This window comes from Streptomyces sp. NPDC100445 (genome assembly GCF_044759735.1).
Classification (GTDB): Bacteria; Actinomycetota; Actinomycetes; order Streptomycetales; family Streptomycetaceae; genus Streptomyces.
The window spans coordinates 311049-367716 of sequence record NZ_JBIVZV010000004.1 but is presented as its reverse complement, the minus strand read 5'-3'; the positions used below and the strand labels follow the sequence as shown (position 1 = coordinate 367716).

Below are 56668 nucleotides of genomic sequence, written 5' to 3'. Positions count from 1 at the left end.
CTACGGCGACAACGTCACCAACGCCCGGGGTCTCGCCGCCTTCGTCGACAACGTCAAGGCGCGCACCGGCGCGAGCAAGGTCGCGATCGTCAACCACTCGATGGGCGGCCTCGTCAGCCAGTACTACCTGAAGGTGCTGGGCGGGAACACCAGCGTCAGTCACCTCGCCTCGATCGCCGGCGCCAACCACGGGACCACGGCCGCCGGCGCCTGCCTCGTCTACACGACCTGTCAGCAGATGTACCCGGGTTCCTCGTTCATCTCCCAGATCTCCTCCGGCGACGAGACACCGGGGACGACCAGGTACGCCACCTGGTACTCGGCGTGCGACGGCGTCATCCTGCCGTACACCAGCACGCGGCTGGACGGCGCCACGAACAACAACGTGCCCTGCCAGACCCACCTCGGGTACCTCACGGACACGGTCGTGCTGGGGCAGATAGCGCGCTTCGTCGCCTCCTGACCCGGCCGGCCGCCGGCCCGCGCGGGGCCGCACGGGGCGACCGTCCCCGTGCGGCCCCGCCGCCGGGTCAGGGGGTGAGGGCCCAGCCGTGGCGCAGCCGGTCGGCGCCGCTCGCGTTGTTCGTGGTCAGCGACAGGGCGGTACCGGAGCCGTGCAGCGCCTCCATGCTGTACGTGTCACCGGTGCGCAGGCCGGGCCAGTAGACCGAGCCCATGCCGAGCGAGCGGACGGTGTCGGTGTCGGCGCGCAGGTAGCGCACGAAGTTGTCGGTGCCGGCGGCGTCGCCGTAGTCCAGCCCGGTCGTCATGGGGGCGCCGAACTCGTCGAGGACGGTGCGCGCGGCGCAGCCGCCGACGCGGTTCCTGAAGTCCTTCACCCACTCCCCGTAGGTGTGGGTGCCCCAGAAGCCGTAGTGGTGCAGGGACAGGTAGGTGCCGCTCAGGCGGGGGTCGGCGCAGACGGAGGTGACATCGTCGTTGTACCCGCTGCCGCTGACGAACACGCGGCTGCGCGGGACGCCGGGATGGTCGCTCAGCCAGCTCGCGGCGGTGTCGGCCCAGGCGGAGGCGGTGTAGCCGAAGGGTTCGTTCATCGGCTCGAAGTACACCGAGGCGTTGCCGCCGTACTTGGCGGTGACGGTGTTCCACATGGACCTCCACGCGGCGGTGTCGTCGATCCGGCCGTCCTTGTGGGCGGGGCCCTCCCAGTAGCCGAGGACGACCTTGAACCCCAGGCCGGTGGCGGCGTCGACGGCCCCGGTGTACGAGTTCCACCAACCGGTGCCCACGGAGTACGGGTTGACGGGCAGCCGGACGGTGTCGGCGCCGAGCTCGTGCCGGAAACCGGTGAGGATCGCGGTGGCCTTGGCCTTGACGGTGGCGTAACCGTCGGACGTGCTCAGCCCGGAGGGCACCACGGGGTCCTCGGCGTAGTTGTCGCGCGGATCGGCCCAGTTGACGCCCCGGAACCGGCTGGAGTCCAGTGCGCGGTGCTGCCCGGCGGCGGACGCCGGTGCGGAGAGCGCCACCGTTCCCCCCGCCACGAGGAGGGCGGTCGCCGCGAGCAGGGCTCGCAGCCGGCGGGCGGCGGGGGAGGTGCGGACACGTATGCGCATGGAGGTCTCTCTTTCCGGTGCGGTGGGGGGCGGTGGTCCGCGGGGGCCCGACGGTGTGCCGGGTCCCTCGGTGGGCGACGGGCGACGGGCGACGTGGCGGGCCGCGTCGTGCGGCCGTGCCGTGCTCCGCCGGGCCGCGGTGGGCCGGGCCCGGCGGCGGCGCGTGGTCGCGCCGCCTCGACCGGACCCGCAGATGGTTGCGCAAACACGATCGGCGCGAAGGACCCGTCCCGGCACGCCCGCCGGCTCTCGGCGCCTGATGTTCACGCAAACTCTGAGCCGGAAGAGTGGCACCGGCCCAGGGGGCTGTCAAGGTGCCGGCACGTGACGCGGTTGCCGCCGCCGGGAGTCGGGCGGCGGGGACCGCCGCCCCTACAGCCGGGTCACCGTGCCCGCCGAGTGGCCGCGGCCCGGCGTCCGCCGGGGCGGGCCGGCGGCGGGGCGGTGCTGGAGCGCACGACCAGGCGGGTGGGGACCAGGGTCGTCCCGTGCTCCGGCCGGTCGTCCCGGATCTGCCGCAGCACGCTCTCCACGCACAGCCGGCCGACCGCGCCGAAGTCCTGGTGGACGGTGGTCAGCGGCGGGATGAAGGAGGCCGACTCCGGGATGTCGTCGTACCCGACGACGCTGACGTCCTGCGGCACCCTGCGCCCCTTCTCGTGCAGGGCGCGCAGCAGGCCCAGGGCCATCTGGTCGTTGGCGGCGAACACGGCCGTGCAGTCGGGGTCCGCCGCCAGGGCCAGGCCGGCCCGGTAGCCGGACTCCGCCGACCAGTCGCCCCGCACCGGCGTCGGCACCGGCAGGCCGGACTCCTCCAGGACCTGCCGCCACGCGTCGGCGCGGCGCTGGGCGGCGAACGAGCCGTCCGGGCCCGCCAGATGGGCCACGGTCGGGTGCCCGAGGTCGAGCAGGTGGCGCACGGCGGCGCGGGTGCCGCCCGCCTGGTCGGTGTCGATCACGCTGTAGTGGTCGCCCGCGTCGGAGTCGACGACCACCAGCTGGACGCTGGGCGGCAGGCTGAGCACGGCGGCGTCCAGGAGGTGCACCTCCATGATGACGATGATCCCGTCGACGGCCAGTTCGCCGAGTCGGGTGAAGGCGCCGCGCACGTCCGTCTGCCTCGGCGCCGCCACCGGTATCAGCGTGATGGCGTACCCCTCCTCGGCGGCGGAGGTGGCGATCGCCTCCAGGGTGCGCACGTTCCCGGTGGTGGAGAGGGTGAAGAGGATGACGCCGAGGGTGCGGAACTCCCCGCTCTTCAGGGCCCGCGCGGCGCTGTTGGGACGGTAGCCGAGCTCCCTCATGGCGCGCAGGACGCGCTGTCTGGTCTCCTCGACCACGTTGGCGTGGCCGTTGGAGACGCGTGAGACGGTCTGCGAGGAGACCCCGGCCGCCCGGGCGACGTCGGCCATGGAGACGCTTCGCCGCCGGTCGCCCGCCGCGCGCCGACGAGGCTGCCCCGCCCGGTCCGCGTCGCTCACGTCCTGGTGCACGGTTGCCCTTCCTGTGGTGCCGGCCGCGTCGCGGGGCCTGCGCGCGGCGGATCTGGTCGAGAGTAGCGCGCGCCACCCTGCGGCCCTGCTCACGCGGTGTCCGCGGTGGCGCCTGGGGCGTCCCGGGCGGCGCCGCGCGTTCTGTCTCCCGAAGTATTGACGCTGCGGGTCGGGAATGTAAGCATCGGGTCACCGGCGATGTTTACGCAAACATTCGACGTGCCGGAGGGACCCCGCTGCCGTGCGACGGCGCCGGCCCGCGCACCCACGACGACGCGAGGATGCAGCATGACCGTCATATCGCCGCCGGCCGCGGGAGGCCGTCCGCCCGCAGCCGGAAGGCGCGATCGCCGCGGCCTGGTCGGCTGGGGCTTCATCGCCCCCTTCATGACCGTCTTCGCCCTGGTCTTCCTCGCCCCGCTCGCGTACTCCGTCCATCTCAGCCTCTACCGCACCAAGTTGATCGGCGGCACCACCTTCGTCGGCCTGGACAACTACCGGCAGGCGCTGCACGACGACCAGTTCTGGGCCTCGCTCGGCCGGGTCTCGCTCTTCCTGTGCGTCCAGGTGCCGGTCATGCTCGGCATCGCCCTGCTGGTGGCGCTGGCCCTGGACAGCGGGCGGCTGTACGGCAAGGACTTCTTCCGCATCGCGATCTTCCTGCCGTACGCCGTGCCCGCCGTCGTCGCCACCCTGATGTGGGGCTTCCTGTACGGCACGCGGTTCGGTCTCGTCGGCGACATCGACGACGCGCTCGGTGTCACGCTGCCCGACCCGCTCTCCCCGCACCTGGTGCTGGCCTCCATCGGCAACATCGTCACCTGGGAGTTCGTCGGCTACAACATGCTGATCTTCTACTCGGCGCTGCGGGTGATCCCGCACTCCCTGTACGAGGCCGCCGAGATCGACGGCGCCGGGCAACTCCGCGTCGTCACCGCCATCAAGCTCCCCGCGCTCCGCGGCGCCCTCGTCATCGCCACGATCTTCTCCGTCATCGGCAGCTTCCAGCTCTTCAACGAGCCGAGCATCCTCCAGCCGCTGGCGCGCAACGCGATCACCACCGACTACACCCCGAACTACTACACGTACTCGCTGTCCTTCTCCGGACAGCAGCACGACTACTCCGCGACGGTCGCCATCGTCATGGGAGTGATCACCATGATCATCGCCTATGCCGTCCAGGCCCGCGGCATGCGCAAGGGAGCGTGAAGCGGCGATGGCCACTTCTGTCACCACCGTCCCCGGCCGCTCCGCGGCGACGCCGCCCGGGGCCCCGGGCGCCGTGCCCCGGCTGCGCGCCGGACGCCGCCGGCACACCCCCGGCAGGCCCCGGCGCAGCGTCACGCTGACGCTCCTGACCGGCCTGGTGCTGCTCTACAGCCTGCTGCCGCTGGTCTGGCTGCTGATCAGCGCCACCAAGACCCAGTCCGGGCTGGCCCGTTCGTCCGGCCTGTGGTTCGACAGCCGCTTCGCGCTCCTGGACAACGTCCGCCAGGTCTTCACCTACCACGACGGCGTCTTCGTCCGCTGGCTGCTGAACACGCTGCTGTACGTCGTCGCGGGCGCCGGTGGTGCCACCCTCCTCGCCGTCCTGGGCGGATACGCGCTGGCCAAGTTCTCCTTCCCCGGCAAGCGCGCGGTCTTCGCCGTCGTCATCGGCGCGGTCGCCGTCCCGGGCACGGCCCTCGCGGTGCCCACCTTCCTGATGTTCAGCACCATGGGGCTGACCGACACCCCCTGGGCCGTGATCATCCCCTCGCTGATCTCACCGTTCGGCCTGTACCTGATGTGGGTGTTCGCCTCCGAGGCCGTCCCCACCGAACTGCTGGAGGCCGCCCGCATCGACGGTGCCGGTGAGGCCCGTACCTTCTTCACGGTCGCCCTTCCGCTGCTGGCGCCCGGCATCGTCACCGTCCTGCTGTTCAGCATGGTCGCCACCTGGAACAACTACTTCCTGCCGCTGATCATGATCAAGGACCCGGACTGGTATCCGCTCACTCTCGGCCTGAACAGCTGGAACGCCCAGGCGGAGACCGCCGGCGGACAGCCCGTCTTCCACCTCGTCGTCACCGGCTCACTGATCACCATCCTGCCCCTGGTCGCCGCGTTCCTGCTGCTACAGCGGCACTGGCAGTCCGGCCTCGCCGCCGGAAGCGTCAAGGAATGACGCCCCCGCACCCGTACGGCCCCCGCCCGCCCCTGCGTCCGTCCCCGTCGTTCACGGTCCCGGCCACGCTCCGGCCACGAAGAAGTGGAAGCACGACCATGCTCAAGCACTCCCGCCGCCTGCTGCGCGGCATCGGCCTCGTCAGTGCCCTCGCCCTGGGAGCGACCGCCTGCGGCGGCTCCGACGCCGGGGGAGCGGGCCGGAAGGCGCTCTCCGCGGCGGACGTCCGGGCCGCCCTGGAGAAGGGCGGCACCCTCACCGTCTGGGCCTGGGAACCCACGCTCAAGCAGGTGGCCGCCGACTTCGAGAAGGCCCACCCCAGGGTGAAGGTGAACCTCGTCAACGCCGGCACCGGAAACGACCAGTACAAGGCGCTCCAGAACGCCATCTCGGCGAAGAAGGGCGTCCCGGACGTCGCCCAGGTCGAGTACTACGCGATGGGCCAGTACGCCCTGACCGACGAACTCACCGACCTCCGGGCGTACGGCGCCGACAAGCTCGCCGGCACCTTCACCCCCGGCCCGTGGCACGGCGTCCGGGCGGGCGGCGACGGTGTCTACGGCCTGCCGATGGACTCCGGCCCGATGGCGCTCTTCTACAACAAGAAGGTCTTCGACAAGTACCGGATCAAGGTGCCCACCACCTGGGACCAGTACGTCGACGCGGCCCGCAAGCTGCACAGGGCCGATCCGAAGGCGTACATCACCAACGACGCCGGAGACGCCGGCTTCACCACCAGCATGCTGTGGCAGGCCGGTTCGCGCCCCTACAAGGTCGACGGCACCAAGGTGCGGATCGACTTCTCGGACGCGGGCGCCCGCAGGTTCACCGGCACCTGGCAGAAACTCCTCGACGACAAGCTGGTCTCCCCGGTCACCAGCTGGTCCGACGAGTGGTACAAGGGCCTGGACGACGGCACCATAGCCACCCTCGCGATCGGCGCCTGGATGCCCGCCAACCTCGCCTCCGGCGCGAAGGGCGCCTCCGGTGACTGGCGCGTCGCCCCGCTCCCGCAGTGGACCGCGGGCGGCAAGGCCTCCGCCGAGAACGGCGGCAGCGCCCTGACCATGCCGGAACTCGGCCACAACGAGGCGCTGGCGTACGCCTTCCTGAAGTACGCCGACGCCGGCGAGGGCGTGCGGACCCGCGTCGCGAACGGCGCCTTCCCGGCCACCACCGCGGAGCTGCACTCCCGGGCGTTCCAGGACACCGCCTTCCCGTACTTCGGTGGGCAGCGGGCGAACAAGGTATTCGCCGAGTCGGCCGCGAACGTCGCCGACGACTGGTCCTACCTGCCCTACCAGGTCTACGCCAACTCCGTCTTCAACGACACCGCCGGCAAGGCCTACGTCTCCGGCACCCGGCTCTCGGCCGGCCTGAAGACCTGGCAGGAGGCCTCCGTCAAGTACGGCGACGAGCAGGGCTTCACCGTCAGCACCGGCTGACCGCGCCCCGCAAGGCGGCGGCGCCCGGACCGGCCGGCGCCGCCGCCCCCACCCATGCACCCGGAAGGAACCGCATGCGCTCCGCCCCCCTGTCCCAGCTGCTGCGCGTCCGGGGAGACCACGGCTCTCCCCGCTTCGCCTACGGCGCCGACTACAACCCGGACCAGTGGCCCCGGCGGGTCTGGGAGGAGGACATCGCGCTGATGCGGCGGGCCGGTGTCACCATCGTCAATCTCGCCGTGTTCTCCTGGGCCCGCATCCAGCCCACCGCCGGGACCTGGGACTTCGGGTGGCTCGACGACATCATGGACCTCCTGCACGACGGGGGCGTCGCCGTCGACCTGGCCACGGCGACCGCCTCACCGCCGCCCTGGCTCACCGCCGCCCACCCCGAGATCCTCCCCGTCACCGACCGCGGCGAGACCGTGTGGCCCGGGGCCCGCCAGCACTGGCGGCCCACCTCCGCGGTCTTCCGCGAACACGCCCTGCGCCTGACCCGGGCCATGGCCGAACGCTACGCAGGCCACCCCGCCCTGGTCGCCTGGCACATCTCCAACGAGCTGGGCTGCCACAACGTCTACGACTACTCCGACGACGCCGCCCGTGCCTTCCGCACCTGGCTGCGCCGGCGCTACACCACGCTCGACCAGCTCAACCACGCCTGGGGCACCGCCTTCTGGTCCCAGGGCTACAGCGACTGGGAGCAGATCCTGCCGCCCCGCCTGGCCGCCTCCCACCCCAACCCCACCCAGCAGCTGGACTTCAGGCGCTTCTCCTCCGACGCCCTGCGCGAGCACCTGCGCGCCGAACGCGACGTCCTGCGCGCCGTCACCCCGGACGTGCCCGTCACCACCAACTTCATGGTCATGGGCGAGACCAAGGGCATGAACTACGCCGACTGGGCCGCCGAGGTCGACTTCGTCTCCAACGACCACTACCGCACACCGGGCCCGCAGTCCCTGGACGAGCTGTCCTTCTCCGCCAACCTGACCGGCAACCTCGCCGGTGGCCGGCCCTGGTACCTGATGGAGCACTCCACCAGCGCCGTCAACTGGCAGCCCGTCAACCTCGCCAAGCGGGCCGGTGAACTCGCCCGCGACTCCCTGCTCCACGTCGCCCACGGAGCCGACGCCGTCTGCTTCTTCCAGTGGCGCCAGTCCGCCGCCGGTGCCGAGAAGTACCACTCCGCGATGGTCCCGCACGCCGGAGCCGACAGCGACCTCTTCCGCTCCGTCACCGCCCTCGGCGACACCCTGCGCGACCTCGCGCCCGCCGCCGGCGCCCCGCGCGAGGCCGCCCCCGTCGCCGTCCTGTTCGACTGGGACTCCTGGTGGGCCGGCGAACTCGACTCCCACCCCACCTCCCGGCTCCGCTACCGCCAGGAGGCCCTCGACTGGTACACCGCCCTGCTCGACGTGGGCGTCCGCGCCGACGTCGTCCCCACCGGCACCCCCCTGGACGGCTACGGCATGGTCGTCGCCCCCGTCCTGCACGTCGTCCCCGCCACCCTCGCCAAGGAACTCACCCGCTACACCGAGAACGGCGGTCACCTGGTCACCACCTACTTCTCCGGCATCGTCGACGAGAACGACCACGTCTGGCTCGGCGGCTACCCCGGCGCCCTGCGCGACCTGCTCGGCATCCGCGTCGAGGAGTTCGGGCCGCTGCCCGACGGCGAACGGGTCCCCCTCGACGGCGGCCTCACCGGCGCCCTGTGGACCGACCGCGTCACCGTCACCGACCCCGCCACCGAGGTCCTCCTGCGCTACACCGGCGGAGAGCACGCAGGACGCCCCGCCGTCACCCGCCGCGCCGCCGGCCGGGGTTCGGCCGCCTACGTCTCCACCCGCCTGGGACCCGCCGGGCTCGCCGCGCTCCTGCCCGCCCTCCTCGGCCACGCCGGCGTCCGCAGCGAACTGCCCGAACCGGTCCGGGGCCGCGTCGAGCTGGCCGTCCGCGCCCGGGACGGCGAGCGCTACCTGTTCCTCGTCAACCGCACCGACGCCCCCGTACCCCTGCCCGGCATGACCGGTGACGTCCTGTCACCCGTCGCCCGCGAGGACGCTCCGCGGGTGGTGCCCCCGCGCGGCGTCACCGTCCTGCGCCGGCGGGCCTGACACCGGCCGGGCGCCGGGGGAGCGCCCCGGCGGTCAGTCCGGGGCGGCCCCGGCCGTCCGGTAGCGGGCGGCGGCACGGGCGCCGGACCCCTCGCGCAGGCCGAGCTCCGCGGCCGACAGGCGGGCCACCGCCCCGGCGTCCGACAGACCCGGTACGCACACCACCTCCCCGTCCTCCAGCGCCGCCAGGGACGCGGTGACGACGTCCGCCGCGGGCATCCCCCCGTCGTCGTGGACCCGGGCCGCGCCCGCGACCGGCTCCTCGCCGGTGCCGAGGTGGAACTCGGTCGCCGTGAGCCCCGGGCAGACGACCTGGACGCGCACGCCCGTGCCGGCCAGTTCGGCGGCCAGCGTCCGGGTGAACGTCACCACGTACCCCTTGGTGCCGCCGTACACCGCCCGTCGAGGGAGGGGGCCGGGCGGCAGGTCACCGGCGAACGCCAGCAGCGACGCCACGTTGACCACCGCGCCCCGGCCGCGCCGCACCATGCCGGGGACCACGGCCCGGGCGAGGACCGTGGGCGCCACCACGTTGACCTCCAGCACCTTGCCCAGCAGCCCCGGATCGACCTCGGCGAACAGCCCGTAGCCGTTGATGCCGGCGTTGTTCACCAGCAGGTCCACGTCCTCGCCGGCGGCCCGTTCCGCGACCCGGGCGAGGTCCGCCGGCCGGGACATGTCGGCCACCAGCGGCTCCACCTCCACCCGGCGGTCCTCGCGCAGCCGCCGCGCCAGGGCGTCCAGCCGCTCGGCGCGCCGCGCCACCAGCACCAGGTTCCGGCCGCGCTCCGCCAGCCGGCCGGCGTACTCGGCGCCGATGCCCGACGAGGCCCCGGTCACCAGGGCCGTTCCAGGTGTGCTGTCCGTTGCCATGGGTTCGATCCTCCTGTCGGGGAACTGACTGCCGTGTGCCCACCCCGGCCGTGCCGGGGCCCCGCCGTGACCAGCGGCCGGGTGTCCAGGCGCCGTACGGGCGAAACACCCGCCGGCACCCGGGGGTGAGGGCCGCCCCGCGCACGTGTCCCCGCCCGGCCTGGGCACTCGTCCGCCATGACCGACAGCTCACTTCCCCTGGCCGACCGCACGCTGTTCGCCCTCGCCGAGGGGTACGCCTGGCTACCCAACCGCATGCGGGGGACCTCCGGCGACGTCCTGCGCACCCGGCTGCTCGGCCGGCAGGCGATCGCCGTACGCGGGCCGGACGCCGTGCGCTTCTTCTACGACGAGGGGCACGTGCGCCGCGACGGCGCGATCCCCGAACCCGTACGCGGCACGCTCCTCGGACACGGCGCGGTGCACACCCTCGACGGTGAGGCGCACCGCGCGCGCAAGTCGCTGTTCCTGCCCCTGCTCCACCTCGACGCGGTGACCGGCCTGGTCGAGGAGGTCTCCGCCGCCTGGGAGGAGGCCGAACGCTCCTGGGCCGCCGCCGGCGAGCCCGTCGTCCTGTTCGACGAGGCCGGCGTCGTCCTCACCCGCGGTGTGTGCCGCTGGGCCGGCGTCCCGCTGGAGGACGACGGGGCACGGGCACCGGCCCGGGACCTCCAGGCCATGGTCGACGGCTTCGCCACGCCCGGCCCCCGCCACTGGCGGGCCCGGCGCGCCCGCGGCCGGCAGGAGAGGTGGCTGGCCCGGCTGGTGGAGGACGTCCGCGCCGGGCGGCTGCCGACGCCCCGGCGCCCGACCGGGTCCTCGCCCGCGTGGCCGGGCACCGGGACGCCTCCGGCGAACTCCTGGACCCCGGGACCGCGGCGCTGGAACTGCTCGACGTCATCCGCCCGACGGTCGCCGTCAGCTGGTTCGTCGCCTTCGCCGCGCACGCGCTGCACCGGTGGCCCGAGACCCGAGAGAACCTGCGCGCCGGCGACACTGCGTACGCGACGGCGTTCGCCCACGAGGTCCGCCGCTGCTACCCGTTCGCGCCGTTCCTCGGCGGCCGTGCCGTGCGCGACCTGACCTGGCGGGGCGTGCCGATCCCCGAGGGCGCCCTCGTCCTGTTGGACGTGTACGGGCAGAACCACGACGACAGGCTCTGGGAGGACCCGTACGCCTTTCGCCCGGAGAGGTTCGTCGGACACCCCCTCGGACCGGACGAACCCAATTCCCAGGGCGGCGGCGATCCGGCCGACGGCCACCGCTGCCCGGGTGAGCACATGACCATCGGGCTGCTGGCGGCCCTGGCCTTCCGCCTGGCGCGGCTCACCTGCACGGTTCCCGAACAGGATCTGACGATCCCGCTGCACCGCATCCCCACCCGGCCCCGCAGCGGCTTCGCCGTCACGGACGTGCGGGTGCCGGCCGACCGCACCGTGGACGCCTGACCGGCCCGCGCGAACCCGCCGTCCGGGCCCCGGGGCGCTGCCATCGGAGGGTAAAGCGCCCCCGGGGCGGGAGCCCGCGGCGTCGTACGGGTACGGGCAACCGGGGCCGGTGAGCGCTTGTCGCGCGGTCGTGCCGGCGTGGACGTGTGGAGGAGAGCCATGGCAGTGAACAAGGTCCGCGAGGTCATGACGGCCGCGCCGGTGGCGGTGGGGCCCGGGACCCCGGTGGTCGAGGTCGCCCGGCTGATGCGGGACCAGGGCATCGGCGTCGTCCTGGTCGCGGAGGACGAGACGCTGCGCGGACTGGTCACCGACCGGGACCTGGTGGTCCGCGTGGTGTGCGAGGGCGGGAACATCGAGGACCGCACCGTCGCCGACGCGTGCAGCGAGGACCTGGTCGGCGTGGCGCCGGACGACGACATCGACCGGGCCGTCGCGCTGATGCGCGAGCACGCCGTGCGGCGGCTGCCGGTGGTGGAGGACGGCCGTCCGGTCGGCATCGTCTCCCTCGGGGACCTCGCCGTCGAACGCGACACCGACTCGGCCCTCGCGGACATCAGCGCCACCGAGCCCAACGAATAGCCCACGCGCCGCCGGGCCCGTGCCGCGGGCCGGGGGCGCCGCCGAACACCGGCCCGCCCACGCCGCGTTCACCGTCGGCCCGCCGCCCACGCCGCGTTCACCGCCGCACCCGCCGCACCCGCCGCACCCGCCGGGCCGACGGCACAGCGGGTGCCGTCGTCCACCGGCGGCGCCGGTGCTGGCACACTGATGCCTGTCATCGGCGGTGGCGCGCGTGCCCCCGTCACGGACTGCCGCCGTACCGGGCGGCGTAACGGGTGAGGGTGGGCATGGAACACACGTCGGACGTGGACATCGCGCTGGACCGGGACGTGTTCCTGCGGACGCTGGTGCGGGAGCTGGCGACGACGCTGGAGTCGGTGATCGGCCTGGAGGAGGCGTCCGGCTACATCAGCGTGGTCGGCCAGGCGGTCGGCACGGAGATCGACCGGATGTACCTCGCGGCCCTCGGCGTGGACCGGCTCACCGGCGAGCAGGTCGCCGAGGCGCTGGTGGACCTCAAGCGCCGTATCCAGGGCGACTTCCACGTCATCGAGCAGGACGCCACGAAGATCGTCCTGGGCAACCGGGCGTGCCCGTTCGCCGAGAAGGTGGTGGGCCGCGAGTCGATGTGCATGATGACGTCCAACGTCTTCGGCACCGTCGCCGCCCGCAACCTTGGCTACGCGCGCGTGGACCTCGAACAGACCATCGCGCGCGGCGACGCCGGCTGCCGCGTCGTGGTGCACCTGGTCCCGGACACCGGCGCGCAGACCCCCGCCGGCCGCGAGTACTTCGGCGATCCGTCCGTCACGCCATGAGCCTTGGCCTGTTCGGGGCCATCACCAGACTCCTGCCCCATCCGGTACTGCTGTGCGCGGCCGACGGCCGCATCCTGGCCGCCAACCCCGCGGCACTCAAGAGCGACGGCCGGCTCACCCCCGGCGCCTGCCTGTTCGACCTGGACAGCACGGACACCCAGCTGCTCCGCACCCACCTGGCCACCTGGCTGCGCAGCGGCAGCCCGGTCCCCGGCGCCCTCACCGTCAAGGACGCCGACGGCCGCCCGCGCCGGTTCCGCTGCCACGGCGCGCGCGCCCAGTGGTGGGACGGCCCGCTGCCCGCCGCCCAGCTGCATCTGCTCCCCCTGGACGGGGCCGACCGGTTCGTCGTGCTCAGCCAGCAGGTCGCCGCCCTCAACCGGGAACTGGCCTTCCGTCGCTCCCTGGAGGCCGAACGCGCCCGCCTGCTGGCCGCCGAACAGGCCGCCCGCGGCCGGCTCCAGCACCTCTACACCCTGACCGCCGCGCTGGCCGCCGCGGTCACCGTCACGGAGGTGTCCCGCGCCGTCCAGGACGCCGCGCTGCCCGCCCTGGGCGCCACCGCCGTGGAGCTGCGCCTGCACTCCACGCGGCTGGTCCCGCCCCTCCAGCCCGGTGAACACCCCCACCCGGCCGCCGCCGACTGGACCGACCTGGACCACCCCCGCGCCGGCGCGGCCCCGCCCCGCGCCCCGTCGGCCGGGCAGCCGCCGCCGCTGACCCTCCCGCTGGAGGCGGACGGCACCCACCTCGGCCTGCTGGTCGTCCACGGCGCCGACCCGGAGGCCACCCCGGAACACGCCGTCGCCGTCGCCCAGCAGATCGCCCAGGCCCTGCGCCGCGCGGGGCTGCACGAACACGAGCACCAGGTCGCCGAACGCCTCCAGCGCAGCCTCCTGCCACGCCTGCCGGCCGTCCCGGGCCTGGAGGCCGCCACCTGCTACGCCCCCGGCGGCGACCTGCTCTCCGTCGGCGGTGACTGGTACGACGTGTACGACGTGGACGCCGACCACATCGGGCTGAGCATCGGGGACGTCGCCGGACACGGGCTGCGCGAGGCCACCGTCATGGCGCAGATCACCGCCGCCCTGCGCAACATCGTCCCGCGCTACGGCGCCCGGCCCACCTCGGTCCTCGACGAACTCAACGCCTTCCTGGGCCGCTACCACCCCGGCCGGATGGCCACCGCCTGCTACCTCGTCCTCCACCGCCCCTCCCGCACCCTGTCCTACGCCGCCGCCGGGCACCCGCCGCCGCTGCTGGTCCACGCCGACGGCACCAGCACCTACCTCGACCGGGCCATCAACCCGCCGCTGGGCCCCGTCCACGGATTCCGCTACCGGCAGGCGACCCGCGCACTCGCCGGGGACGACACCCTGCTCCTGTACACCGACGGCCTGGTCGAACGCCGCCGCGAGATCATCACCGTCGGGCTGGAGAGGTTGACCGCGTGCGCGCGCGACGCGGCCGGGCTCGGCCTGAGCGAGTTCTGCGAACGGTTCCTGTACCACCAGCCCGACGCGGCCTTCCCCGACGACCGGGCCCTGCTCGCGGCCCGCTTCCCCGCGGCCCCGCCCGCCGCCGGGCCCGAGGCGCTCCCGTGACGGGCGGGGTCAGTGCAGCGCGGGAATCCGGTGCTCCCCGCCGACGAGGCCCGCGACCGTCAGGGCGGCCCAGCCCAGGGCGGTGACGGCCGCCCCCGCCCGGCGGACCCGGCCCGGCAGGACACGGCCGAAGAGCAGGGCGTCACCGACGTCGGAGGCGACGCGCACCGTGGTGGCGGTGGCCAGGGCCGGCCCCCGGGGGGCGACGAGCATCGCCAGACCGGTGGCGGCGTCCCGCCAGGCCAGCGGGCGCAGCACCGTGGCGGTGTGCGAGCCCACCCGGCCGTCCGGGTCCACCAGCCCGCAGGGGCGGGCCAGCAGGCCCGGCCGGTAGGCGGTCGCGATCCCGTAGGCGCAGGTCGCCGCCCCGATGGCCCTCAGCAGTCCGGTCCGCATCGTCAGCACCTCCACAGCCGTCGGCGCGCTCGACCGCGCACACCGGCGAGTACCCACACCCGCCTTCCCGGCACCCGCGGTTCACAGCTCCGTACCGGTGTGCTCGTCGATGCCCGCACGGGCCCGGTAGGCCCGCACCAGCTCCACGGCGGCCGGCCCCCGCGGCCGGCGTCCCGCCCGGATGTCGACGGCGAACGCCTTGGTCTCCTGGATGTGCGTGTTCGGGTCGAGGGACATGTGCAGCAGCTCGTTGGCCGCGTCCCCGGTGGTGTAGCCGTTCGGCCCCCAGTGGTAGGGCAGCCCGACCTGGTACAGGCGCCGTCCGTGCACCGTGAGCGGCGCCATGCGGTCGGTGACCAGCACCCGCGCCTCCACGACACCGCGCGCGGTCACGATCGTCGCCCAGCCGGTGTGCTCCAGACCGCGTTCGGCGGCCAGTTCGGGCGAGACCTCGCAGAAGAACGCGGGCTGGAGTTCCGCCAGGTAGGGCTGCCAGCGGGACATGCCGCCCGCGGTGTGGTGCTCGGTGAGCCGGTAGGTGGTGGCCACGTACGGGAACACCTCCGAGCCCGGTTCGGTGCCGCTGGGCTGGTAACGGTTGTCGGGGTGCGGTCGCAGCAACTGCCGTACCGGGTTGCGCTGCCGGCCGTACAGCAGGTTCGGGTAGGGCGAGTCCTGCGGCTCGTAGTGGGTGGGCAGGGGACCGTCGGTCAGCCCCGACGGCACGTACAGCCACGCCTTGCCGTCCGCCTGCATGACGAACGCGTCGGTGCCCGACAGGGCCTCCGGGCCGGTGGCGTCCGGCGGCGGCCGGTGGTGGGGGGACTTGTCGGCCTTGAAGTCCGGGATGTCGTGCCCGGTCCAGGAGCCCTTCTCCTCGTCCCACCACACCAGTGCCTTGCGTTCGCTCCACGGCCTGCCGTCCGGGTCGGCCGAGGCGCGGTTGTACAGGATACGGCGGTTGGCGGGCCAGGCCCAGCCCCACTCGTTGGCCACCCAGTCCTGCTCCTTGCCGGGTTTGCGGCGGGCCGCCTGGTTGACGCCGTCGGCGTAGACCCCGCAGTAGATCCAGCAGCCGCAGGCGGTCGAGCCGTCGTCGTTCAGCTGCTCGTACGAGGCGAGCGGCTCGCCCTGTGCGTCATAGCCGTTGATCTCGGCGAGGACGGCTTCCGCCTCCGGCTCGTCGTGTTCGCCCTTGGTGGGGTAGTCCCAGGTCAGGTCGAGCAGCGGCCGGTCCATCTCGTCGGTGGACGCGGCGAGCTTCTCCCGGATGATCCGGCCCAGGTGGTAGGTGAACCACAGGTCGCTGCGCGCCTCGCCCGGCGGCTCGACCGCCTGGTGGTGCCACTGGAGCAGCCGCTGGGTGTTGGTGAAGCTGCCGTCCTTCTCGGTGTGCGCGGCGGCCGGCAGGAAGAACACCTCGGTGCCGATGTCCTCGGTGCGCATCTCCCCGGTCTCGATCTCGGGGCCGTCCTTCCACCAGGTGGCCGACTCGATCAGCGAGAAGTCCCGGACGACCAGCCAGTCCAGCTCCGCCATGCCGAGGCGCTGCATCTTGGCGTCGGCGGAACCGACCGCGGGGTTCTCCCCGACGAGGAAGTAGCCCTTGCACACGCCGTCCAGCTGGGCCATCACCGTCTCGTAGGTGGAGTGCGAACCCGTCAGCCGCGGCAGGTAGTCGAAGCAGAACTCGTTCTCCTCGGTGGCCACCCCACCCCAGTACGCCTTGAGCAGGCTGACCAGGTAGGCCCGCATGTTGCCCCAGTAGCCCTTGTGCGCCGCCTCGGCCGCCACGAAGGAGTCCAGGGTCTCCTGCCGGTGCGCGTGCCGCATGGGGATGTAGCCCGGCAGCAGGTTGAACAGCGTGGGGATGTCCGTGGACCCCTGGATCGAGGCGTGTCCGCGCAGGGCGAGGATGCCGCCGCCGGGCCGCCCGATGTTCCCCAGCAGGCTCTGGAGCACCGAGGCGGCGCGGATGTACTGCACGCCGGTCGTGTGCTGCGTCCAGCCCACCGCGTACGCGAACGCCGTGGTCCGCTCCCGGCCGGAGTTCTCCGTGACCAGTTCGCACACCTGGCGGAAGACGTCCCGCGGGACACCGCAGATCTGCTCGACCATCTCCGGGGTGTACCGGGAGTAGTGCCGCTTGAGGACCTGGAACACGCAGCGCGGATGGGTCAGCGACTCGTCCCGCTCGGGCTCGCCCCCCGGGATCGCCGCGCCGCCGGAGCCGTGGGACTCACCGCGCGCGGCGTCGGTCACCGTGCTGCCGCCGTCGGTGCGCTCCTCGTACTCCTGGTCACGCTCCCCGGAGGCGGCCTGCATCTCCGCGCCCGCGTACTGCCAGCTCTCGTTGTCGTAGCTCCGGGTGTCCGGGTCCAGTCCGGAGAAGACGCCGTCGAGGTCCTCGGTGTCGCGGAAGTCCTCACCCAGCACCGTCGGGCCGTTGGTGTAGGCCACCACGTAGTCGCGGAAGTGCTTGCCGTTGGCCAACACGTAGTTGATGATCCCGCCGAGGAAGGCGATGTCCGTGCCCGCGCGCAGCGGCACGTGCACGTCGGCCAGCGCGCTGGTACGGGTGAACCGCGGGTCGACGTGGATCACCTTCGCGCCCCGCGCCTTCGCCTCCATCACCCACTGGAACCCGACCGGATGGCACTCGGCCATGTTCGAGCCCTGGATGACGATGCAGTCGGCGTGCTGGAGATCCTGCTGGAAGGTGGTCGCGCCGCCGCGTCCGAACGAGGTTCCCAGACCGGGAACGGTGGAGGAGTGTCAAACGCGCGCCTGGTTCTCGATCTGGATCGCTCCGAGCGCGGTGAACAACTTCTTGAGCAGGTAGTTCTCTTCGTTGTCGAGGGTGGCTCCGCCCAGGCTCGCGATGCCCAGGGTGCGCCGGGTGCGGGTCTCGTCGACCTCCCACTGCCAGCCGGTCCGGCGCGCCTCGATCACCCGGTCGGCGATCATGTCCATCGCCGTGTCCAGGTCGAGCCGTTCCCAGTCGGTGGCGTGCGGACGCCGGTACAGGACGTGCTGCTCGCGGGCGTCGCCGGTGGTGAGCTGGAGGCTGGCCGCGCCCTTGGGACAGAGCCGGCCGCGGGAGATGGGGGAGTCGGGGTCGCCCTCGATCTGGGTGACGCGCTCGTCCTCGACGTACACGTTCTGGCCGCAGCCGACCGCGCAGTACGGGCAGATCGACTTGACCACCCGGTCCGCCGACGCGACCCGGGGACGCAGCCGCTCGCTGGTGCCGCTCTTGGCGGCGGCCCCCCGGCCCAGGGGGTCCTTGCCCTTCAGCTGGCGGTAGACCGGCCAGGAGCCGATCCAGGTGTGTACACCCATCACGTCCGCCTTTCCCGTCGTCCTCGTCGCGGCCGCGGGTACCCAGGTGCCCGCCGTTCACTCACCCTCCGTCCTGGGGCCGATCGTCCCGCAGGTGGCCCGGCACGGCATCCGGGGAGCACCGCCGTCCGGCGGGTCCGGCGGTCAGGAGTCGTGGGAGCGCGCGGCCGCACGCATCTGGGCGTCGCCGTGGGCCCGCGCCCGCAGCCACTCGCGCACGGCCGGTTTCCCGGTGGGGTTCTCCGGCGACGGGTGCACCAGGTGCTGGGTGGACTCCTGGGGCATGCCGGGCCGGTGCCGTTCCGCGGTGGTGAGGGTGTCACCGCCGTCCGCGGGGAGCCCGGTGGCGATCAGGAACGCCTGTCCCGCCGGTATGCCGAGCCGGCGCCCGGCCTCCTCGTAGCCGAGACCGGCGGCCAGCAGCCGTCGTACCTGCTCCTGCGTGGGCATGGCGCCGGCCCCCTTCCTCGTCACGGCCGGGGTACCCGGCGTGCGGCGGGCGAACCGCGCGCCGCCTCAAGGACGGGCCGGCCCGTCCCCGCCCTGCCGACGCCGGTTGTGCCACGCCAGGGCCCGCCGGATCTCCGACTCGTGCAGACCGGTGCGGCAGGCCAGCTCCAGGATGCCCAGGGCCGGCGGACCGCTGCCCAGCACCCGGGCGATCTTCGCGGCCCACAGTTCCTCCTCGACGAACGGGCGACGCCGGTACTCCTCCCGCAGGCGCTCCAGGTGGTCCTCGTCGCAGGCGGTCAGCGGACGCAGGCCGTCGAACCAGTCCAGGGCGGCGTGCGCGGAGGAGGAGTCCGCCGCGTACCCGCGCACCGCCGTGTCGGCCGGGACGACCGCCGCGCACAGGTCGCACAGCTCCAACGGCTGCGTGGCGGTGGGGCCGGCACGCCGCTTGCGGCGCTTGCTTCCGCGCTTCCACATCGGGGGCTCCAGCGAACGGTTCGGCGGACGGGACGGGGGACCGGTGGGGCGGGAACGGGAGCGGGGAACGGGCGGGGCGGGGGACCGGTGGGGTGGGCCAGGTCCGCTCCCGGTCCGGTGCAAGCCATGACTGCCCGCCCCGCCGGTCCCCGACACGCCCGGCAGGCGCCGCTCACTCCCCGGCCGACCCCCCGTCACCCGGAGCCTCCTGTCCGGGTCGTGACGCTTCGCCCGGTCGGGCCCGGCCCGAGCGGGGAGACCCCGGCCGCCGACGCCGCACGGGACGGGTGTCAGCCGGCGGTCCCCGGGCACTCCGCCTGCGGTGTGTCCGCTCGCAGAAGCCACACCCCGCCCGTAATGTCCGCCAATGGCCCGGCCCCGACGAGAGACGGGAGTGATCGGATGGTTCCGAGGAGACCGCACGCGGCGCCGGGGCGTTCGCGCCCGGCCCGTCGCCCCGGCCCACCGGCCGCCGGCCCGGCGGCGAGGGCGACGCGGTGAGGCAGCGGCACATCTTCGGCGTCGTCTTCGCCCTGGAGTCGATCATCGCGGGCGTCGTCTTCGTCGTCGTGCTGGTCGTGTTCGGCTACGCGCTGACCAGGCGGCGCGCCACCCGGCCGGTCACGGCGTCCCAGCGGTCCGAGCGCCCCCGGCCGGAGGCCTACTACGTCGGCGTGCTGGCCGCCTTCGCCGTGTTCCTGGTGTCATGGACGGCGTGGCAGAACCACCGCGAGCACCGCGCCGCCGACCGGCCGCCGGTCCGCGTCGACGTCACCGGCTTCCAGTGGTGCTGGAAGTTCGCCTACCCCCAGGCCGCCCAGCGGCACAGCGTCTCCGGCACCTGCCGGGGCGGTGACCTGCCCACCCTGGTCGTGCCGACCGGGCGCCCCGTCCAACTGCGCCTGACCTCCCGCGACGTGATCCACTCGCTGTGGATCCCGGACCTGCGGTACAAGATGGACGCCTTCCCCCACCACGTGAACACCTTCACGCTCACCATGGACCGGCAGGGCCGGTGGCTCGGCAAGTGCGCCGAGTTCTGCGGTGAGCGGCACTACGAGATGCACTTCTGGGTCAGGGCGGTGTCGCCCGAGAAGTACGACCGCTGGCTGCACGGCGGTGGACAGGGGGCGGCGGCATGACATCGGCACCACCCGGCACCGTCACGGAGACCACGGGCAAGCCGGTCCCGCCCGGCAGCTGGGCGGGCTGGGTGACCAGCACCGACCACAAGCGGATCGGGCTCCTGACCATCGGCACGTCACTCGTCCTGTTCGTGCTGGTGGGCGTCCTGGCCCTCATCATGCGGACCCAGCTCGCACGGCCCGAACAGCACCTGGTCGACGCGCACACCTACAACCAGCTTTTCACCATCCACGGCTCCGGCATGATCTACATGGTGCTCACCCCGTTCGCCATCGGGATGGGCGTCTACCTCGTGCCCCTCCAGATCGGCGCCCCCGGCATCGCCATGCCCCGCCTGACGCTGCTGGGTTACTGGCTGTACGTGTTCGGGGCGATCGTCATGCTCTCGGGCTTCGCCACCTCCAGCGGCGCGCACGACGACGGCTGGTTCTCCTACCCGCCGATGGCGGACAGCGTCCACTCACCCGGCGCCGGCCCCGACCTGTGGATCGCCGGGGTCTTCCTCGCGACCACCGGCACCATCGTCATGGGCTGGGCGGTGCTCTGGACCGTGCTGCGCAAGCGCACCCAGGGCATGACGATGCTGCGCCTGCCGGTCTTCTCCTGGTCGATGATCGCCACCTGCCTGATGGTGATCGGCGCGTTCCCCGCCCTGCTCGCCGCGCTCGTCCTGCTCGCCGTCGGCCGCGCCGACCCGTCCGTCTTCGCCTCCAACACCTGGAACATCGGCTACCAGCACCTGTTCTGGTTCTACGGCCACCCCGTGGTCTACGTGATGTTCTTCCCGTACCTCGCGGCGGTGGCGGAGGTGCTCGCCGTCTTCTCCGGGCGCCGCTTCTTCGGCTACACGGGCACCGTCCTGTCGCTGCTGGTGTTCGCCGCGCTGTCGATGAGCGTGTGGGGCCACCACATGTTCGCCACCGGCCAGGCGGCCAACGACTACTACTCGCTGACCTCCATCGCCCTGCTCGTCCCCGCCGGTGTGGAGTACTTCGGCATGCTGGGCACGCTCCTCGGCGGACGCCTGCGGTTCCGCACGCCGATGCTGTTCGCCCTCGCCTTCGTCCCGCAGTTCCTGATCGGCGGGCTGACCGGCATCATGGTCGGCACCCCGGTGATCGACTACCACGTCACCGACAGCTACTTCGTCGTGGCCCACCTGCACTACGTCCTGTTCGCCGGCAGCGCCTTCGGGCTGTTCGCGGCGGTCTACTTCTGGTTCCCCAAGGTGACCGGCGTGATGTTCGACGAGCGCGGCGGCCGGCTCCACTTCTGGCTCCTGGTGATCGGCACCAACCTCACCTTCCTGCCGATGTTCGCCCTCGGCTACGAGGGCATGCCGCGCCGCGTGGTGACGTACGCGGCGTTCGACGGGTTCGGCCTGATGAACCTGCTCTCCACCATCGGGGCCGCGTTCCTCGCCGCCGGTACGGCCGTGTTCGTCGTGAACATCCTGTGGACCCTGCGCCAGCGCGCGCACGGCCGCGCCGAACCCGCCCCGGACGACCCGTGGGAGGGACACTCCCTGGAGTGGGCGACCACCTCGCCGCCGCCCCGCTACAACTTCACCCCCGAGCACCCCGTCCCCCCCCATCACCAGCTTCGCCCCGCTGCTGGACCTGCGGCAGCGGGGGCGGCGGGAGCCCGCGGGTGAAGGGAGCCCGTCGTGAGGCGCCACCTGCCGTTCGTGGTCGTCGCCGGCTGGGGCGTGCTCAACGCGCTGCTCCTCGCGGTGCTCACGGTGTACGGCGAGAGCGCGATGGTGTACTGGCTGTGGGGCGGTGCCGTGCTCGGCATCGAACTGGCCGCCCTGCTCGTGCTCCTGTCGTCCCGTTGGGGGCCCGAGCAGCACGTCCGCTACCGGGTGCCGGACCGGGGGGCCGCCGCCGCGCTGCCCGCCGGGCTCGGCTGTGTGCTGGTCGCCCTCGCGTTCGTCTACGGCGCGTGGCTGCTGGCCGTCGCCGTCCCCCTGCTGGGCGTCGCGGTGGTCCTCGCCGTACGCGGCACGACGGCCCGGGAGGAGTGACCGTGATGCACCACTCCGGAACGCCGACACCGCTGTCGTCCGTGGCCGTCATGGCCTGGTCGGGCCTCACCGTCGCCGCCGTGGTGCCCGGTGTCCTGTGGCTCGTGCGCCGCACCCCGCTGTGGGAACGGATCGCTGTGGCGCCGGGGATCGCCCTGCCCCTGCTGGTCCTGCTGCACGCCTGGGCGGTCCTCGGCGACCTGGTGGGCCTCGCGCCCGCCGCCGGCCCGCTGGTGACGGAGCCGGTCCTGCTCGCGGGCGCCGTCCTGTTCTGGGTGCCGGTCGTGGCCCGGACCCGGCACCGGCTCAGTGACCCGGGCCGGTGTCTGTACCTCTTCCTGGCCGCCCCGCTGCTCGACCTGCCCGCGGTGGGGGTCATCGCGGCGGGACACTCGGCGGAGGGCATCGCCATGATCGTCGGCATGCTGCCGCTGGGGGTGATCGCCGCCGCCGTCACCTGGTCCTGGGTACAGCGGGAGGAACGGCTGGCCGTGGCCGCGGAGACCCTCCCCGCCCCCACCGGCGGGCGACACGTGGGCTGACCACAACCGACAACCCCGGCCCGCTGAGCGTCCCGTCCCGGTTCCCGGACTGCCGGCGTCCGCCGTGAAAGCCGCCCCTGCGCCGACCGCGGCGGGACGTGTCGCTCACGTCGGGTCGGCAGACCGCGGGGCATCAGGAAGGTCTGCTCGCCACAGGGAAGCCGCGCCCTTGCCGCGGCGGTACATGCGGGGGGACGGGAACCCCGGAGGACGCGAACCCCAGCGGGCCCCGCCCAGGCTCCCGCAGGGCCGTCGACTGCCGGGGGAGCCGTGTCGGGGCTTGTGACTGCGGTCGCACGTGGCGCTCGCGGCGGACCGGACCGACCACGGGGCCGTCGGGCATCCGGAACCTTACGGCTGCCGGGCAGCCGTGTCCCCGCTGATCGCGGTCGACCGTGTCTCCCGCGCCATGCCGGGGGACCGCTGCGCGTTCCGCCTCGGCGCTCGGCGCTCGGCGCTCGGCGCTCGGCGCTCGGCGGGCCCGGGACCTCGGGCGCCGACGGCCCGGGACCGGACCGCTTCCGCACCCACCCCGGCCCGGGCGCCGCCCGACCGCGCCGGAGGCGACTCGCCAGGGCGGCGGCTCGGCGGCGATCCCGATCAGGCCCCGGGGTCCGCGCCGTCGGGCCGGGAGCGGGCCGCCAGCCGCTCCCGCTGCGGCACGACCGTGTATTCGGGGTCCTCCGCCGAGGCCACCCCCGCGTGGAAGATCCCGAACCGCAGGGCCGCGGACCCCGACAGCAGCGCCGCCCCGGCCACAGCGGCGGCGACCCGGCTCCGTCCGCCGGCGTACGCGCCCAGCGCGGTACCCCCGACGGTGAGCGCTTCCGCGGCGCGCAGCAGCACGCGCGGCCTGCCCTGCTCCAGCGGCTCGGCCGCCAGCCCCATCCGCCGCTTCATCAGCTGGAACGAGCCAAGTTCCAGCCCGGCGCCGAGCACGGCCAGGCGGCGCGCCGGGCCGGTCTGCCCGGCCGGTACGCAGGCCAGCGCCAGCCCGGCCGCCGCGGTGGCACCCGACCCGGCGAAGACGAACGGCATCTCCCGGTACCCCTCGTGCCACGACGGCACGGCGGTGTCGGAGATCAGCACGGCGGTGTAGGTGGCGACGGCCGGGCCGAGCACGGCGGCCGACGCCGTGGCGGCGGTGCCCACCGGGCGGTACCGGCCGGCGACATCGGTGGCGGCGGCGGCCAGGGTCAGCGGCGCGTAACCCATCAGCAGCCACGACCCGACACTCATGGGGGAGGTCGGCTTGAACACGCGGAGCATGTTGAGGAAGCGGGCGGGCCGGCCCAGATCGTGCACCAGCGCGACCAGGGACAGCGAGATCGCGCCCGCCGCCCCGAGCTTCGCCGTCCGGGCCAGGGCCGGCCGGCCGGTGACGTGCGCCCCGGCGGCCAGCAGCGACGACGCGCCGGCCAGGCCCCCCAGGTACAGGTAGCCCGCGATGTCCAGGGCCTTCCAGGTCGGCCTGTTCAGGATCGGCTTGCCGTAGTACGAGGAGAACTCGGCCTCCGGAACCATGGCCCGCTCGCCGCGCCCGCGCCCCCGCCCGCCCCGCCGCCGGCGTCCGGCGTGCGCGCCGGTGAGGGCGTCGCGTCCGGGGCGGGCGCCCTCCACGCCGCCCCGGGTGACGTCGGAACCGGTCATCGTGGCCTCCTGACGAAACTGGCTACGGCCAGCGCGGCGAGCGAGACGGCGGCCGTCGCCGCGTGCCGCCACATCGCGGGCAGGTCCCGGGTGGTGACGACCGGGTCGGGCGGCAGCCCGTACACCTCCGGCTCGTCCAGCAGCAGGAAGAACGCCCCGTCGCCGCCGACACCGTCGCCCGGGTCCTCGCCGTACAGCCGCGCGTCCGTGACGCCGGCCGCGTGCAGCTGCGCGACCCGGGCGGCGGCCCGGTCCCGCAGTTCGTCCAGTGGCCCGAACTGGATGGAGTCGGTCGGACAGGACTTGGCGCAGGCGGGCTCCATCCCGACGCCGAGACGGTCGTAGCACAGGGTGCACTTCCACACCCGTCCGTCGTCCGGGCGCTGGTCGATGACGCCGTACGGGCAGGCGGGCACGCAGTAGCCGCAGCCGTTGCAGATGTCCTCCTGGACGACGACCGTGCCGAACTCGGTCCGGAACAGCGAGCCGGTGGGGCACACGTCGAGGCAGGCCGCGTGGGTGCAGTGCTTGCACACGTCGGAGGCCATCAGCCAGCGCAGTTCGGTGCGCCCGTCGGGGGCCACCGGGGAGATCTCCCCGGCCGGGGCGCCCGCGGGGGCCGCACCCGGCGGGGGAGCGGTGGCTCCGGGGCCGGGTGAGGCGGGGCCGGTGCCGAGCGTGGACGCGGCGGCGAACACGTCGAGGTCGTCGTGCCCGACCCCGGGCTCCTGCCCGCCGAACGGCTTACGCTGTTCGATGAAGGCCACGTGCCGCCAGGTGTCCGCGCCGAGGCCCTGCGTGTTGTCGTACGACATGCCGGTCAGTTCGAGGCCGTCCTCGGGGACGGCGTTCCACTCCTTGCACGCCACTTCGCACGCCTTGCAGCCGATGCACACCGAGGTGTCGGTGAAGAAGCCCATGCGCGGCGGCGGGTCGGCGTACCCGGCGGCCCGTGCCACGTCGGGCTGCGGACCGGAGAGCAGGTTCTCCCGCGCCGCGGCCCCGTCCTCCCGGGCCGCCCGCGCGGCGGTGTCGTCCGTCATGTGCCGGCCTCCCTGTTCACCCGTCGCTCTCCCGTGCCGTCCCCGGCGCGGCCCGCACCACCTCGACACGGTGGCGCTGTGCCTCGCCGGCCGGCAGCTCCACCCGCTTGCCGAAGTACCACCGGCTGAGCGCGTTGCGGATCCGGTGCCGGTGGAACCAGCGCCACACCTCCGTGCCGTGGGCCCGCGGCCGGGGCACGTCCCGCACGAGGATGCGGTACGCCTCGGACGCCGGCAGCAGCGTCCGGGCCTCCTGGTACCCGCCCTGCGCGCTCCGCCGCACCTCACCGGTCGTCCGCCCCTCCAGCAGACGCCGCCGGTCGGCCGCCTGCAACCCCAGGCAGGCCCGTTTCGTGGCGTGGTAGGTCACGAACGGCACCACGAACAGCGCGGTGCGGAACGTGTACGTCAGCACCTCCAGCCGGACGTCGAAGACGTGCACCATGACGTCCTGCCCGCCCGCCGCGATCAGCACGGCGTAGGCGGAGACGGCGGCGGCACCGAGGGCGGTGCGGGTGGGCTGGTTGCGCGGGCGGTCGCACAGGTGCTGTTCGGGGCCGGGCCCGGTGATCCACCGCTCGAAGAACGGATAGGCGTACAGCACGAGGAACAGGGTCACGGGCAGCACCACCGCCGGCAGGAACACGTCCCAGACGATCGTGTGGCCGGCGAAGTCGGTCTCCGCGCCGGGCATCAGGCGCAGGGCGCCCTCCAGGAAGCCCACGTACCAGTCGGGTTGCGCGTCGATGGACACCTGGTCGGCACGGTAGGGGCCGAAGCTCCACACCGGGTTGATCTGCATCAGCGCGGCCATCAGGGTGAGCACGCCGGCGACCACGAAGAGCAGGCCGACGGACTTGGCGGTGTACTGCGGGAACAACGCCTTGCCGACCACGTTGCGGTTGGTCCGGCCGGGCAGCGCCCACTGGGTGTGCTTCTGGTGGATGACGAACGCCAGGTGGACCACCACCAGGGCCAGCAGCAGCCCGGGGAGCAGCAGGATGTGCGCCACGTACAGGCGCGCGATGATCTCGTGTCCGGGGAACTGGCCGCCGAAGACGAGGAACGCGAGGTACGTGCCGACGACCGGGATGGACAGCACGATGCCCTGGGCCGTGCGCAGCCCGGTGCCGGAGAGCAGGTCGTCGGGGAGCGAGTAGCCGCAGAACCCCTCCAGCAGCGCGAGCATGAACAGGGTCACGCCGATGGTCCAGTTCACCTCGCGGGGCCGCCGGAAGGCACCGGTGAAGAAGATCCGCAGCATGTGCACGCCGATCGCGGCGACGAACACCAGCGCGGCCCAGTGGTGGACCTGCCGCATCAGCAGACCGCCGCGCACGTCGAAACTGATGTGCAGCACCGAGGCGTACGCCTCCGAGGTGTACACGCCCTCCAGGGGTAGGTAGGAGCCGGTGTACGGCCGTTCCGTCATGTCGGGGTGGAAGAAGAAGGTGAGGAAGACGCCCGTGACCACCAGCACCATGAGGCTGTAGAGGGCGATCTCGCCCAGCAGGAACGACCAGTGGTCGGGGAACGCCTTGCGGAGGAACTCCTTGCCCGCCGAGGAGACGGGCAGCCGCCTGTCGAGCGCGCCGACCACGCGTTCCCCGCGGGAAGCGGGCCGGTCCGTCCCGTCCTCGTGAGACACCGTCACGCTGCGACCGCCCTCCTGCCGCCCGTCCCCGCCGACTGCGCACCGCGTCCGACCGTTCACCGCTCGTCAACCGAGCCTGGCACGGGTGCCCACCCCACGCGCGGCCGAAACGGCGACAGGGGGACGGTGGAGGCAGCGGACGCGGCGTGCCGGCGATGACTCGTGCCGTACCGCCGTACCCACGTCCGATCCGGGGCGCACGGTTTGCGGGAGCGGTCTCGGGGCTACCCGGCGGCACGACCGGTCGGTGCGGATGCTGCGGGAGGCCACGTGACCAGCGTCGCCCAGTTCATCGCGGCGCGTCTTCCTGTCTGGGACGTGGACAGGGTGTTCGGCGTGCCCGGCGGAACGGTGGACCCGCTGGTCACGGCGCTCGCCGGGGACGCGTCGACGCCCGAGTTCGTGCAGGCGCGGCACGAGGAGTCGGCCGCGCTGATGGCGTGCGCCCACGGCAAGCTCACCGGACGGACGGGCTGCTGCCTGGCCGGCTCGGGTCCCGGCGCGCTGCGCCTGCTCGGCGGCCTGTACGACGCGGCCCTCGACCGGTGTCCGGTGCTCGCGGTGGTGGGGGACGAACCGGTGCCCGCGGGCGTGAGCGACCGGCGGCGCGCCGTGCCCGCCTCGCAGCTCTTCGCCCACGTCTCCGAGTACTCCGAACGGGTCACCGATCCGGCGCTCGTCGCGACCGCGCTGGACCGTGCGCTGCGTGCCGCGGTGAGCGGCCGGGGCGTGGCCACGCTCGTCGTGCCCCGCGCCGTCCTCGACGCCGAGGTCCCCGCGGGGCTGCGCGGTGACCAGCAGCCCACCGCCTCCCCCCTGTACCTGAGCCCGCCGGTGCGACCGTCGGACCGGGACGTACGGCGGGTGGCGAACCTGCTGAACGGCGCCGAACGGGTCGCCGTCGTCGTCGGCCCGGACGCCGCCGGAGCGGCCGGACAGATCAGGGAGGCCGCGGAACTGCTCGGCGCGGGCCTGGCCAGGACGCCGCTGGGCCGTGACGTGCTGCCGGACGACCTCCCCCAGGTCACGGGTGTGGCCGCCGCCGGCTACGGCAGCGCACCCGCGGCCGCCCTGGTCCGCGACTGCGACACCCTGCTCCTCGTCGGCGCGCACGACTTCGACACCGTCCTGCTGCCCGACACCGGCCCGCGTCACGTCATCTCCCTCGACGCCGACCGCGGTGCCTGCCCCGTCGACGACACGGTGCCGTCCGCCGTACGGCTGACCGGACACGTCGCCACGGCGCTGGACACGCTGCTCCCCCTGCTGCGGCGGCAGACCGACCGCCGGTGGCTGGACGGCGTCGAACAGGCGGTGCGGGAGTGGCACGCGCAGGGCCGGACGAAGGCGCGCCGCTTCTACGGCATGGCCGTCAGCCCCCGCTCCGTGGTCGCCGAGCTGTCCGCACGGCTGCCGGACCGGACCGTCGTCGTCACCGACTCGGGGACGGCCCTGGACTGGTGGACCCGGCACCTGCGGCTGCGCGACGGCATGCGCGCCGCCCTCTCACGGCACCTGGGCACCCCCGGCGCCGCCGTGCCGTACGCCCTCGCGGCCCGTCTCGCCTTCCCCGACCGTCCGGTCGTCGCCCTGATCGGCGACGGGGCCCTCCAGGCCGGCGGCATGAACGAGCTGATCACCGTACGCCGGCACCTCGAACGCCTCGCCGAGCTGCCGCCGACCCTCTTCTGCGTCCTGAACAACGAGGACCTCAGCCGGTTGACCTGGGAGCGCCGGACGGCCGCCGGGGACCCGCGGATCCCGGCCACCGGAGAGGTGCCCGCGGTATCCTACACGGACTACGCCGGGCTCCTCGGTCTTCCCGCGATCCGGTGCGAGCGGCCCGGCGAGGTGGCGCCCGTCTGGCAGGAGGCGCTGGCCGGGAGGGGACCGAAGCTGCTGGAGTTCCTGGTGGACGGCGACACGCCGCCGGACTGGGCGGAACCGGCGGAACACCGGGACACCGTGGAACCGGTGCTCGGGTCCGGGGGTACGGGCGCGTGGCGCAGGCGGATCGCCACGACGGTGAGCGACCTGTTCGGCTCCGCCTGACGGTCGGGCCACCACGCGCGGTCCGTACGCCGCTCATCAGTCCGCAGCGGGCGGGAGGCCGCGGATGCTGGTGCGGAAGCCGATGGGGCTCTGTCCGGTCCGCTCCTGGAAGTACTTGCTGAAGTTGGTGGCGCTGGAGAACCCGAGCTGGCGGGAGACCTGTACGGCGCTCTGGTCACCGTGGGCCAGCAGGCGTTTGGCCTCCAGCACGAGACGCCGGTCGATGAACTCCTTGGCGCCGACCCCCGTGGCGGCCAGGGACGCCCGGGTCAGCGTGCGCGCCGAGTAACCGAGGCGGCGAGCGTAGTCCTCCACCCGCCGGGTGCGGGAGAAGTCCTCCTCGACCGCGTCACGGAAGCGCAGAAACGTCTCGTCAGACTCGGGCCGCGGGCCGTCCGACGACGGGCCGAGATGGGACAGGCGCAGCACGAGGACCGCGAGCAGATGACGCAGCGAGGCGGTGCGCGCGTGCGGGGGCAGGCGTCCGAGGTCGTCGAACTCCTCCCTCAGGTGGTCGCGGGCCACAGCCAGCAGGTGGCCGTCGTGCTCGTCGGGTTCGAGAGCCACTGTCGCGTACGGGTCGTCCAGTCGGGCGGCGGCGGCCGTGGCCGCGTCCAGGAACGACGACTCGAACAGCACGGCCGTGCCCTCGGTCGCGTCCATCGCGTGCCACTGCTGCACCTGCCCGGGGCGGACCCACAACCAGGTGCCCGGCCTCATCACGTAGCCGGTGAAGTCGACCGAGTGCCGCAGCACCCCACGCGTGGGGGCCAGCAGGTGGTGGAAGGAGGGCCGCTGCGGCCCGGACAGGGCTTGCGCCGGCAGACGTGACCGCAGCAGCGCGAAGGACATCACCCGCACTCCGGAGGGGACCCCCGCGGGGGCCGTAGAGGCGACCTCCCCAATCGTTCCTCCGGCTTCGCTCCCACCCTGTCCGTTTTCCGCCATCATCAGTCGTCACCGTACCCGGCTCCACGTCTACCGGCTCACAGCTTGGACGTGCCCCCGAGCGCGGGCGGTGACCGGAGCCCGAAACGTGTCCGGATCGTGTCCGCGACGCTGCGATCACCTGGGCATCCGACCTTTCCGCGGCCGTGATCGAGCCGGGTCCGCGGCGTCCTCCGGACCGGCGGGGACGAGCTGACCACCGGCGGTGCGCCCGGCCGGAGCCGCGCGGTGCCCACCGTCCCGCCGTTCGGGTGTCCGACGGGGCGGGCCGGCGCGCGGGGGAGCGGCGGCGGTGCGAGCGTGGAGGCACAGAGGGCGGACCCGGCGGCGGCGCTGGGCGGACGGGACGGAGTGCGGTCATGGCTCGGGCGATCTGGACAGGCGTGATCACGTTCGGGCTCGTCACCGTGCCCGTGGGCCTGTACACCGCGACCCGGGACCACACCGTCCACTTCCACCAGCTGGAGCGCGGCACGACCGACCGGATCCGCAACCGGAGGGTGAACGAGCGCACCGGCGACGAGGTCGGCACCGGGGACATCGTCAAGGGGTACGAGGTCGGCGAGGGCGAGTACGTCGTGGTGGAGCCCGACGAACTGGACGAGATCGCGCCGGGGCGGTCCAGGACCATCGACATCAGCGACTTCGTCGACCTGGACCGGATCGAGCCGGTGTACTTCGACCGCACCTATTACATCGCCCCGCGCGGCGCGGAGTACACGAAGGTCTACGAACTGCTGCGCGCGGCCCTGGTCGAGGCGGGCAAGGTGGGCATCGCCACCTTCGTCATGCGCAACAAGCAGTACCTGACCGCCCTGCGGGCCGAGGACGACGTGCTGGTCCTCCAGACCCTGCACTGGGCGGACGAGGTCCGTGACCCGGGCGAGGAACTGCCCGAGCTGCCGTCGGCGTCGGAGAGGACCGGACGCGGCAAGCAGCTGGACATGGCACTCCAGCTGGTCGACGCCCTCAGCACCGACTGGGAGCCGGACCGTTACCGCGACACCTACCAGGAGAAGGTGCGCGAACTCGTCAGGGCCAAGGCGGAGGGACAGGAGATCACCACGGCGAAGGCGCCTCCCGAGGCGACCAACGTCATCGACCTGATGAAGGTGCTGGAGAGCAGCCTGCGCAGCGCCCGCTCCGGCCGCGGCGAGGAAGAGCCGGCCTGTGAGGAGGGGGCCGGGGCGGAGAAGGGGCGTAAGGAGAACGGACTTAAGGAGACGGCGCGGAAGGAGAAGTCCGCTCCGCGCAAGGCGACCCGCTCCTCCGCGCCGGGCAGGTCGGCGGCGAAGACGCCCTCGCGTAAGGCCCCGCCCAGGAAGGCCGGCGCGGCATCGGCGCGGGCCCGCGACCGGGGCGGCGCCGGCGACCTGGAGCAGCTGAGCAAGGCGGAGCTGTACCAGCGGGCGACGGAACGCGGAGTTCCCGGCCGGTCGAAGATGAGCCGCGAGGAACTCGCCGACGCCCTCGCCCACAGCGGACGCCGCCGTAAGAAGAGCGCCGCCTGAGCATGGGTGAGCGCGGCATGAGCGCCGCCCGAGCGCGGCCCGACGTTCACTCCGCCCGTCGGCGCGCGGGCGGTGCTCAGCCCTCGGCCGTGGTCTTGACCAGCGGCGCGTCCCGCGACAGCTCCCGGAACCCGAGACCGTGGTACAGACCGCTTGCCTCGGGGTGTCCCGGCGCCCCCAGGCAGGCGACCGTGGCGTGCACGGCACCGGCCGCCCGCGCCAGCCGCATCCCGTGCAGGAGCAGCGCCCTGCCCAGGCCGCGCCGCCGGTAGCGCGGATGCGTCCCGACCGGCTCGAACTCGACGGTCCGGTTGGCCTCGTCGAGCCACATGATCGTCGAGGATGCCATGGTGCCGTCGGGTGCCTCCACCAGGACGTGCAGGGCGCCGCGGTAGCCCGCCGTCCGCCGGACTCCGTCGTAGCTCTCGGCCGTGTACGCCGAGGGGGCCCAGGCGTCCGCATGGGCCCGGACCGCCGCCTCCGGTCCGGCCTCGTCCGCGGTACGGAACCGGAAGCCGTCCGGCAGCACCGGCTGTGGCACATCGGTCAGGTCACGCTCGTTGAGCCGGGTCCAGTCACCGTCGTCGCCGAGCGCGGCCCGGTCCGTCCGATAGCCGTGCGCCGCCCATCGCTCCAGGGCGAGATCGTCGGCGGCGCTGGGGACCGCCCGGCGCTCGGGGCCGGCCGCCACACCGTCGTACCAGTCGATGACCTCGTCGACCAGCTCGGCGTGGTCGGGATGGACCTGGTACACCAGGGAGGTACCGGTGACGTCCCTGACCGACCCGTCGGCGCGCCTCACCCGGCGCGGCAGACTCGCCCAACCCCACGCCACCGGCTCCCCGCCGGAGAACCACAGCCGGCGCCGCCAGGTCCCGCCGTACGCGGCACACCCCCGGCCCCAGTCCCAGGCCAGCTCCCCGTACGACGCGCCGGCGCTGATCAGCCCCGGGCGGACGGCGGTGACACGCTGCGCCAACTTCTGCATGAGCCGCACGTCGGCGGCGGTCAGACGCTCGAAGTCCGTCATGGTGCGTCACTGTGACAGGACGCCGGGGAGGCCGTCGAACCGATTTCCGGGTCCGGGCCGGGCTGGGGCCGGGGCCGGACCGGGGGCGTGCCCCAGGTGGGATCGGCCGGACGTCACCGTGCGGCGCACATGGGGGCGGTGCGCACGGACCTGTTCCAGGACTCTCCCAGGTCCACCACCCGGGACCCGGGATCCGCCGGTGGGTCCGGGGCCGGGCCGAGGGCGCCCCCGCCGAGGCGGATCCAGAACCTGCCGCCGGGGTCCGTGAACTCCAGTACCAGCGCGGACAGGTCCCCGTCCGTGAGCGGGGCCGACGGGTGTCGGGACCGCATACCGGCGCGCAGGGCAGCCCGGGGCACCGAGATCTCCCCGCACGGTCTCAGCCCGTCCAGCCGCCACCACAGCTTCTTCCCCGGGAGGAGCAGACGGGCGTCCACCGCGTGCGGATCGCCGTTCGTCACGACGACGTCGGAGGAGGTCTCGTAGAAGTCGACCTGCTCCGCGAACGCCCGCCGTCCCGCCTCCGCCGCCTGGCGCTCCGCCCTGTCGGCCCGCTGCTCCCCCCGGACCCCGAGGAACAGTCCGCCCAGTGCCGCGATCACGGTGACAGCAGCCCCGACGATCCTGCCCAGCTCGGTCCAGGAGGGCGGGGAGGACGAGGGGGACGAGGGGGACGAGGGGGGCGGCGGTGACGGGGATGACGGAGGTGCGGGGTCGGCGGGAGTGTCGTCGTCCTGGGTGGGCGCGCCGCCGACCGGCTCGGGCCGCCCCCCGGTGTTGCCTTCGGTCATGCGCCGAGAGTATGCGCGCGGTCACCGTCCGGGGGCAGTCACCGGGAAAAAGGGGAGCGCGACGGCCGGCCGGTCTCAGGGCCGGCAGGGGTGGGTGCCCCGGCGGGCCATCCGGATCCCCTCGGCCCGCTGGACGAGTGCCGCGGCGGTGAGGGCCCGGGAGAGGGCGAGTCCCGTGCCCCCGGAGTCCGGGCCGGCCCCGGTGTCGGCCGGGTCCGGGGTGTGGCGGACGGCGGACGGCGCGGCCCGGCGCGGCGCGCCGATGGACACCAGGTGCAGGGCTTTCTCCACGGCGTACCGGTGCACGATCTCCAGCACGCGGGCACGGTCCTGGGGGCGACGGGGTCCGTGGTCGAGGTCGATCACGATCACCTCGGCCCGGTCGGGCAGGCTGCTCAATACGTACCGCAGGGCCAGCTCGGAGTGGTCGGGCCCAAAGACCCGTCGGACGCGGCACAGGGTGAGCACGACGGTGTCACCCCACACCGCCAGATGTGTGCTGTACGGCTTGTTCACAGGCTCTACCCCACTGTTCGGGGGGCAGCCCTCGCCAACGATCGGGATCACTGTCAAGCACGCGGCGGACGCCGCGCGAAGTCCGGCCTCGAAAGCCGCGGTGGCACCAGGTAGGGCGTGCCGGGCCCGTGCGTAGAGTCTCCGAAGCCTCAGCGACAGAACCAGGCTGGTTCGTGCCCTTCCACCCTCGCACACATCCCCGCCCCGCAGGGAGCCCGGCGGGCACCGGTCACGGAAGGCCCCACCCACCGGGCCCGGTGCCGCTTCCGCCGGTTCGCCGGTCGTCCGCCGCACCTCGTGCATCCGCACGGTCGTCGGTGGACGCCCGCGGGAGTCAGAAGGGCCGGCGACCGGGCGGCGGCTCCATCCTTCGGCGTAGGCGGTGCCGCGCCTCACTTGGGCGAGGCGCGTCGCGGCGGGCGAGGTGCCGTGCACGGACACCGCGCCGACGGCGGCGGGCGCACCCGGGTCCGGTGACGCCGTCACCGCCGGTACGGCGGTCGCGGGCGGGCGGCCGGACACCGGATCGGCCTCCCGTCCGTGCCGGCGGGCCGGGGCCGCGCGGTACCGGAGCCGCTCATCGGACGTCCACCGGACACGGCGACCCCGGATGTCGTCCGGCGGCCTGCCTCTTGACCGTGTGCGCCCGGTCGGCGACTCTCCGTGCAGGCGCCGACAGGTGCCGCGAACGGGCACAGGGGGGACCGTTACATGCCGCTCACGACAGAACTCGCCGAGGCACTGGCACTGAAGTCGGGCAGCGCCAATCAGCTGGCGTACCTCGGCCGGCTGTGGCACGCCTACGTGTGGATGGAGGGCGACGCCGCCACCGCCACCGACGCACGGACCAGGATCGCCGAAGGGATCAACGGGCAGCTCGCCACCGCGCGGATCAGGATCACCCGCGGCTTCCAGGCGTACGACCCGGTGGTCCGGCGCGGCCGCCCGCAGCGGTACGTCGCGCTGGCCGCGACGCTGTCCGCCGGTGCGGACGGCGGCGTGGGGGAGGCCCGGGCCGTCATCGAGTGGATCAAGGGCACCCGTGACCTGGCGGGACTGAGCGACGCCGCGCAGGAGTTCGCCGTCATCAGTCACTTCGCCGAACTGGGGCGAGGCTACAGCTCACAACTGGACCCGCTCTACAAACGCCTGGTGGCGATCGCCGGGGCCGGTTCGGCGGCCGGCGCCGCGCAGCAGTGGGCCGAGCTGGCCACCGGGTGGTCCCCGGTCATGACGTACCGGGAGGACTCCGGCACCGACTGGGACCCCGGCTCCTGAGCCGACGGCCGGACGCCCGTCGACGGCGGGGTCGGGCCGCGACCCGTCCCCGCCCCGCACACAGGTGTCACCCGGGGCTGCGGGGAAACCCGCCCCCGCATGACAGCACATGAGGAACAGGACCCCGCCCGCTCCGACCGTCGAACCGTCGACCGGTTGCTGCCGGTCTGGCTGGAGGAGATGGAACAGAACGATCCGGAGGCGGCCCGCCGCGTCCGGGCGGACTGGGGGAGCGGGTCGCTCACCGAGGACACCGCGCAGGACCTGGCCACGTGGGTGACGGCACGGATCACCGACAGCGCGTTCAACGACGACGAGGGCCCGGAGGTCGACGGCCCGGCCCGCATCACACCGGCGGACAAGGAGAGTGTGCACCGGTGGCTGGCGGCCCGGGGCCACCACGTCTGACACCCGTGTCACCCGCGTCGTGCTCCGCGCGGGCCCCCTACGCGGGCCGTCCACCCGCCGTCACGACGAAGCGGCTGCCCGTGCGGCAGCCGCGTCGCCGACCGTTCGCCGCGTCCGCTCAGCCGCGGACGATGTTCTGCGCCTGCGGACCCTTCTGCCCCTGCCCGATGTCGAAGGTGACGTGTTCCCCTTCGGTGAGCTCGCGGTAGCCGCTGCCCTGGATCTCGGAGTAGTGCGCGAAGACGTCCGGGCCCCCTCCGTCCTGGGAGATGAAGCCGAAGCCCTTCTCTGCGTTGAACCACTTCACGGTACCGCTGGCCATCAGTTGATCCTTCGTGTCAAACCCGGGAGCAGCCCTCCGGCGGGCGTGCTCCGGCCCCCGACGACGGGAGCCACAGTGGATCTACCCCGAACATGCCGCGTTATCCGTCCGAACGCACACTCGGACGATGTTCCCGTCGTACGGCGTTCTGCCGTCGGCCGAGACCCTGGCGCCCTCGCCGGGAGGGGCGCGAGGATCGTGGCATGCGGCCGGTCATCGTCCTCGTGCACAGCCCCTGCGTGGGCCCCTCGACCTGGCACCCGGTGGCCCGTCGGCTGACGGCGGCCGGACACCGGGTGCTCGTGCCCTCCCTGCTGGGCGTCGCCGAGGGGCCACCGCCCTTCTGGCCGCGCGTGGTCGACGCCGTTCGCGGGGAACTCCGCCGGGTCGCGGCCGGCACCCCGGTCACGCTGGTGGCCCACAGCAACGCGGGCCTGTTCGTGCCGGTGATCCGCGCGGGCCTCGACCACCCGGTGACCGGGTCGGTCTTCGTGGACGCCGCGCTGCCCGCCAGGTCGGGGCCGACGCCCGTCGCGTCACCCGAGTTCCTCGAGTTTCTCCGGCCGCCGGCGGCGCGGGGCAGGCTGCCGCGCTGGACCGACTGGTGGGACGAGGCGGACGTGGCACCCATGTTCAGCGACCCGGTGCTGCGCCGCGAGATCACCGAGGAACAGCCCACCCTGCCGCTGTCCTACTACGAGCAGCGCGTCCCCGTCCCGGCCGGCTGGGACGATCATCCCTGCTCCTACCTGCTGTTCGGGTCCCCGTACGACGACGTCGCCGACGAGGCGGGGGCACGCGGCTGGCGGGTGGCGCATCTGCCCGGCGCGCATCTCCACCAGACGGTCGATCCGGAGGGTACGGCGCGGCACGTCATCGCACTCGCCACCACCCCCTGATCCCGCCTCCCGCCCGGGTGGCCGTCACTTCAGGCCGCTGAGCATGACGCCGCGGACGTAGTACTTCTGGAGCAGCAGGAACAGCACCAGCACCGGCAGGACACTCAGCACGAGACCGGCCATCACGACGGGCATCGTGCGGGCCGGGTCGATGTGCGACTGAAGGAGCTGGATGCCGACCGGCAGGGTCATCACGTCCGGGTCGGCGGTGGAGACGAGCAGCGCCCAGATGTACTCGTTCCACGCGTCGACGAAGGTCAGCAGCCCCAGCGTCACCAGGACCGGCTTGGTCTGCGGCAGCACGATCCGCCACCACACGGCGAACTCGCCGGCCCCGTCGATGCGCGCGGCCTCCAGCACCTCGTCCGGGATCGACAGCACGAACTGGCGCGTCAGGAAGATGCCGAAGCCGTTGACGAGGAACGGTACGGCGAGCGCGAGGACGCCGGCGGTCAGACCGGTGCCACCGCGTCCGAGCAGGTCGTTGCCGCCCGCCAGTGGCCAGTGCACCAGGATCAGGAAGTGCGGGACGAAGAACAGGAACGGCGGGAACATCATCGTCGACAGCACCAGCCGGAAGACCAGTTCCCGGCCGGGGAAGCGGAGTTTGGCCAGCGCGTAGCCGGCGAGCGACGAGGTGAGCAGCACCGACCCGGTGATCAGGGCGGTGGCGGTGACGCTGTTGCGGAAGAGCACCGGCAGGTTCAGCTGCCGTACCGCCGCCCGGTAGTTGGACAGGTCGAACGCCTCGGGCAGGAACCGGTACGGCAGGGTGCCGGACTCGCCGGGGCCCTTGAAGGACGTCATCACCATGTCCAGGAACGGCACCACCGTCAGCACGGCACCGGCCACGACCACCAGGTACGACAGCCACGGGAAACGCCGTCGGATCACGCGTCCTCCCCGGTGCGCCGGAAGAACCACAACTGGGCCAGGGTGACCGCGAGGACCACCCCGAACAGGACGAAGGCGGCGGCGCTGGCCGTCCCCCAGTCGCCGTAGGAGAAGGCCTGCCGGTACATCTCCAGCGCGGCCACGTCGGTGGCGTCCCCCGGGCCGCCCCGGGTCATCACGCTGATCAGCGCGAACGACTGGAGGCCGGTGAGGAACTGGGTGACGCACACGAACAGCAGCGACGGCCGCAGCAACGGCAGGGTGATCCGCCGGAGGACGGTGCCCGGCCCCGCGCCGTCGAGCGCGGCGGCCTCGTAGTACGACACGGGAACGGACTTCAACCCGGCGGTCAGCACCAGGATCGCCGTGCCGACCGACGCCCAGGCCTGTACGACCACGACCGAGGGCAGCGCCGTGTCCGGGTCCTGGAGGAACGCCACCGAACCGAGCCCGCAGGCGTTGAGGACACCGTTGACCAGCCCACCCGGCTCGTACATGTACTTCCACACGTTGCCCACGGCGACGACGGTCGTGACGATCGGCAGGAAGTACAGGGTGCGCCACAGCCCCTGGAACCGCAGCCTGTCGAGGCAGGTCGCGACGAGCAGCGAACCGGCGAGCGCGAGGACCACCGTGCCCAGCGCGAACAGCAGCGTGTTGGTCAGGACCGGCACCAGGAACGTCGAACCGTCCGCGAACAGCGCCGCGAAGTTGTCCAGACCCACCGGCTCGATGCCGCCGAGGTCGAACCCCGCCCAGCGGGACGTCGACAGCAGCAGCGCGAAACCCAGCGGCAGGAGGAGGAAGACGGCGAAGAACAGCAGGGCCGGCGCCAGGAAGAGGTAGGCGACGGCGGTCCGGCGGCGGCGCTCGCGACGCGTCCGGTCACGGCCCTCACCGGCGGGGCGGGCGATCCGCGGGCTGTCCGTCCGCCCGGTCGTCCCCGGCGCCAGGGTGTTCACCATGAGCGTGCCACCTCCTGGTCGACCTGGCGGCGGATCGCGCGCAGCGTCTCGTCCGTCGACCGCTGACCGGTCCACAGCGCCTCGATGTTCTTGCGCAGCAGCGACTTGGCCTGCTGCGCCCCCGGCACGTTCGGCTCCGGCACCGCGTACGCCAGCGCGTCCCGGAACGGGCGCAGGTTCGCGTCACCGCCTCCGCCCAGCAGCGCCCGCATGTCGTCGGCGCGGCCGGTCAGGGAACCGACGGACACCTGGAGCAGGCTCATCCGGGTCGCCGTCACCTCCCTCGCGGCGCGCGTCACCCGCACCTTCTCGGTGTTGAGCCAGCGCAGGAACCGCCAAGCCTCGCGCGGGTGTTCGCTGGCGGTGTCGACGCCGAGCAGGAAGCCGGTGGAGAGCGTGGCCGGCGCGTCGTGCGCCGCGCGGACGGGCAGCGGTGCCACCCCGACATCGCGGTAGTCCCGGCCCATCAGGGCCTTCAGGTCCGCCGTCCACCAGCCGGCGCCGATCACCATGGCCACCTGCCCGGACGGGAACGCCTTGTAGACGTTGACGCCGGGCGCGCTCGCACCGGCGGCGACGAGCCGGTGCTCCAGGTCGAACACGGCCCGGCCGGCCGGCGAGTCGATGGCGGTGCCGCGTCCGTCGGCGGAGACGAAGGTGCCACCGGCGACGTTCAGCAGGGCGAGCGTCTGACCGACCGTGGTCGAGTCGTCGGCGACCGACAGTCCGAAGCCCTGCACCAGCGTGTTGCCGTACCGGTCCCGCCTGGTGGTGCGGTGGGCGGCCTCCTCCAGCTCCCGCCAGGTGCGCGGCGGCCCGGTGACGCCCGCCTCGCGCAGCAGCCGCTTGTTGTAGTAGAGGGCGTACGTCTGCACCTCGGTCGGGTAGCCGTAGACCCGGCCCCCCGCCGACGCGGCACCGACCGCGGCGGCGCCGTAGCCCCGCCTGATCTCCTCGGCGTGCCCGGGCGGTACGGGCCGCAGGACGCCGGCCCGGACGAGCTGGCCGGTCCACAGGCAGTACGGGTGGATGATGTCGGTCCCCTGGCCCGCGGCCTGGCGGACCATCAGGGTGGTCAGCAGGTCGTCGAACTCGACGGCCTTCGTCCGCACCTTGACCCGGTCGTGGGCGGCGTTCCACTCGTCGACCGGGCCCTGGAGGGCGTCCTTGAGCGCCCCGCTCGCGTAGTGGGACAGCAGGGTGAGCACGATCGGGTCCCCGGGCCGGCCGGTGCCCCGGTGCGGTGCGGCGCATCCGCCGGCCAGCAGCGCCGAGGGCAGCGCGAGGGCGAAGACCCGCCGACTCGGGCCACGCGTACGGCGTACGGCCGTCACCGGGCGGCCTCCCGGCGCAGCACCCGGAACACCCGGGTCGTCGCGAAGCCGGCCCCCCGGTACAGGCGGCCCGCCGGGGACCGCTCACCGGTCCACAGGAACCACGCGCCGTGCGCGCCGCGCGCCCGCATCCGCTCCAGCACCAGGTGGAGCAGGACCCCGCCGATCCCGCTGCCGCGCATCTCCTCCAGCACACCGAACGGGCCGAACCGCTCGTCCGCCGACTCGTAGGCGCCGTGCATCGCCCAGCCGATCATGCGGCCCGAAGGGTCCCGGGCGGCCACGATCCGGTCGAGCGGGGTGCCCGCGGCCAGGCACTCCCGGATGGCGCGCGCCCAGTCCGCGCTGAAGTGGGTCCCGGCGAGCGCGACCAGGTCCACCAGGTCGTCGTCGCACGGCGTGCCGAAGCGGTACCCCCGCGCCGTCAGTCCGTCCAGGCGGGCCGCGATCTCCTCGGGGAAGCGGTAGCCGATCAGGTTCCGGTCCATGGCCGCCGCCTCGTACAGCGTGCGGAACCCCAGCGACTCCAGGAGCCCGGCGGCCGCCGGGTACGTCACCGCGTCCAGACCGGGCAGGAGGTAGTTCGGGGTGTACGAGGAGAAGTCGACCCGGGTGCGGCCGTGGCCGTGCAGCCAGCCGAGGGCGTCGGTCAGCAGCCGGCGGCCGAGACCGCGCCCGCGGGCGGCCGGGGCCACGAAGAAGAACGGGATCCAGCCCTGCTCCGGCTCCAGGTCGGTGCCGGCCACCGGCGTCAGGCGGCGCACCGCGTAGGCGGCGCCGACGACACGGTCACCGTCGACGGCGACCCGCAGCCCCTCCGGATCGAAGTTGGCGTCGAGGAGCACCAGGGAGCGGAAACGGTCGGGGCTGACGGGGTCGGCCGGCGCGCTCCGGCGCCACGCCTCGACCACCCGAGGGCCGTCGCCCGGACGGAAGCCACGGATGCCGGTCCGGGGACCGGGTGCGCGGTCGGCCGTCGACGGCCCCGTGCTCGCCCGCGCGGTCACCGGCGACACCGGCCGCCACCCGGGGCGCCGCGCCGACCCCGTGCGGGCCGCGTGGCGCCCGGCCGTGTCCTCCCGGTCGTCACCGCCACGCGGTGGTTCGTGCTCATCATCTGGCCCCCTCTGCCGGTGACGTCTCGAAGGAACGGGTCCGCGCCGCCCTACTCGGGCGTCCCCGTCCGGGACTCCTCCCCGGCGGACAGGCCGATCGGACGACGGCCCGCCGGCTGCTGGGGTTCGGGCCGGACGGGCACCGGGGGCATGCGGCAGTCCACCGGCCCGTCGGCGGACAGGGTCACCGGTTCCCCGTGGTGCAGCACGACCAGCGGCTCCCCCTCCACCAGCCGGTAGCGCGTGTGCGACCGGCCGATGTCGACCTTCAGCCTGCGTCCGCGCACCAGTACGGAGAAGGCCACCCTGGACAGCGCTTCCGGCAGGCGGGGCGCGAACGCCAGCCGGTCCGGCCTCCCGCCCTCCCCGGCGTACCGGCGCAAGCCCCCGAAGCCCCCGACCAGGGCGATCCACGTCCCGGCCAGCGAGGCGATGTGCAGCCCGTCGCGGGTGTTGTGCTCCAGGTCCTCCAGGTCCATCAGCGCGGCCTCGCCGAGGTAGGCGTAGGCCAGCCGCAGGTGTCCGGTCTCGGCGGCCAGCACCGCCTGGCAGCTCGCCGACAGGGAGGAGTCGCGGACGGTGATCGCGTCGTAGTAGGCGAAGTCGCGCGCCTTCTGCTCCTCGGTGAAGGCGTCCGGGCACTCCAGCATGGCCAGCACCAGGTCGGCCTGTTTCACCACCTGCTTGCGGTACAGGTCGAAGTACGGGTAGTTCAGCAGCAGGGGATAGGCGTCCGGTGGGGTCGCCTCGAAGTTCCAGCGCTGGAAGGTGGTGAAACCGGCGGACTGTTCGTGGACGCCGAGGGAGTCGTTGTACGGGACGGCCATGCGGGCGGCGGCGTCCCGCCACACCGCGGCCTCCTCCTCGTCGACACCGAGTTCCGCGGCCCGGTCCGGGTGGCGCACCACCGAGTCCGCCGCGTCGAGCAGGTTCCGCCGCGCCATCAGGTTCGTGTACAGGTTGTCCCGGGCGAAGGCGCTGTACTCGTCCGGGCCGGTGACCCCGTCGAGGTGGAAGACGCCCTCCGCGTCGTGGTGACCGAGGGAGTGCCACAGCCGGGCGGTGTGCACGAGGAGATCGAGCCCCTCGGCACGAGCGAAGTCCTCGTCCCCGGTGACCGCGACGTACCGCCCGACGGCCATGGCGATGTCGGCGTTGACGTGGAAGGCGGCCGTCCCGGCGGGCCAGTAGGCGGAGCACTCGGCGCCGTCGATGGTCCGCCAGGGGAACGTCGCGCCGGCCAGGCCCAGTTGGTGCGCGCGTTCCCGCGCCGCCGGCAGCGTGCGGTGCCGCCATCGCAGCGCCGACGCGACGGCCTCCGGAGCGGTGAACGTCAGAACGGGCAGTACATAGGACTCGGTGTCCCAGAAGGAGTGCCCGTCGTACCCGGTCCCGGTCAGCCCCTTCGCGGGGATCGCCCGGTTCTCGCCGCGGGCCGCCGCCTGGAGCACGTGGAAGAGGGCGAACCGCACCGCCTGCTGGATCTCGGCGTCGCCCTCCACCTCGACGTCCGCGCCGGCCCAGAAGCGGTCCAGGTAGGCGCGTTGGTCGCCGGCCAGTCCGTCCCAGCCGGTGCTGACCGCGGCCGCCACCGCCGCGTCCACCTGGTCGTGCACCGCCGGCAGCGAACGCTCCCCGGACCAGCCGTAGGCCACGAACTTGACCAGCCGCAGCGGCTGTCCGGGCACCAGGTCGGCGGTCACCGTCAGCCGGCTGACGTCGGGCTCGCTCTGCGCCGACCACCGGGTGCTCTCGGGCCCCTCGACCAGGTGGTCGGCGGCCGCCGCCACCCGCAGCCCGCTGTGCGCGGTGCGGTGCACGAGCCGCAGCCGGGTGTCCTGCGCGAAGTGCTCCTCGGGGACCAGCGGTGATTCGGTGGCGGCGGCGACGCGCGGGTCACCCGTGAAGAGGGGCAGCTGTTCGTTGGCGACCAGTTCGGACTGGACGACCACCGAGGCCGGCCCGTCCGTCGCCTCCACCTCGTACACGATCGCGGCGACCGCCCGCTGGGTGAAGGACACGAGCCGCTGCGAGGAGATGCGCATGGTGCGGCCGCCGGGCGTGGTCCACCGGGCGGTACGGCCGAGCACCCCCGAGCGGAAGTCCAGGACCCGTTCGTGCGCCAGCAGCCGGCCGTACCTCAGGTCGCACGGGTGGTCGTCCACCAGCAGCCGGATGATCTTGCCGTCGGTGACGTTGATCATCGTCTGGCCCGACTCGGGGTACCCGTAGCCCGCCTCCGCGTAGGGCAGCGGGTGCCGCTCGAAGACACCGTTGAGGTACGCGCCGGGCAGGCCGTGCGGCTCCCCCTCGTCGAGGTTGCCGCGCCACCCCATGTGCCCGTTGGACAGGGCGAACACCGACTCGCTCTGGGCCAGCAGGTCGAGGCTCAGCTCGGTCTCGCGCAGGCACCACGGCTCGACCGTGAAGCTGGGATGGGTGATCATCGTGACTCCCGCGGGCCGGCCGCGGCACGGGGCGCGCGCCGCCGGGGACAGCCGTCGGACCCCCGCTCCCGGGCGGCCGCGGACGCGTGCGCGGACCGCGTGAGCCTCCCGTCGGGGTCGGACGGGCGGGTACGGACGTGAGCAGGAAGCCCCAGCATGCCGCGAGGCTAGAAGACGGCGCGGGCGCGGCGGCGGCAGGACATCGCCCGGCACGCCCGAAGACACCCACTCGGCCCTGGCCCCGGGTGCCTTCCGCCCCCGCGCCTACGAGAGGAGCTCGGCCACCAGCGCGGCGACCTGCTCCACCTCGAGGAGGAAACCGTCGTGACCGTACGGGGACTCCACCACCCGGGGCCGGTCCGCGCCGGCGATGCCCGCGGCCAGCTCCGCCTGCTGGCACGGCGGGTACAGCCGGTCGGAGTCGATCGCGGCGACCACGGTCCTGGCCGTCACCCGGCGCAACGCGGCCTGCACACCACCGCGGCCGCGGCCGACGTCGTGGCTGTTCATCGCCTCGGACAGGACGACGTAGCTGCCGGCGTCGAAACGGCGCACCAGCTTGGCCGCGTGATGGTCCAGATACGACTCGACCTGGTACCGCCCGCCGTGCCACGGGTCCTCCGCGCCCTGCGCACCGCGACCGAAACGCAAGTGGAGCTCCGGCTCGCTGCGGTACGTGACGTGGGCCAGCCGGCGGGCCAGCCCCAGCCCGGCGTGCGGCCCGTGGGCGGTGCCGTGGTAGTGGCCGCCGCGCCAGTGCGGATCGGAGCGGATGGCGTGCAGCTGGATGCCGGCCCAGGCGATCTGCTCGGCGCTCGCCGCGGCGGTGGTGGCGAGCAGCAGCAGCGCGTCCGTCCGGTCCGGACGGGACACCGCCCACTCCAGTGCCCGCATCCCGCCCATCGAGCCGCCGACCACGAGCGCCCAGCGGTCGACGCCCAGCGCGTCGGCCAGGCCGGCCTCGGCGGCGACCTGGTCACGCTGCGTCAGGAACGGGAAGCCGCCGCCCCACGCCCGCCCGTCCGGACGCGGTGAGGCCGGCCCGGTGCTGCCCTGGCAGCCGCCGAGGACGTTGGGCGCGACCACGAACCAGCGGTCGGTGTCGAGCGCGCGCCCGGGGCCGACCAGCCCGTCCCACCAGCCGGCCGTGGGATGGCCGGGCCCGGCGGGGCCGGCGACATGACTGTCACCGGTGAGGGCGTGCAGCACGAGAACGGCGTTGGACCGGTCCGGCGCGAGTTGCCCCCACGTCTCGAACGCGAGCCGCAGGCCCGGCAGTTCACCCCCCGCTTCCAGGGGGAGGGGCGTCTCGCGCACGTACCACTGGCGCCGCCCCGGCGGGTCCCCCTCCCGCCAGGCCCCGGTGGCCGGCGGGAGGGGGACCTCCGAGGGGGTCAGCACGGTGCTCAGGACGCCCTCCGGGCGGCGCCCTTCGCCGCGCGGAACCCGGCCTCCAGGTCCGCCTTCAGGTCGGCCAGGTTCTCGATGCCGACCGACAGCCGCACCAGGCCGGGGGCGGTGCCGGTGGCTGTCAGCTGCTCGTCGTCGAGCTGGCTGTGCGTGGTGGACGCCGGATGGATGATCAAACTGCGCACGTCACCGATGTTGGCGAGGTGGCTGAACAGCTCCACGCCGTCCACGAACCGCTTGCCCGCCTCGACGCCGTCCCGCAGCTCGAAGGAGAGCACCGCGCCCGCGCCGCGCGGCAGGTAGCGCCGGGCCGCGTCGTACCAGCGGTTGGACGGCAGCCCCGGGTAGTGCACGGCCGCCACCTCGTCGCGCTGCTCCAGCCATTCGGCCAGGGCCTGGGCGTTCGCGGAGTGCCGTTCGATGCGCAGGCTCAGCGTCTCCACCCCCTGGAGGAGCAGGAACGCGGAGTGCGGCGAGAGCGCGGGCCCGAGGTCGCGCAGCAACTGGACCCGCAGCTTGATCGCGAAGGCGCCCGGGCCGAGCGCGGGCCAGTACCGCAGGCCGTGGTAGCTCGGGTCGGGTTCGGTGAAGTCGGGGAACCGGTCGGCGTGCGCCCCGAAGTCGAACGTGCCGCCGTCGACGACGACCCCCGCGACGGCCGTGCCGTGACCGCCGAGGAACTTGGTCGCCGAGTGGACGACGATGTCCGCGCCGTGCTCCAGGGGCCGCAGCAGGTAGGGGGTGGGCACCGTGTTGTCCACGATCAGCGGCACCCCCGCCGCGTGGGCGGTGTCCGCGACCGCCCGCACGTCGAGCACGTTGCCCCGCGGGTTGCCGAGGGTCTCCGCGAACAGCGCCTTGGTGTTCGGCCGGATCGCCGCCCGCCAGGCCTCGGTGTCGTCCGGGTCGTCGACGAAGGAGACCTCGATGCCCAGCCTCGGCAGGGTGTGCCGGAACAGGTTGTACGTGCCGCCGTACAGGGAGGTGCTCGACACGATGTGGTCGCCGGAACCCGCCAGCGTGAGGATCGCCAGGGTCTCGGCGGCCTGTCCGGAGGACAGCGCGACGGCGGCGACCCCGCCCTCCAGAGCGGAGACGCGCTGCTCGAAGACGTCCTGGGTGGGGTTGTGGATGCGGGTGTAGATGTTGCCCGGTTCGGCCAGCGAGAACAGGTCGGCGGCGTGCTGGGTGTCCCGGAAGACGAACGACGTCGTCTGGTAGATCGGCGTGGCCCGGGCGCCGGTCGTCGGGTCCGGCACGGCACCCGCGTGGATCTGCTTGGTCTCGAACGACCACGCCGACGTGTCGGGGACGGCGGGCTCCTCGTCGGGGGTGTGGCCGGCGGTGACGGAGTCGATCGGCTGGCTCATGGTTCTCCCTTGCGCGGGGTGTGCGGGTGCGCGGTGTGCGGCGGCGGAGGGACGCGGGTGCCGAAAGAGGCCGTACGGCACCCGCGCCGCTCAGGTCACGGGACACGGGGAAGCCGAACCGGCCGCCGGGGCACGCCTTCTGGCCCCGGCGGGACGGCGGGCGGTACCACGTGGTGGGGAAGGGGCCGGTGCGGGGACCGGGGCGCGGACGTCAGCTCCCGGTGCGACAACCCGTGGTGGTGACACGCGCGTAGTCGACGTGGCGGCGGGTCACGAGCACGGTCATGGAGCCAGGTAACCACACGGGTGTGGCACGGACCAGCACAACGCCGAGGCGGAAACGCCCTGTTCACATCAGGGGGAACGGTCGGTAACACGCCCTGTCTAGCGTGACCGGCCGTGGGACCGCAGCCGCTCGCACAGCCGTACGGCACGAGACCGGCCCGCCCCCGTTCCCCGCCGACGCCGACAGCGGCTCCCCCCACACCAGGCACCCGCACCAGCACCACCGGGAGGCGCGACATGAGCACCACCGCACCACGGCCGACAGCCCCGGACGCGACCGGGCCCGCCGAGGACCAGGCGGTCAGCGAGACCCTGGAGGACTACACCCTCCGCTTCGCACCGCGCGGATACCGCCGCTGGACCCCCATGGTCGTGGCGACGACCGCGCTCGGCGGCATCGCCTACATGGCCGACTTCTCCATCGGGGCCGGCATCGGACTGGCGCACGGCACCGGGAACGCACTCCTGGCCATAGCCGTGGCCGCCGTGGTCATCTTCGTCAGCGGCTTCCCGCTCGCCTACTACGGCGCCCGCTACAACATCGACCTCGACCTGATCACCCGGGGCGCCGGCTTCGGTTACTACGGCTCGGTCCTGACCAGTGTCATCTTCGCCAGCTTCACCTTCATCTTCTTCGCCCTCGAAGGCTCGATCATGGCCCAGGGCCTGGAACTCGGCCTCGGACTGCCGCTGTGGCTCGGCTACCTGGTGTCCACCCTGATGGTCATCCCGCTGGTCGTCCACGGCATGAAGGCGCTCAGCAGGCTCCAGGTGTATACGACCCCGGTCTGGCTGCTCCTCATGGTCGGCCCGCTGATCTACCTGATCGCCGCCGACCCCGGCACGGTCGACCGGTTCCTCGCCTACGCCGGCACGGACGGCCACGACGGCGTCGACACCGCCTCGGTCCTGCTCGGGGCCGGCGTGTGCCTGTCCCTCATCGCGCAGATCGGCGAGCAGATCGACTACCTGCGCTTCATGCCGCCCAGGACCGAGGCGAACCGGCGCACCTGGTGGACCGCCGTGATCATGGCCGGCCCGGGCTGGGTGGTGCTCGGCGCCCTGAAGCAGGCCATCGGCGTCTTCCTGGCCGTCTACATCCTCGCCAAGGTCGGCCCGGACGCCGCGCCCGAGCCGATCCGGCAGTTCCGCGGCGCCTTCGACGCGATGATGCCCTCCTGGCTGGTCCTGCCGCTGGCCGTGGCCCTGGTGGTGATCAGCCAGATCAAGATCAACGTCACGAACGCGTACTCCGGGTCCCTGGCCTGGACGAACTCCTTCACCCGCGTCACCCGGCACTATCCCGGCCGCATGGTCTTCGTCCTGGTCAACGTGGGCTTCGCGCTCACCCTGATGGAAGCCGACATGTTCAGCTTCCTCAACGACATCCTGGGCTTCTACTCCAACTGCGCGATCGCCTGGGTCGTCACCGTGGCGACCGACATCGGCGTCAACAAGTACCTGCTGCGACTCTCCCCGCTCCAGCCGGAGTTCCGCCGGGGCATGCTGTACGCCGTCAACCCGGTCGGTGTCGTCGCGTTCGTCGCCGCCTCAGGGCTGTCCATCGCCATGTACTTCCACCTGCTGGGCGACACCCTCCAGCCGTACTCTCCCGTCGCCGCGGCCGTGCTCGCCTTCACTCTGACCCCGTTGACGGCCGTCGTCACCAAGGGCCGCTACTACCTCCGCCGCGCCGACGACGGCATCGCGGAGCCCCTGCTGGACGCCGACGGCAACCCGAGCGCCGTCGTCCTGGACTGCCACGTCTGCCGACGGCCCTACGAACGCCCGGACCTGGCAGCCTGCGCCGCCCACGAGGCACTCGTCTGCTCGCTGTGCCTGAGCACGGACACGGCGGGCGACCACGTACTGCCCGCCGATCCGCCCGTCCCCGCCCGGTATCCGCACTGACGCGGCCCCGAGCCGGCGCCCTGGGCGGCGGCTCGCTCGGTTCCCGCTCAGGGGTCGCAGCGGCGGCGTACGGGCGTACCCCCGGCGGGTGTGCCCGCGCCCTGACCGCCGTCCGGACACCGCCCTCACCCGGCCGGCCCCGGTCCGCCGGACGGCCGGGGGCACAGCGACGCGTGCGGGCCGGACGGCGTGGAAGTTCTCCGGCCGCCGCCGGCCCCCCTCCGGCGCATCGCGCGCGAGTCCCGGGGCACCTGCACCCGGCGGGCCGGCAGGGGCCGCCCGATGGGCGTACGCCGGGCCGACCTCGGAGCCCGTTTCCCGGGCCGCCCCGACGCCGTGCCGAGCCGGAGCACCGCGCACCACGGCCCGCGGCGGCGTCGCTGCCGGCCTGCTCAGCGCCGCGTGCGCGGCGCCGGCCACGGCAGGCGCCGGACCAGCCAGGCACTGACGAGTCCGATGCCGGCGCCGACGGCGACATCGCTCGGGTAGTGGGCGCCGGACTGCACCCGCTCGACGGCGACCAGGGCGGCCGGCACGGCGCACACGGCCCCGGCCACCGGCCACGCGGGCGTCAGGGCCGCGGTGAAGGCCACCGCGGCCGCGGTGTGCCCGGACGGGAACGACGACGAGTCGGGCCGGTCCTCGACCTCGTCGTGGGGTATCCACTCCTTGGGCGGCCGTGCCCGCCCGACCGCCTGCTTGCACACACCGTTGGACACCAGCTGCGCCAGGGCCAGGGCCGCCAGGCCCGCAGCCCCGGCCCTCCGGCCGCGGGGTCCACCGACACAGCCCATCGCCACGGCCGCCCCGCACCACAGCTTGCTGCTCTCGGCGGCTTCCTCGACCACCGAGAGTGTGCGGTGGACACAGGGTTCCTGCCAGGCGGACATCCGCCGGGTCAACCGGCGGTCCATCTCACGCACTGCGGTAAGCAACGTCATGACCTGCTCGTATCCCTTACGAGCCCCGGCACACTCCCGGTGCCGTCATGACGCGGTGTGGGTCGTCGCCGTACCGGGCGCGGCGCGGCCGTCACGTTGCGTAGCTCCACGACCGATCGGTCACGGGGCGGCACCACCGCACCCGGCCGGCGCCGCTCAGCGCGCGTCGAGGCCGAACTGGGCCAGCTGGTCCGCGATCCACGGGTCGAAGACCGCCGCCCGCTGGGCGTGCGAGGGACAGAAGGTGGCCAGCTGGCCGGCGATCCACGGGTCCGTGACCCGCCGACCTGTGTGATGACGGGCGGTGTGATCGCGGGCCGTGTCCGCCGCGGCGCTGTGCACCGTGGTGTGCCCGGCCGTCGGAGGAGCCGCCGCCAGCGCCGGGCTGCCGCCGGCGAGCAGAACGCCTCCGGTGATCGCGGCACACACGCCGGCGACCGCTGTCCGTCGCGTCAACTTCATGATCTCCTCCTTGCCCGGCCCGTCACCGTGGGTCGCGAACAGGTGCATCGCGTGAGGTGAGCCCTTGTGGTGGCGGGCGGAAGCATCCGGTCCGGCCGCCTACCCACTCATGTGCGCCGCACACCGGCAGCACGCGAAGAGAAAGCGGCGGGTGCGACCGCCGAGCGGCCCGGGGCGGCGACAGGGAAGATCGTCCGGGTGATCATCACTGAGCAGGAGTGAGCGGCGAACGGCCTGCCGCATGAGCGGCCGACACCGAGATGATCTTCTCCATGCGCCCGGTACACCGAACGTCCGGCGCCAGGGAAGGAGTCCACATCACCATGCGCGGCCCTCGTCTCACGAGATCACTGACCATGGCCGGGGCGGCGGCCACGACCGCCCTCGCCACCCTGGGCGTCCAACCCGCCACCGCCGACTGCCGCGGCCGCCTGCCGGACGAACCGGCGCAGCAGCGTGGACCTCGCTCCCCGGCCGGCATGGCACCGAAGAGTGCCGTCTCCACGACCCGCCCCACGAACGCCCGGTCCCGCGCCGCCCCCAGCCGACTCCCCAACCGGCCCCCGACGGCTCCGACCTGTCCCATGTCACCCTTCCCCGCCACGGTCCCCGCCACGGTCCCCGCACCGGCTCCCATGATCCGGCCCGCCCTGGTCGAGGCCACCTGCCTGGTGTCCTCTTGTCGAGCGCCTCGTGCGCGGGGAGGAAGCCGACGTTGCGCTTTCGCGCGCCGACACGATGGCGGCGAGTTCCTCTATGAGCAAGCGAGTTGGACCGCGAAGAGTTCTTCGAAAAGATCACTTTGCGAACGGGCGCAGGCGGGCAGCTGATGCGAGAGCCGGCCGCCGTCGACGCGGGCTTGTAGCTTCCACGCTTCACCCGTATGCAATCGTGTTGATCATCACGCTGTAGGAAGTGTTCGATTCTACTATCTTTCGGTTCGTGACTGTCTCTCAGATTCCGTACGCGCAGGGGATATCGGCGGATTTCTCTCGTATCCTGTTCGGGCCTGACGCGGAGCGGATCCACGAGCCGTGGAGGCGCCTGTTCGACGGGGCCGGGTTCGCCTTCCAGGAGGGGCTGGGCGTCCAGGAGCGGACGGCGCTCTCCTACCAGCGGTTGCGCGTCGTGAACGAAGCCGTGCCGGACCCGGTCGCCCTGGCCGCGGACATCGAGTCCCTCACCGCGATGCACGAGTGGGCCGGAGTCGTGGACGCCGGCATGGCGACGATCGCGAGCATCCACTGGAACCTGCACATCGGCAGTCTGCTGGATCATGACGTCCAGGACCGGGACCTGCGTCCGTACGCCCGGATGGAGAGCGTCGGGACCTTCCTGTGCACCGAGCTGGACCACGGCAACGACGCCGCCTCGCTGGAGACGACGGCCACGTTCGATCCGACCACCGGCGGCTTCGTCCTCGACACCCCGACCTCCGGTGCCTGCAAGTGGATGCCCAACACGTCCGGCACCGGTGGCGCGAAAACCGCGCTCGTGGCGGCCCGCCTCCTGGTGCGCGGCACCGATCACGGCGTGTTCCTGTTCCGGACCCCGCTGACGGACGGCGAGGGCCGCCACCACCCGGGTGTCGAGGTGCGGCCCCTCCCCGAGACCGCCAGCGCCCCCGTCGACCACTGCGCCACCTACTTCCACGGCGTGCGGCTGTCCTTCGAGGCGATGCTCCAGGGGGACCACGGACGCCTGACCCGGGACGGCGTCTTCTCCAGCACACTGGGCAACCCGCGCAAACGGTTCCTCCGCTCCGTCCGCCGTGTCCACGCCGGCAAACTGTGCATGAGCGCCTACAGCCTCGGCGTGACCCGGCACGCCCTGGCCGTCGCGGTACGGCACTCCCAGCGGCGCCTCACCTCCGGCATGACGACGGGTCGCAAGGTGCCCCTCATCGCGCACCGCAGCCACCACGCCCCGCTCCTCTCCGCCATCGCCACCGCCTACGCCGCGACCCTCCTGCACCGCGACGTGGTGCGGCGGTGGACGAGCGGCGCCGACGCCGAGCACGAGGAGACCGAGCGTCTCGCGGCCGTGGCCAAGGCCTGGATCACCTGGCAGGCCCGCGCGGTCATGACCGAATGCCGTGAGCGGTGCGGGGCGCAGGGCCTGCTGCTGTCCAACGGCATCGCCTACCAGCTGGCCGCGAACGAGGGGACCGTCACCGCCGAGGGGGACAACCGCGTGATCTGGGTGAAGGCGGCCGGCGAGATGCTCACGGGCGGCTTCACCCCGTCCCCGCCTTCCGCGGTGCCCGCGGCCGACCGGGACCTGGACGACCCGGACCAGCTCCAGGAGCTCCTCGCGGACATCGAGCGCGTCTGGCACGGCAGGGCCCGCGGCCGGCTGCGGGGCGGACGCCGCGGCGACCCGCTGGCGCGGTGGAACGGCACGGTGACGCCCGCCCTGGAGCTCGTCGAGGCGCACGTGCACCGGCTCGCGGCGGAGGCTCTGCTGCGGGGCGCCGGAGCGGCCTCCGGCTCACCGGCGGGGGCCGTCCTCGGCCGGCTGTACCGGCTGTTCGTCCTGCGCCAGGTCAAGGCGCACAGCGGGGACCTGCTCGCCGCCGGACGCATCACCCCCGACCACGTGCACCGGCTGCCCGACGTGGAGGAGGCGCTGATCGAGTCGCTTGCGCCCTACGCCGTGCCGCTGACCGAGGGCTTCGCCGCCCTGGAGGGCGTCATGGGCGACCATCCGATGCTGGCCATCCCGGCGCCCGCCGCCGAGATGGTGCCCGCCTAGCTCCCGCCGTCGCCGCCGCCCCCGGTGCCCGTGGCCGTGGCACGCCGGACCGGGGCCGGCGGACCAGGCCGCTCGGGCGCACTTCCCCGACCGTGTCGACCAGTCGAGGGGATGCGGATACGCTCGCGTACGTCCCGCCCCTGATCAGCGACGCGCGCAGGAGAATGCCCGGTGGCAGCAGACGACGCCTACGCAAGACTGGCCGGAACCCTGGAGCGCATCCAACGTGCCTCCGGTGGAGCCGAGTTGTCCGAGGTGCTCGACAGTGCGGCCCTGTCCTACGAGACGGGGATCGCGGAGACTGTCGTGCTGACCCTGCTCGCGGGTGGGCGGGCCGAGGACGTCTCCGTGGCCGAACGCGTACGGCAGCGGCTCGACTTCCTCCGCGAGACGCGCCGGCGTGAGGACGGGAAGCGGTACGCCCTCGAGGAGATCGCCGCGGCCGCCGGGGTGACCCGTCAGACGATGAGCGAGTGGCGCAAGAAGGGCATACCCAGCCTGGAGTCCGCCGACCGGCTCCGCAGGTTCTTCGCGCTGCCGCCCGGCTTCTTCTTCGCCGACGAGCCGGAGGCGCTCGACGAGGCGTTGCAGCGGCGGCTCCAGGAACTGGAGTCCAGATCCGACCCGTTCGCCGAACTCCGCACGCCCGAGATACTGCGGCTCGCGGCGCGCGGGCTGCTGTCACCCACCGGCGTGCGGGCGATGGCCCAGTGGGCGGAGGCCGTCACCCGGCCCGCCGCACCGGGGGAGCCCGGCACGCTCCGTGGTGCCGGCGCCGTCCCGGACCGCCGGGGCGGGCGATGACCGCGCTGATCCGGCTCCGCCAGTGGCAGCGGTTACGGGAACGGGACCGGGAGATGCGTCAGTTCGCCGAGACGCTCATCGCGCCGGTCCGGGGGAGGCTCGGCCTCACCGGCACGGACGGGGGCGAAGCCGGCCTGGACCACGAGATGGCGGTGGAGGCGGACCCGGAGGTGCTGTTCGAGGCGCTGGTCGAGTCCGCCCGGCAGTGGCGCGGCGAGCGCAGGCTCGAGGTGCACAAGGTGCACATCCCGCGGGAGTTCAAGGCCACCGGGATGTGGCTGGAGCGAGTGGACCGGGACGACGTGATCATCGAGCGGGACGCGGCGGTCTGGCACCAGGCGCAGATCTTCGGCCACGAACTGTGGCACATGCGGCAGAAGGACGGCTTCACCCCCGAGCAACTGGCGGGCGGGGCCTGGGACGAGCTGAAGTCCGGTCACGCGCACGGCGCGCAGCCGGCCGCGGCACGTTCCCGTTTCGACGAGGACCCCGAGAAGGAGGCCGAACTCTTCGGCATCCGGGTCGGACAGGAGATGCGGGCGCTGATGGAACACGACGTGATCACCGGCGCGACCGCCCGCCGCATCGCGGACGCTCTCAGCTATCGAGGGAACCGGAGATGAGTGGGGCGATCAACTACATAAGCTGCGGCCTGCTGTGGATCGGGCTCCTGGTGAAACTGCCGGGGCTGATCCGGCGCGGGAGCGAGCCCTCGCTGCGCGCCATCAACGCGGTGCTGGCGTTCGCGTCGCTGTGCTTCCTCTTCGGCGCGCCCACCTCGGTCGAGGTGATCAACCGGGTCAGCGGCGTGCCCAACCTGGCCGCACCGCTGACGTACGCCTCCATCACGGCGTACAGCGCGACCCTCCTGATCCTGATCGCCTGCTGGCGGGGCGGCCCCTCCGCGCGCCGGACGACCCGGAACTGGCTCTACGGCTACACGGCCGTCCTCCTCGCGATCGGGGTCCTCTACGTCCTCGGGGACACCACGGAGGAACGGCGCAGCGACTTCGACACGTACTACGCGACGTCGCCCTGGATCGCCGAGATGGTCGTCCTGTACCTGGTCGCGCACCTGGCGGCCGCGACGGTCAGCGCCGTGTGGGCCCTGCGCTGGGCGTTCGAGGCGGAGGTCCGGCGACTGCCCTGGCTGCGGGCCAGCCTGCTCACGATCGGCGCCGGTACCGTCCTCAGCGCCGGGTACAGCGGTTCCAAACTGACGGCTGTCGTCGCGCGGTGGGCCGGCCGGGACTGGCCGGTCCTCGGCACCTCCGTACCGCCCCTGTGCGCCGGCCTCGGCGCGGTGCTGACGGTGGTGGGGGTCCTCCTCCCCGTGGCGGGCCACCACCTCTCGGCATGGCGTGACTACTTCCGTCTCGCCCCCCTCGACGCCGTCCTGGACCCGGTGCTCACCGAACGCGCCCTGCGGGTCGAGCGGCCCCGCTCCCCGCTGCTGTGGGGCACCTGGCGCCTGAGCACCGTCCACAACGGCCTCCTGGCCCTGGAGACCCACTTCGACGAACGCCTCTACGACGAGGCCTTCGGCGCCGAGTTCGACCGGACGGGGAACGGGGAGAGCGCCGCCTCGGCCGCCTGGGCCGCGACCATCACCGACGCCGTACGCCGGGGCAGCCGGCCGGTGTCCGGGCCCGCGGGCCACCAGCCGCGGCTCTCCCACCCGAGGGACGCCGGGGCCCTGGTCCGGATCGCCGACGCCGTCAGGAGGTCCGAACGGACGGTACGGGAGCCGGACACCGTCGGGGTCCGCTCGCACTGACCCCGCAACCGAGCAGACGATCCCCCCACATCCGCGGACCTGAACGGAGTCCCCGAAACGATGAGTCTTGTCGTGTATATGGCGTCCGTCCTCCTGGCCCTGGCCGCCGTACTGCTCCGCCGACCGCGCAGGACTCCCCGCTCGCCGCTGTCCAACGCCACGCGGGCCACTGCGTTCATAGCCGCCACGTGCTTCTTCTGGTCCGCGCCCGTGACGCTCGCCGCGGTCAACCACGCCACGGGCATCCCCAACGTGGGCGCCCCGCTGACCTACTCCTCGATCTCCGCCCTGAGCTGCTCCCTGATCATCCTGCTGATCCACTGGAGAGGCGGGCCCCAGGAGGAGATACGCCGGATGACCCGGATGACGGTCGCCGTCTACGGGACGCTCATCGTCGCCATCGTCCTGCTGTTCAGCCTCGCGGACGCCCACACCGAGCGGCTCACCGACCTGGACACGTACTACGCCAACACCCCGTACATGCGGGAGATGATCAGCCTCTACCTCGTGGGACACCTGGCCAGCACCGTCGTCCTGAGCGCCGTGTGCCTGAAGTGGGCGCGCGACGAGGTCACCGGGCTGCTCCGCGTCGGCCTCCGGCTGATCCTGGCCGGCCTCCTCCTCGACGCCCTCGGCTTCACCCTCGCCAAGGTCACCGCCGTCGTCGCACGCTGGCTGGGCTACGACCTGGACGTCCTGTCCACCACGGTCGCCCCGCCGGCCGCCGCGCTCGGCGCCCTCATCTACTCCACCGGATTCGTCCTGCCGCGTCTCGCGTCCGCCGCCGCCGCGGAACGGCAGAGCCTGGCCACCTACCGCGCGCTGACGCCGCTGTGGTCCGCGGTGAAGGACGTGGTGACGGCACCGCCGGTCGCGGAACCGACGTGGTGGCAACTGTGGTGGCAGATGCCGAGCAGCCGTCTCTACCTGCTGGAGGCCAACATCCACGACGCTCTGCTCCAGCTGACGGCGCACTTCGACCAACGGGTCGGTCACGCCGCGTACGCGGCCGCCGTGGAACGCGGCGAGCAGCAGGAGAGGGCCCGGTCCTGCTCCGAACAGGCGATGATCATCGACGGTATCCGCCGGGCCCGGGGCCGGGGCGACGGCCCGGCCGACCCACCGGAGAAATTCCGGGTCACCATCGGTCTGGTCGAGCTGGCGCACGCCGTGAACCGCCTCCGTGAGGCGGTGCCGGAGCAGGCGAGAATGCAGTGAGACCGTCTCACGAGTGCTATGAGGAGCAACAGTTGACGCAAAGAGCTGTCGTGATCGGAGCCGGTACGGCCGGGCTGGTGGCCGCCGCGGCCCTGGCCCGCGCCGAGCCCGCGCTCCAGGTCCTCCTGCTGGACAGGGACGACCTTCCCGAGGGACCGGAGAACCGGCGCGGCGTTCCGCAGGGCCACCACGCCCACCTGCTGATGGCGGGCGGCCTGTCCGCCATGGAGACGCTCTTCCCGGACAGCGTCCGCGACCGCCTGCTCGCGGCGGGGGCACACGAGATCGCCCTCGGCAACGGCATGCTCGCCCTCACGGCGGACAGCGGCTGGTTCCGCCGGTGGAGGTGGCACGGCCCGCACATGATCACCTGCACCCGGGCCCTGCTGGA

General features: G+C 73.3%; 48 protein-coding genes and 1 pseudogene (2 of these 49 only partly in view). 25 read left to right on the top strand and 24 right to left on the bottom strand.

Annotated features, from left to right (window positions below):
- Nucleotides 1-463: the 3' portion of an esterase/lipase family protein gene (locus ACIQVT_RS13255; protein ID WP_403751505.1), read on the top strand. 278 nt of this gene lie to the left of the window's left edge; only the last 463 of its 741 coding nucleotides appear in the window; its start codon lies off the left edge, out of view; the stop codon is at nucleotides 461-463.
- 67 nt (nucleotides 464-530) lie between these two features.
- Here ACIQVT_RS13255 and ACIQVT_RS13250 read toward each other — a convergent pair whose 3' ends face one another.
- Both ACIQVT_RS13250 and ACIQVT_RS13245 read right to left on the bottom strand, forming a co-directional pair.
- Nucleotides 531-1577, bottom strand: a complete 1047-nt coding sequence (locus ACIQVT_RS13250) for a cellulase family glycosylhydrolase (protein WP_403751503.1) — start codon at nucleotides 1575-1577, stop codon at nucleotides 531-533.
- A gap of 383 nt (nucleotides 1578-1960) precedes the next feature.
- Nucleotides 1961-2989: a LacI family DNA-binding transcriptional regulator gene (locus tag ACIQVT_RS13245; protein WP_403751795.1), complete on the bottom strand. Its 1029-nt coding sequence runs from the start codon at nucleotides 2987-2989 to the stop codon at nucleotides 1961-1963.
- 369 nt (nucleotides 2990-3358) lie between these two features.
- Here ACIQVT_RS13245 and ACIQVT_RS13240 point away from each other — a divergent pair, with 369 nt between their 5' ends.
- The 4 genes from ACIQVT_RS13240 to ACIQVT_RS13225 all read left to right on the top strand — a co-directional run bounded on the left by ACIQVT_RS13240 (nucleotide 3359) and on the right by ACIQVT_RS13225 (nucleotide 8799).
- Complete coding sequence (locus tag ACIQVT_RS13240) at nucleotides 3359-4279, top strand: carbohydrate ABC transporter permease (RefSeq protein WP_403751501.1); 921 nt, start codon at nucleotides 3359-3361, stop codon at nucleotides 4277-4279.
- 7 nt (nucleotides 4280-4286) lie between these two features.
- Nucleotides 4287-5237, top strand: a complete 951-nt coding sequence (locus ACIQVT_RS13235; protein WP_403751499.1) for a carbohydrate ABC transporter permease — start codon at nucleotides 4287-4289, stop codon at nucleotides 5235-5237.
- A gap of 98 nt (nucleotides 5238-5335) precedes the next feature.
- The gene (locus tag ACIQVT_RS13230) at nucleotides 5336-6682 is read left to right on the top strand and encodes an ABC transporter substrate-binding protein (RefSeq protein ID WP_403751497.1); all 1347 of its coding nucleotides are present in this window, start codon (nucleotides 5336-5338) and stop codon (nucleotides 6680-6682) included.
- Nucleotides 6683-6756: 74 nt separating this feature from the next.
- On the top strand, nucleotides 6757-8799 hold the full coding sequence (locus ACIQVT_RS13225) for a beta-galactosidase (protein ID WP_403751495.1): 2043 nt from the start codon (nucleotides 6757-6759) through the stop codon (nucleotides 8797-8799).
- Nucleotides 8800-8832: 33 nt separating this feature from the next.
- On the opposite strand, the gene ACIQVT_RS13220 is transcribed toward ACIQVT_RS13225, so the two are convergent.
- A complete protein-coding gene (locus tag ACIQVT_RS13220; protein ID WP_403751493.1) occupies nucleotides 8833-9672 on the bottom strand; it encodes an SDR family NAD(P)-dependent oxidoreductase in 840 nt (279 codons plus the stop codon).
- 177 nt (nucleotides 9673-9849) lie between these two features.
- On the opposite strand from ACIQVT_RS13220, the pseudogene ACIQVT_RS13215 reads away from it, so the two are divergent.
- The 4 genes and pseudogenes from ACIQVT_RS13215 (at nucleotide 9850) to ACIQVT_RS13200 (ending at nucleotide 14106) form a co-directional block, all read left to right on the top strand.
- Nucleotides 9850-11120 (top strand): annotated as a pseudogene (locus tag ACIQVT_RS13215) (cytochrome P450).
- 159 nt (nucleotides 11121-11279) lie between these two features.
- A complete protein-coding gene (locus ACIQVT_RS13210) occupies nucleotides 11280-11702 on the top strand; it encodes a CBS domain-containing protein (RefSeq protein ID WP_403751491.1) in 423 nt (140 codons plus the stop codon).
- 269 nt (nucleotides 11703-11971) lie between these two features.
- Complete coding sequence (locus ACIQVT_RS13205; protein ID WP_403751489.1) at nucleotides 11972-12502, top strand: methanogen output domain 1-containing protein; 531 nt, start codon at nucleotides 11972-11974, stop codon at nucleotides 12500-12502.
- The gene (locus ACIQVT_RS13200; protein WP_403751487.1) at nucleotides 12499-14106 is read left to right on the top strand and encodes a SpoIIE family protein phosphatase; all 1608 of its coding nucleotides are present in this window, start codon (nucleotides 12499-12501) and stop codon (nucleotides 14104-14106) included. The genes ACIQVT_RS13205 and ACIQVT_RS13200 overlap by 4 nt, the downstream gene beginning before the upstream one ends.
- Nucleotides 14107-14115: 9 nt before the next feature.
- On the opposite strand, the gene ACIQVT_RS13195 is transcribed toward ACIQVT_RS13200, so the two are convergent.
- The 4 genes from ACIQVT_RS13195 to ACIQVT_RS13180 form a co-directional block, all read right to left on the bottom strand.
- Nucleotides 14116-14502 carry a hypothetical protein gene (locus ACIQVT_RS13195; protein ID WP_403751485.1) on the bottom strand — a complete coding sequence of 129 codons (387 nt, stop codon included), beginning with the start codon at nucleotides 14500-14502 and terminating at the stop codon, nucleotides 14116-14118.
- Nucleotides 14503-14583: 81 nt separating this feature from the next.
- Nucleotides 14584-17844 (bottom strand): formate dehydrogenase, encoded by a 3261-nt coding sequence (gene fdh, locus ACIQVT_RS13190; protein ID WP_403751483.1) that lies wholly within the window; start codon nucleotides 17842-17844, stop codon nucleotides 14584-14586.
- A 144-nt stretch (nucleotides 17845-17988) separates the two neighbouring features.
- Entirely contained in the window at nucleotides 17989-18294 is a 306-nt protein-coding gene (locus ACIQVT_RS13185) for a hypothetical protein (RefSeq protein WP_403751481.1), read from the bottom strand.
- 66 nt (nucleotides 18295-18360) lie between these two features.
- Nucleotides 18361-18774 carry a hypothetical protein gene (locus ACIQVT_RS13180; protein WP_403751479.1) on the bottom strand — a complete coding sequence of 138 codons (414 nt, stop codon included), beginning with the start codon at nucleotides 18772-18774 and terminating at the stop codon, nucleotides 18361-18363.
- A 497-nt stretch (nucleotides 18775-19271) separates the two neighbouring features.
- Between ACIQVT_RS13180 and ACIQVT_RS13175 the strand changes: the two genes are divergently transcribed.
- From ACIQVT_RS13175 to ACIQVT_RS13160, 4 genes are read left to right on the top strand one after another with little or no spacing between them, the layout of a single operon-like run.
- On the top strand, nucleotides 19272-19916 hold the full coding sequence (locus ACIQVT_RS13175; protein WP_403751477.1) for a cytochrome c oxidase subunit II: 645 nt from the start codon (nucleotides 19272-19274) through the stop codon (nucleotides 19914-19916).
- Nucleotides 19913-21574: a cbb3-type cytochrome c oxidase subunit I gene (locus ACIQVT_RS13170; RefSeq protein WP_403751475.1), complete on the top strand. Its 1662-nt coding sequence runs from the start codon at nucleotides 19913-19915 to the stop codon at nucleotides 21572-21574. The genes ACIQVT_RS13175 and ACIQVT_RS13170 overlap by 4 nt, the downstream gene beginning before the upstream one ends.
- Before the next feature lie 12 nt (nucleotides 21575-21586).
- A complete protein-coding gene (locus ACIQVT_RS13165; protein ID WP_403751473.1) occupies nucleotides 21587-21946 on the top strand; it encodes a hypothetical protein in 360 nt (119 codons plus the stop codon).
- A 5-nt stretch (nucleotides 21947-21951) separates the two neighbouring features.
- Nucleotides 21952-22488: a hypothetical protein gene (locus ACIQVT_RS13160; RefSeq protein ID WP_403751471.1), complete on the top strand. Its 537-nt coding sequence runs from the start codon at nucleotides 21952-21954 to the stop codon at nucleotides 22486-22488.
- A 600-nt stretch (nucleotides 22489-23088) separates the two neighbouring features.
- On the opposite strand, the gene nrfD is transcribed toward ACIQVT_RS13160, so the two are convergent.
- Genes nrfD through ACIQVT_RS13145 form a run of 3 tightly spaced genes read right to left on the bottom strand, consistent with a single transcriptional unit; the run spans nucleotide 23089 to nucleotide 26829 of the window.
- Nucleotides 23089-24138, bottom strand: a complete 1050-nt coding sequence (gene nrfD, locus ACIQVT_RS13155) for an NrfD/PsrC family molybdoenzyme membrane anchor subunit (protein WP_403751469.1) — start codon at nucleotides 24136-24138, stop codon at nucleotides 23089-23091.
- On the bottom strand, nucleotides 24135-25181 hold the full coding sequence (locus tag ACIQVT_RS13150; protein WP_403751467.1) for a 4Fe-4S dicluster domain-containing protein: 1047 nt from the start codon (nucleotides 25179-25181) through the stop codon (nucleotides 24135-24137). The genes nrfD and ACIQVT_RS13150 overlap by 4 nt, the downstream gene beginning before the upstream one ends.
- Nucleotides 25182-25197: 16 nt before the next feature.
- The gene (locus tag ACIQVT_RS13145) at nucleotides 25198-26829 is read right to left on the bottom strand and encodes a cytochrome bc complex cytochrome b subunit (protein ID WP_403751793.1); all 1632 of its coding nucleotides are present in this window, start codon (nucleotides 26827-26829) and stop codon (nucleotides 25198-25200) included.
- Between the two features lie 276 nt (nucleotides 26830-27105).
- On the opposite strand from ACIQVT_RS13145, the gene ACIQVT_RS13140 reads away from it, so the two are divergent.
- Complete coding sequence (locus ACIQVT_RS13140) at nucleotides 27106-28887, top strand: thiamine pyrophosphate-binding protein (protein ID WP_403751465.1); 1782 nt, start codon at nucleotides 27106-27108, stop codon at nucleotides 28885-28887.
- A gap of 36 nt (nucleotides 28888-28923) precedes the next feature.
- Here the strand turns inward: ACIQVT_RS13140 and ACIQVT_RS13135 are convergent, their stop codons facing one another.
- Entirely contained in the window at nucleotides 28924-29739 is an 816-nt protein-coding gene (locus tag ACIQVT_RS13135; protein WP_403751463.1) for a helix-turn-helix domain-containing protein, read from the bottom strand.
- A 455-nt stretch (nucleotides 29740-30194) separates the two neighbouring features.
- Between ACIQVT_RS13135 and ACIQVT_RS13130 the strand changes: the two genes are divergently transcribed.
- Complete coding sequence (locus tag ACIQVT_RS13130) at nucleotides 30195-31346, top strand: Ku protein (protein WP_403751461.1); 1152 nt, start codon at nucleotides 30195-30197, stop codon at nucleotides 31344-31346.
- A gap of 76 nt (nucleotides 31347-31422) precedes the next feature.
- Here ACIQVT_RS13130 and ACIQVT_RS13125 read toward each other — a convergent pair whose 3' ends face one another.
- From ACIQVT_RS13125 to ACIQVT_RS13115, 3 genes are all read right to left on the bottom strand, one after another.
- Nucleotides 31423-32376, bottom strand: coding sequence for a GNAT family N-acetyltransferase (locus ACIQVT_RS13125; protein WP_403751459.1), 954 nt, complete (start codon nucleotides 32374-32376; stop codon nucleotides 31423-31425).
- 113 nt (nucleotides 32377-32489) lie between these two features.
- On the bottom strand, nucleotides 32490-33167 hold the full coding sequence (locus ACIQVT_RS13120; RefSeq protein ID WP_403751457.1) for a hypothetical protein: 678 nt from the start codon (nucleotides 33165-33167) through the stop codon (nucleotides 32490-32492).
- 75 nt (nucleotides 33168-33242) lie between these two features.
- A complete protein-coding gene (locus ACIQVT_RS13115) occupies nucleotides 33243-33683 on the bottom strand; it encodes a hypothetical protein (protein WP_403751455.1) in 441 nt (146 codons plus the stop codon).
- 711 nt (nucleotides 33684-34394) lie between these two features.
- On the opposite strand from ACIQVT_RS13115, the gene ACIQVT_RS13110 reads away from it, so the two are divergent.
- Both ACIQVT_RS13110 and ACIQVT_RS13105 read left to right on the top strand, forming a co-directional pair.
- The gene (locus ACIQVT_RS13110) at nucleotides 34395-34961 is read left to right on the top strand and encodes a hypothetical protein (RefSeq protein ID WP_403751453.1); all 567 of its coding nucleotides are present in this window, start codon (nucleotides 34395-34397) and stop codon (nucleotides 34959-34961) included.
- A 99-nt stretch (nucleotides 34962-35060) separates the two neighbouring features.
- Nucleotides 35061-35369: a hypothetical protein gene (locus ACIQVT_RS13105; RefSeq protein ID WP_403751451.1), complete on the top strand. Its 309-nt coding sequence runs from the start codon at nucleotides 35061-35063 to the stop codon at nucleotides 35367-35369.
- Between the two features lie 118 nt (nucleotides 35370-35487).
- Here ACIQVT_RS13105 and ACIQVT_RS13100 read toward each other — a convergent pair whose 3' ends face one another.
- A complete protein-coding gene (locus ACIQVT_RS13100; protein WP_121790526.1) occupies nucleotides 35488-35691 on the bottom strand; it encodes a cold-shock protein in 204 nt (67 codons plus the stop codon).
- 203 nt (nucleotides 35692-35894) lie between these two features.
- Between ACIQVT_RS13100 and ACIQVT_RS13095 the strand changes: the two genes are divergently transcribed.
- A complete protein-coding gene (locus ACIQVT_RS13095; RefSeq protein ID WP_403751448.1) occupies nucleotides 35895-36590 on the top strand; it encodes an alpha/beta hydrolase in 696 nt (231 codons plus the stop codon).
- Nucleotides 36591-36614: 24 nt separating this feature from the next.
- Here the strand turns inward: ACIQVT_RS13095 and ACIQVT_RS13090 are convergent, their stop codons facing one another.
- The 7 genes from ACIQVT_RS13090 to ACIQVT_RS13060 form a co-directional block, all read right to left on the bottom strand.
- Complete coding sequence (locus ACIQVT_RS13090; RefSeq protein ID WP_403751446.1) at nucleotides 36615-37484, bottom strand: carbohydrate ABC transporter permease; 870 nt, start codon at nucleotides 37482-37484, stop codon at nucleotides 36615-36617.
- Nucleotides 37481-38449, bottom strand: coding sequence for a carbohydrate ABC transporter permease (locus ACIQVT_RS13085; RefSeq protein WP_403751444.1), 969 nt, complete (start codon nucleotides 38447-38449; stop codon nucleotides 37481-37483). The genes ACIQVT_RS13090 and ACIQVT_RS13085 overlap by 4 nt, the downstream gene beginning before the upstream one ends.
- Nucleotides 38443-39783: an extracellular solute-binding protein gene (locus tag ACIQVT_RS13080; protein ID WP_403751442.1), complete on the bottom strand. Its 1341-nt coding sequence runs from the start codon at nucleotides 39781-39783 to the stop codon at nucleotides 38443-38445. Before ACIQVT_RS13080 ends, ACIQVT_RS13085 begins: the two co-directional genes overlap by 7 nt.
- Entirely contained in the window at nucleotides 39780-40694 is a 915-nt protein-coding gene (locus tag ACIQVT_RS13075; RefSeq protein ID WP_403751440.1) for a GNAT family N-acetyltransferase, read from the bottom strand. The genes ACIQVT_RS13080 and ACIQVT_RS13075 overlap by 4 nt, the downstream gene beginning before the upstream one ends.
- A 254-nt stretch (nucleotides 40695-40948) precedes the next feature.
- Nucleotides 40949-43345 (bottom strand): glycoside hydrolase family 65 protein, encoded by a 2397-nt coding sequence (locus tag ACIQVT_RS13070; RefSeq protein WP_403751439.1) that lies wholly within the window; start codon nucleotides 43343-43345, stop codon nucleotides 40949-40951.
- 264 nt (nucleotides 43346-43609) lie between these two features.
- Nucleotides 43610-44746, bottom strand: coding sequence for a homoserine O-acetyltransferase (locus ACIQVT_RS13065; protein ID WP_403751437.1), 1137 nt, complete (start codon nucleotides 44744-44746; stop codon nucleotides 43610-43612).
- A gap of 5 nt (nucleotides 44747-44751) precedes the next feature.
- Entirely contained in the window at nucleotides 44752-46125 is a 1374-nt protein-coding gene (locus ACIQVT_RS13060; RefSeq protein WP_403751434.1) for a bifunctional o-acetylhomoserine/o-acetylserine sulfhydrylase, read from the bottom strand.
- Nucleotides 46126-46647: 522 nt separating this feature from the next.
- Here ACIQVT_RS13060 and ACIQVT_RS13055 point away from each other — a divergent pair.
- Nucleotides 46648-48321: a purine-cytosine permease family protein gene (locus ACIQVT_RS13055; protein ID WP_403751432.1), complete on the top strand. Its 1674-nt coding sequence runs from the start codon at nucleotides 46648-46650 to the stop codon at nucleotides 48319-48321.
- A 392-nt stretch (nucleotides 48322-48713) separates the two neighbouring features.
- Here ACIQVT_RS13055 and ACIQVT_RS13050 read toward each other — a convergent pair whose 3' ends face one another.
- Together ACIQVT_RS13050 and ACIQVT_RS13045 are read right to left on the bottom strand one after the other, a co-directional pair.
- The gene (locus ACIQVT_RS13050) at nucleotides 48714-49262 is read right to left on the bottom strand and encodes a phosphatase PAP2 family protein (RefSeq protein ID WP_403751430.1); all 549 of its coding nucleotides are present in this window, start codon (nucleotides 49260-49262) and stop codon (nucleotides 48714-48716) included.
- A 156-nt stretch (nucleotides 49263-49418) separates the two neighbouring features.
- Entirely contained in the window at nucleotides 49419-49772 is a 354-nt protein-coding gene (locus ACIQVT_RS13045; protein WP_403751428.1) for a hypothetical protein, read from the bottom strand.
- 894 nt (nucleotides 49773-50666) lie between these two features.
- Between ACIQVT_RS13045 and ACIQVT_RS13040 the strand changes: the two genes are divergently transcribed.
- The 6 genes from ACIQVT_RS13040 to ACIQVT_RS13015 form a co-directional block, all read left to right on the top strand.
- Complete coding sequence (locus tag ACIQVT_RS13040; protein ID WP_403751426.1) at nucleotides 50667-52478, top strand: acyl-CoA dehydrogenase; 1812 nt, start codon at nucleotides 50667-50669, stop codon at nucleotides 52476-52478.
- A gap of 171 nt (nucleotides 52479-52649) precedes the next feature.
- Nucleotides 52650-53282, top strand: coding sequence for an XRE family transcriptional regulator (locus ACIQVT_RS13035; protein ID WP_403751424.1), 633 nt, complete (start codon nucleotides 52650-52652; stop codon nucleotides 53280-53282).
- Complete coding sequence (locus tag ACIQVT_RS13030) at nucleotides 53279-53905, top strand: toxin (RefSeq protein ID WP_403751422.1); 627 nt, start codon at nucleotides 53279-53281, stop codon at nucleotides 53903-53905. Before ACIQVT_RS13035 ends, ACIQVT_RS13030 begins: the two co-directional genes overlap by 4 nt.
- On the top strand, nucleotides 53902-55059 hold the full coding sequence (locus ACIQVT_RS13025) for a hypothetical protein (protein WP_403751420.1): 1158 nt from the start codon (nucleotides 53902-53904) through the stop codon (nucleotides 55057-55059). Before ACIQVT_RS13030 ends, ACIQVT_RS13025 begins: the two co-directional genes overlap by 4 nt.
- A 60-nt stretch (nucleotides 55060-55119) precedes the next feature.
- Entirely contained in the window at nucleotides 55120-56277 is a 1158-nt protein-coding gene (locus ACIQVT_RS13020) for an MAB_1171c family putative transporter (protein WP_403751418.1), read from the top strand.
- 32 nt (nucleotides 56278-56309) lie between these two features.
- On the top strand, nucleotides 56310-56668 hold the 5' end (the start) of the coding sequence (locus ACIQVT_RS13015; protein ID WP_403751416.1) for an NAD(P)/FAD-dependent oxidoreductase. 1090 nt of this gene lie beyond the right edge of the window; only the first 359 of its 1449 coding nucleotides appear in the window; the start codon lies at nucleotides 56310-56312; the stop codon falls past the right edge of the window.

Bases quoted from the DNA above. Each gene is read 5' to 3' on its own strand.
- ACIQVT_RS13250 (WP_403751503.1), bottom strand. From the start codon at position 1,577: ATGCGCATACGTGTCCGCACCTCCCCCGCCGCCCGCCGGCTGCGAGCC.
- ACIQVT_RS13245 (WP_403751795.1), bottom strand. From the start codon at position 2,989: ATGGCCGACGTCGCCCGGGCGGCCGGGGTCTCCTCGCAGACCGTCTCA.
- ACIQVT_RS13240 (WP_403751501.1), top strand. From the start codon at position 3,359: ATGACCGTCATATCGCCGCCGGCCGCGGGAGGCCGTCCGCCCGCAGCC.
- ACIQVT_RS13235 (WP_403751499.1), top strand. From the start codon at position 4,287: ATGGCCACTTCTGTCACCACCGTCCCCGGCCGCTCCGCGGCGACGCCG.
- ACIQVT_RS13230 (WP_403751497.1), top strand. From the start codon at position 5,336: ATGCTCAAGCACTCCCGCCGCCTGCTGCGCGGCATCGGCCTCGTCAGT.
- ACIQVT_RS13225 (WP_403751495.1), top strand. From the start codon at position 6,757: ATGCGCTCCGCCCCCCTGTCCCAGCTGCTGCGCGTCCGGGGAGACCAC.
- ACIQVT_RS13220 (WP_403751493.1), bottom strand. From the start codon at position 9,672: ATGGCAACGGACAGCACACCTGGAACGGCCCTGGTGACCGGGGCCTCG.
- ACIQVT_RS13210 (WP_403751491.1), top strand. From the start codon at position 11,280: ATGGCAGTGAACAAGGTCCGCGAGGTCATGACGGCCGCGCCGGTGGCG.
- ACIQVT_RS13205 (WP_403751489.1), top strand. From the start codon at position 11,972: ATGGAACACACGTCGGACGTGGACATCGCGCTGGACCGGGACGTGTTC.
- ACIQVT_RS13200 (WP_403751487.1), top strand. From the start codon at position 12,499: ATGAGCCTTGGCCTGTTCGGGGCCATCACCAGACTCCTGCCCCATCCG.
- ACIQVT_RS13195 (WP_403751485.1), bottom strand. From the start codon at position 14,502: ATGCGGACCGGACTGCTGAGGGCCATCGGGGCGGCGACCTGCGCCTAC.
- ACIQVT_RS13185 (WP_403751481.1), bottom strand. From the start codon at position 18,294: ATGCCCACGCAGGAGCAGGTACGACGGCTGCTGGCCGCCGGTCTCGGC.
- ACIQVT_RS13180 (WP_403751479.1), bottom strand. From the start codon at position 18,774: ATGTGGAAGCGCGGAAGCAAGCGCCGCAAGCGGCGTGCCGGCCCCACC.
- ACIQVT_RS13170 (WP_403751475.1), top strand. From the start codon at position 19,913: ATGACATCGGCACCACCCGGCACCGTCACGGAGACCACGGGCAAGCCG.
- ACIQVT_RS13160 (WP_403751471.1), top strand. From the start codon at position 21,952: ATGCACCACTCCGGAACGCCGACACCGCTGTCGTCCGTGGCCGTCATG.
- nrfD (WP_403751469.1), bottom strand. From the start codon at position 24,138: ATGACCGGTTCCGACGTCACCCGGGGCGGCGTGGAGGGCGCCCGCCCC.
- ACIQVT_RS13150 (WP_403751467.1), bottom strand. From the start codon at position 25,181: ATGACGGACGACACCGCCGCGCGGGCGGCCCGGGAGGACGGGGCCGCG.
- ACIQVT_RS13135 (WP_403751463.1), bottom strand. From the start codon at position 29,739: ATGTCCTTCGCGCTGCTGCGGTCACGTCTGCCGGCGCAAGCCCTGTCC.
- ACIQVT_RS13130 (WP_403751461.1), top strand. From the start codon at position 30,195: ATGGCTCGGGCGATCTGGACAGGCGTGATCACGTTCGGGCTCGTCACC.
- ACIQVT_RS13125 (WP_403751459.1), bottom strand. From the start codon at position 32,376: ATGACGGACTTCGAGCGTCTGACCGCCGCCGACGTGCGGCTCATGCAG.
- ACIQVT_RS13120 (WP_403751457.1), bottom strand. From the start codon at position 33,167: ATGACCGAAGGCAACACCGGGGGGCGGCCCGAGCCGGTCGGCGGCGCG.
- ACIQVT_RS13110 (WP_403751453.1), top strand. From the start codon at position 34,395: ATGCCGCTCACGACAGAACTCGCCGAGGCACTGGCACTGAAGTCGGGC.
- ACIQVT_RS13105 (WP_403751451.1), top strand. From the start codon at position 35,061: ATGACAGCACATGAGGAACAGGACCCCGCCCGCTCCGACCGTCGAACC.
- ACIQVT_RS13100 (WP_121790526.1), bottom strand. From the start codon at position 35,691: ATGGCCAGCGGTACCGTGAAGTGGTTCAACGCAGAGAAGGGCTTCGGC.
- ACIQVT_RS13095 (WP_403751448.1), top strand. From the start codon at position 35,895: ATGCGGCCGGTCATCGTCCTCGTGCACAGCCCCTGCGTGGGCCCCTCG.
- ACIQVT_RS13085 (WP_403751444.1), bottom strand. From the start codon at position 38,449: ATGGTGAACACCCTGGCGCCGGGGACGACCGGGCGGACGGACAGCCCG.
- ACIQVT_RS13070 (WP_403751439.1), bottom strand. From the start codon at position 43,345: ATGATCACCCATCCCAGCTTCACGGTCGAGCCGTGGTGCCTGCGCGAG.
- ACIQVT_RS13060 (WP_403751434.1), bottom strand. From the start codon at position 46,125: ATGAGCCAGCCGATCGACTCCGTCACCGCCGGCCACACCCCCGACGAG.
- ACIQVT_RS13055 (WP_403751432.1), top strand. From the start codon at position 46,648: ATGAGCACCACCGCACCACGGCCGACAGCCCCGGACGCGACCGGGCCC.
- ACIQVT_RS13050 (WP_403751430.1), bottom strand. From the start codon at position 49,262: ATGACGTTGCTTACCGCAGTGCGTGAGATGGACCGCCGGTTGACCCGG.
- ACIQVT_RS13045 (WP_403751428.1), bottom strand. From the start codon at position 49,772: ATGCACCTGTTCGCGACCCACGGTGACGGGCCGGGCAAGGAGGAGATC.
- ACIQVT_RS13030 (WP_403751422.1), top strand. From the start codon at position 53,279: ATGACCGCGCTGATCCGGCTCCGCCAGTGGCAGCGGTTACGGGAACGG.
- ACIQVT_RS13025 (WP_403751420.1), top strand. From the start codon at position 53,902: ATGAGTGGGGCGATCAACTACATAAGCTGCGGCCTGCTGTGGATCGGG.
- ACIQVT_RS13020 (WP_403751418.1), top strand. From the start codon at position 55,120: ATGAGTCTTGTCGTGTATATGGCGTCCGTCCTCCTGGCCCTGGCCGCC.